This is a genomic window from Antarcticimicrobium sp. (genome assembly GCF_029212575.1).
In the GTDB taxonomy this organism is placed as follows: Bacteria; Pseudomonadota; Alphaproteobacteria; order Rhodobacterales; family Rhodobacteraceae; genus Antarcticimicrobium.
This window is the reverse complement of sequence record NZ_JARGPK010000055.1, coordinates 113199-170869: the sequence shown is the minus strand read 5'-3', so window position 1 is coordinate 170869 and position 57671 is coordinate 113199. Positions and strand designations below refer to the sequence as shown.

General features: G+C 66.0%; 48 protein-coding genes (2 of these 48 cut by a window edge). 30 read left to right on the top strand and 18 right to left on the bottom strand.

The genetic code is table 11. The features are described from left to right. Nucleotides 1-867, bottom strand: partial view of an NADP-dependent isocitrate dehydrogenase gene (locus P1U75_RS12065; RefSeq protein ID WP_300243619.1) — the 5' end (the start) only. The gene continues 1347 nt to the left of window position 1, outside the view; the window shows 867 of its 2214 coding nt (coding positions 1-867); it begins with the start codon at nt 865-867; the stop codon falls past the left edge of the window. 318 nt (nt 868-1185) lie between these two features. Here P1U75_RS12065 and P1U75_RS12060 point away from each other — a divergent pair, with 318 nt between their 5' ends. Next, complete coding sequence (locus P1U75_RS12060; RefSeq protein WP_300243616.1) at nt 1186-3534, top strand: Tex family protein; 2349 nt, start codon at nt 1186-1188, stop codon at nt 3532-3534. Nucleotides 3535-3541: 7 nt separating this feature from the next. Here P1U75_RS12060 and P1U75_RS12055 read toward each other — a convergent pair whose 3' ends face one another. Genes P1U75_RS12055 through P1U75_RS12045 form a run of 3 tightly spaced genes read right to left on the bottom strand, consistent with a single transcriptional unit; the run spans nt 3542 to nt 7096 of the window. Further along, nucleotides 3542-4174: a class I SAM-dependent methyltransferase gene (locus P1U75_RS12055; protein WP_300243613.1), complete on the bottom strand. Its 633-nt coding sequence runs from the start codon at nt 4172-4174 to the stop codon at nt 3542-3544. Then, nucleotides 4164-4571, bottom strand: a complete 408-nt coding sequence (gene cueR, locus P1U75_RS12050; protein WP_300243611.1) for a Cu(I)-responsive transcriptional regulator — start codon at nt 4569-4571, stop codon at nt 4164-4166. Before cueR ends, P1U75_RS12055 begins: the two co-directional genes overlap by 11 nt. A 14-nt stretch (nt 4572-4585) precedes the next feature. After that, entirely contained in the window at nt 4586-7096 is a 2511-nt protein-coding gene (locus P1U75_RS12045) for a heavy metal translocating P-type ATPase (protein WP_300243609.1), read from the bottom strand. Nucleotides 7097-7259: 163 nt separating this feature from the next. On the opposite strand from P1U75_RS12045, the gene P1U75_RS12040 reads away from it, so the two are divergent. Together P1U75_RS12040 and P1U75_RS12035 are read left to right on the top strand one after the other, a co-directional pair. Beyond that, on the top strand, nt 7260-7454 hold the full coding sequence (locus P1U75_RS12040; RefSeq protein WP_300243606.1) for a cation transporter: 195 nt from the start codon (nt 7260-7262) through the stop codon (nt 7452-7454). A gap of 218 nt (nt 7455-7672) precedes the next feature. Beyond that, the gene (locus P1U75_RS12035; RefSeq protein ID WP_300243604.1) at nt 7673-9550 is read left to right on the top strand and encodes a hypothetical protein; all 1878 of its coding nucleotides are present in this window, start codon (nt 7673-7675) and stop codon (nt 9548-9550) included. 65 nt (nt 9551-9615) lie between these two features. Here P1U75_RS12035 and P1U75_RS12030 read toward each other — a convergent pair whose 3' ends face one another. Continuing rightward, nucleotides 9616-10296 (bottom strand): FCD domain-containing protein, encoded by a 681-nt coding sequence (locus P1U75_RS12030; protein WP_300243602.1) that lies wholly within the window; start codon nt 10294-10296, stop codon nt 9616-9618. Between the two features lie 143 nt (nt 10297-10439). Between P1U75_RS12030 and P1U75_RS12025 the strand changes: the two genes are divergently transcribed. From P1U75_RS12025 to P1U75_RS12000, 6 genes are all read left to right on the top strand, one after another. Further along, nucleotides 10440-11561, top strand: a complete 1122-nt coding sequence (locus tag P1U75_RS12025; RefSeq protein ID WP_300243600.1) for a cupin domain-containing protein — start codon at nt 10440-10442, stop codon at nt 11559-11561. A 10-nt stretch (nt 11562-11571) separates the two neighbouring features. Beyond that, nucleotides 11572-12513 carry a fumarylacetoacetate hydrolase family protein gene (locus P1U75_RS12020; protein WP_300243597.1) on the top strand — a complete coding sequence of 314 codons (942 nt, stop codon included), beginning with the start codon at nt 11572-11574 and terminating at the stop codon, nt 12511-12513. Between the two features lie 10 nt (nt 12514-12523). Further along, nucleotides 12524-13168, top strand: coding sequence for a flavin reductase family protein (locus P1U75_RS12015; RefSeq protein WP_300243595.1), 645 nt, complete (start codon nt 12524-12526; stop codon nt 13166-13168). 77 nt (nt 13169-13245) lie between these two features. After that, a complete protein-coding gene (locus P1U75_RS12010) occupies nt 13246-13641 on the top strand; it encodes a hypothetical protein (protein ID WP_300243593.1) in 396 nt (131 codons plus the stop codon). Further along, nucleotides 13642-13941, top strand: coding sequence for a biotin/lipoyl-binding protein (locus P1U75_RS12005; protein WP_300243591.1), 300 nt, complete (start codon nt 13642-13644; stop codon nt 13939-13941). It abuts the gene before it with no gap. Nucleotides 13942-14166: 225 nt separating this feature from the next. Next, nucleotides 14167-14628, top strand: a complete 462-nt coding sequence (locus P1U75_RS12000) for an efflux RND transporter permease subunit (RefSeq protein WP_300243717.1) — start codon at nt 14167-14169, stop codon at nt 14626-14628. A gap of 118 nt (nt 14629-14746) precedes the next feature. Here the strand turns inward: P1U75_RS12000 and P1U75_RS11995 are convergent, their stop codons facing one another. Then, nucleotides 14747-15445 carry a helix-turn-helix domain-containing protein gene (locus tag P1U75_RS11995; RefSeq protein WP_300243589.1) on the bottom strand — a complete coding sequence of 233 codons (699 nt, stop codon included), beginning with the start codon at nt 15443-15445 and terminating at the stop codon, nt 14747-14749. Nucleotides 15446-15695: 250 nt separating this feature from the next. On the opposite strand from P1U75_RS11995, the gene P1U75_RS11990 reads away from it, so the two are divergent. The 10 genes from P1U75_RS11990 (at nt 15696) to P1U75_RS11945 (ending at nt 29698) form a co-directional block, all read left to right on the top strand. After that, nucleotides 15696-18419: an MFS transporter gene (locus P1U75_RS11990; RefSeq protein ID WP_300243587.1), complete on the top strand. Its 2724-nt coding sequence runs from the start codon at nt 15696-15698 to the stop codon at nt 18417-18419. Nucleotides 18420-18483: 64 nt separating this feature from the next. After that, nucleotides 18484-22209, top strand: a complete 3726-nt coding sequence (locus tag P1U75_RS11985; RefSeq protein ID WP_300243585.1) for a nitrate reductase subunit alpha — start codon at nt 18484-18486, stop codon at nt 22207-22209. Continuing rightward, nucleotides 22206-23726 (top strand): nitrate reductase subunit beta, encoded by a 1521-nt coding sequence (narH, locus tag P1U75_RS11980; RefSeq protein ID WP_300243583.1) that lies wholly within the window; start codon nt 22206-22208, stop codon nt 23724-23726. The genes P1U75_RS11985 and narH overlap by 4 nt, the downstream gene beginning before the upstream one ends. Nucleotides 23727-23728: 2 nt before the next feature. Then, nucleotides 23729-24442, top strand: a complete 714-nt coding sequence (gene narJ / locus P1U75_RS11975; RefSeq protein WP_300243715.1) for a nitrate reductase molybdenum cofactor assembly chaperone — start codon at nt 23729-23731, stop codon at nt 24440-24442. An 11-nt stretch (nt 24443-24453) separates the two neighbouring features. Beyond that, complete coding sequence (narI, locus tag P1U75_RS11970) at nt 24454-25143, top strand: respiratory nitrate reductase subunit gamma (protein WP_300243581.1); 690 nt, start codon at nt 24454-24456, stop codon at nt 25141-25143. Between the two features lie 4 nt (nt 25144-25147). Continuing rightward, the gene (locus P1U75_RS11965; protein WP_300243579.1) at nt 25148-25948 is read left to right on the top strand and encodes a peptidylprolyl isomerase; all 801 of its coding nucleotides are present in this window, start codon (nt 25148-25150) and stop codon (nt 25946-25948) included. Nucleotides 25949-25977: 29 nt separating this feature from the next. Beyond that, entirely contained in the window at nt 25978-26565 is a 588-nt protein-coding gene (locus P1U75_RS11960) for a hemerythrin domain-containing protein (RefSeq protein WP_300243576.1), read from the top strand. Between the two features lie 95 nt (nt 26566-26660). Next, the gene (gene glp / locus P1U75_RS11955; RefSeq protein WP_300243574.1) at nt 26661-27920 is read left to right on the top strand and encodes a gephyrin-like molybdotransferase Glp; all 1260 of its coding nucleotides are present in this window, start codon (nt 26661-26663) and stop codon (nt 27918-27920) included. Nucleotides 27921-27942: 22 nt separating this feature from the next. Further along, nucleotides 27943-28464 (top strand): DUF2478 domain-containing protein, encoded by a 522-nt coding sequence (locus tag P1U75_RS11950; protein WP_300243572.1) that lies wholly within the window; start codon nt 27943-27945, stop codon nt 28462-28464. A 37-nt stretch (nt 28465-28501) separates the two neighbouring features. Next, on the top strand, nt 28502-29698 hold the full coding sequence (locus P1U75_RS11945) for an NnrS family protein (protein WP_300243570.1): 1197 nt from the start codon (nt 28502-28504) through the stop codon (nt 29696-29698). Between the two features lie 7 nt (nt 29699-29705). On the opposite strand, the gene P1U75_RS11940 is transcribed toward P1U75_RS11945, so the two are convergent. Continuing rightward, entirely contained in the window at nt 29706-30563 is an 858-nt protein-coding gene (locus P1U75_RS11940) for a LysR family transcriptional regulator (RefSeq protein WP_300243567.1), read from the bottom strand. Between the two features lie 116 nt (nt 30564-30679). Between P1U75_RS11940 and P1U75_RS11935 the strand changes: the two genes are divergently transcribed. From P1U75_RS11935 to P1U75_RS11905, 7 genes are all read left to right on the top strand, one after another. Then, nucleotides 30680-33133, top strand: coding sequence for an FAD-dependent oxidoreductase (locus P1U75_RS11935; protein WP_300243565.1), 2454 nt, complete (start codon nt 30680-30682; stop codon nt 33131-33133). After that, complete coding sequence (locus tag P1U75_RS11930; protein ID WP_300243563.1) at nt 33130-34677, top strand: trimethylamine methyltransferase family protein; 1548 nt, start codon at nt 33130-33132, stop codon at nt 34675-34677. Before P1U75_RS11935 ends, P1U75_RS11930 begins: the two co-directional genes overlap by 4 nt. 72 nt (nt 34678-34749) lie before the next feature. Then, entirely contained in the window at nt 34750-36141 is a 1392-nt protein-coding gene (locus P1U75_RS11925; protein ID WP_300243561.1) for an amidase family protein, read from the top strand. An 87-nt stretch (nt 36142-36228) separates the two neighbouring features. Then, nucleotides 36229-37611 carry an aspartate aminotransferase family protein gene (locus tag P1U75_RS11920; protein WP_300243559.1) on the top strand — a complete coding sequence of 461 codons (1383 nt, stop codon included), beginning with the start codon at nt 36229-36231 and terminating at the stop codon, nt 37609-37611. 327 nt (nt 37612-37938) lie between these two features. Further along, nucleotides 37939-39039, top strand: coding sequence for a TRAP transporter substrate-binding protein DctP (gene dctP, locus P1U75_RS11915; protein ID WP_300243556.1), 1101 nt, complete (start codon nt 37939-37941; stop codon nt 39037-39039). An 83-nt stretch (nt 39040-39122) separates the two neighbouring features. Then, nucleotides 39123-40445, top strand: coding sequence for a TRAP transporter small permease subunit (locus tag P1U75_RS11910; RefSeq protein ID WP_300243554.1), 1323 nt, complete (start codon nt 39123-39125; stop codon nt 40443-40445). Nucleotides 40446-40448: 3 nt separating this feature from the next. After that, nucleotides 40449-41804, top strand: coding sequence for a TRAP transporter large permease subunit (locus P1U75_RS11905; protein ID WP_300243552.1), 1356 nt, complete (start codon nt 40449-40451; stop codon nt 41802-41804). Nucleotides 41805-41889: 85 nt separating this feature from the next. On the opposite strand, the gene P1U75_RS11900 is transcribed toward P1U75_RS11905, so the two are convergent. The 7 genes from P1U75_RS11900 to choX all read right to left on the bottom strand — a co-directional run bounded on the left by P1U75_RS11900 (nt 41890) and on the right by choX (nt 48933). Beyond that, the gene (locus tag P1U75_RS11900) at nt 41890-42636 is read right to left on the bottom strand and encodes a proteasome-type protease (RefSeq protein WP_300243550.1); all 747 of its coding nucleotides are present in this window, start codon (nt 42634-42636) and stop codon (nt 41890-41892) included. A 33-nt stretch (nt 42637-42669) separates the two neighbouring features. Then, nucleotides 42670-43476 carry a transglutaminase family protein gene (locus P1U75_RS11895; RefSeq protein ID WP_300243548.1) on the bottom strand — a complete coding sequence of 269 codons (807 nt, stop codon included), beginning with the start codon at nt 43474-43476 and terminating at the stop codon, nt 42670-42672. Nucleotides 43477-43480: 4 nt separating this feature from the next. Next, nucleotides 43481-44422 (bottom strand): alpha-E domain-containing protein, encoded by a 942-nt coding sequence (locus tag P1U75_RS11890; RefSeq protein ID WP_300243712.1) that lies wholly within the window; start codon nt 44420-44422, stop codon nt 43481-43483. A gap of 7 nt (nt 44423-44429) precedes the next feature. After that, nucleotides 44430-45830 carry a circularly permuted type 2 ATP-grasp protein gene (locus P1U75_RS11885; protein ID WP_300243709.1) on the bottom strand — a complete coding sequence of 467 codons (1401 nt, stop codon included), beginning with the start codon at nt 45828-45830 and terminating at the stop codon, nt 44430-44432. Between the two features lie 195 nt (nt 45831-46025). After that, complete coding sequence (choV, locus tag P1U75_RS11880; RefSeq protein ID WP_300243546.1) at nt 46026-47051, bottom strand: choline ABC transporter ATP-binding protein; 1026 nt, start codon at nt 47049-47051, stop codon at nt 46026-46028. A 3-nt stretch (nt 47052-47054) separates the two neighbouring features. Further along, the gene (choW, locus tag P1U75_RS11875; RefSeq protein ID WP_300243544.1) at nt 47055-47885 is read right to left on the bottom strand and encodes a choline ABC transporter permease subunit; all 831 of its coding nucleotides are present in this window, start codon (nt 47883-47885) and stop codon (nt 47055-47057) included. Between the two features lie 121 nt (nt 47886-48006). Further along, nucleotides 48007-48933 (bottom strand): choline ABC transporter substrate-binding protein, encoded by a 927-nt coding sequence (gene choX / locus P1U75_RS11870; RefSeq protein WP_300243541.1) that lies wholly within the window; start codon nt 48931-48933, stop codon nt 48007-48009. A gap of 160 nt (nt 48934-49093) precedes the next feature. On the opposite strand from choX, the gene betB reads away from it, so the two are divergent. Beyond that, entirely contained in the window at nt 49094-50551 is a 1458-nt protein-coding gene (betB, locus tag P1U75_RS11865; RefSeq protein ID WP_300243539.1) for a betaine-aldehyde dehydrogenase, read from the top strand. An 11-nt stretch (nt 50552-50562) separates the two neighbouring features. Beyond that, nucleotides 50563-52221, top strand: coding sequence for a choline dehydrogenase (gene betA, locus P1U75_RS11860; protein ID WP_300243537.1), 1659 nt, complete (start codon nt 50563-50565; stop codon nt 52219-52221). A 16-nt stretch (nt 52222-52237) separates the two neighbouring features. Here the strand turns inward: betA and P1U75_RS11855 are convergent, their stop codons facing one another. The 4 genes from P1U75_RS11855 to P1U75_RS11840 form a co-directional block, all read right to left on the bottom strand. Further along, complete coding sequence (locus P1U75_RS11855; protein ID WP_300243535.1) at nt 52238-53764, bottom strand: sulfatase-like hydrolase/transferase; 1527 nt, start codon at nt 53762-53764, stop codon at nt 52238-52240. Beyond that, nucleotides 53761-55350 carry a tripartite tricarboxylate transporter permease gene (locus P1U75_RS11850; protein WP_300243532.1) on the bottom strand — a complete coding sequence of 530 codons (1590 nt, stop codon included), beginning with the start codon at nt 55348-55350 and terminating at the stop codon, nt 53761-53763. Before P1U75_RS11850 ends, P1U75_RS11855 begins: the two co-directional genes overlap by 4 nt. After that, nucleotides 55351-55917 (bottom strand): hypothetical protein, encoded by a 567-nt coding sequence (locus P1U75_RS11845; RefSeq protein ID WP_300243530.1) that lies wholly within the window; start codon nt 55915-55917, stop codon nt 55351-55353. A gap of 64 nt (nt 55918-55981) precedes the next feature. Further along, complete coding sequence (locus tag P1U75_RS11840) at nt 55982-56932, bottom strand: tripartite tricarboxylate transporter substrate-binding protein (protein WP_300243525.1); 951 nt, start codon at nt 56930-56932, stop codon at nt 55982-55984. A gap of 118 nt (nt 56933-57050) precedes the next feature. On the opposite strand from P1U75_RS11840, the gene P1U75_RS11835 reads away from it, so the two are divergent. Beyond that, nucleotides 57051-57527, top strand: a complete 477-nt coding sequence (locus tag P1U75_RS11835) for a MarR family transcriptional regulator (protein WP_300243522.1) — start codon at nt 57051-57053, stop codon at nt 57525-57527. Beyond that, on the top strand, nt 57524-57671 hold the beginning of the coding sequence (locus P1U75_RS11830; protein WP_300243520.1) for a sulfatase-like hydrolase/transferase. 1292 nt of this gene lie beyond the right edge of the window; the window shows 148 of its 1440 coding nt (coding positions 1-148); its start codon is at nt 57524-57526; the stop codon falls past the right edge of the window. The genes P1U75_RS11835 and P1U75_RS11830 overlap by 4 nt, the downstream gene beginning before the upstream one ends.

The window sequence follows — 57671 nt, the reverse complement described above, 5'->3', positions numbered from 1 at the left end:
GTCGCCGAACGTGTCGAACACCGGCGCGAGCCAGGCCTTGACCGCGTGGCCGAAGATGATCGGGTCGGAGACCTTCATCATCGTGGCCTTCAGGTGAATCGAGAACAGCGTGCCCTCGGCCTTGGTTGCCTCGATTTCCTTGGCAAGAAAGGCGTCAAGCGCCTTGGCCGACATGTAGGTGGCATCGACCACTTCGCCTTCGATCAGGGTCCAGCCGTCCTTGAGCACGGTGGTGGTGCCATCCTTGCCGACGAATTCGATCTTCGCCGGGCCGGCCTGAGCAGCGGTCAGGGTGGCGGCGACCTCGTTGGCGTAGAAGTCATTGCCCGGCATCGACGACACGCGGGTCTTGCTGTCCTTGGACCAGGTGCCCATGCGGTGCGGGTTGTTCTGGGCATATTTCTTGACCGCGGCGGCCGCACGACGGTCGGAGTTGCCTTCGCGCAGGACCGGGTTGACCGCCGAGCCCTTGATCGCGTCATAGCGGGCGCGGATCGCCTTTTCGGCATCGGTGGCAGGTGCTTCGGGGTAATCGGGAAGGGCGAAACCCTTGTCCTGAAGCTCCTTGATCGCGGCGGCAAGCTGCGGCGCCGAGGCCGAGATATTGGGCAGCTTGATGACGTTGGCGTCCGGCGATTTCACCAGCTGGCCCAGCGCGGCCAGATCGTCGCTGTGGCGCTGATCCTCGGTCAGGGTCTCGGAAAAGGCGGCAAGGATGCGCCCGGCCAGCGAGATGTCCTTGGTGCCGATGCCGATTCCGGCGGCTCCCGCGAACGACCGGATGATCGGCAGCAGCGAGGCGCTGGCCAGTTCGGGCGCTTCGTCTACGATGGTATACACAATATCGGGGTTGGAGCTGTCTGCCATGGTCTTCGTACCTTTTCTGCCGGTCTGGTGGCGTGAGATCTGAATTTGGCGGGCACGCTGCGGCGCGCCGGAGGGGAAATGCGGCGGGCGTCCCTTGGCACGGCATGCCGTGGTGGCCCGGTTTTCCCGCTCCCTCTAGCCCACCCCGCGCAGGTAATCAATCGAGCGACCCCGCGCGATTTGCCCCAGTTGGCGCAAACATCTGCGGGCCGCCGCCCCGGGCGTCATCCGGCGCCGGGCCGCCCGCGCGACTTCGGTCTTGGCGGCGACAGGCGAACCGGGCAATAAGAGCGTCCGAATTGTGAAATGGAGTCGCCCTTGGACACGGACCCGCAGACCGCCGCCCGCATCGCCCGCACCATCGCCTCCGAGATCGCCGCCCGGACCGAGCAGGTCGGCGCCGCCGTCAAGCTGCTGGACGAGGGATCGACGGTGCCTTTCGTCGCGCGCTACCGCAAGGAGGCCACCGGCGGGCTGGACGACACCCAGTTGCGCACCCTGTCGGACCGGCTGGCCTATCTGCGCGAGCTGGAGGCGCGGCGGCAGACGATCCTCGGCTCGATCAAGGATCAGGGCAAGCTGACCGAAGATCTGGCCAGATCCATCGCCGGGGCCGAGACCAAGGCGCAGCTTGAGGATATCTATCTGCCCTACAAGCCCAAGCGGCGCACCAAGGCGATGATCGCGCGCGAGAACGGGCTGGAACCGCTGGCCGATGCGATCCGCGACGACCGCGCCGTCGAGCCCGAGAAACTGGCCGAAGGGTTCCTCACCGAGGCGGTGCCGACCATCAAGGATGCGCTGAACGGGGCGCGCGACATCATCGCCGAGGGGCTGGCCGAGAATGCCGCGCTGCTGGGCGATCTGCGCGCCTTCATGCAGGCCGAGGCACGGCTGACCTCCAAGGTGATCGAGGGGCAGGAACAGGCGGGCGCCAAGTTCAGCGACTATTTCGACCACGTGGAACCCTGGTCCAAGGTGCCCTCGCACCGGGCGCTGGCGATGCTGCGGGCCCAGAAAGAGGGGGTGGTCACGCTGGACATCGCGCCGGAGCCCGGGGAAGGCGCGGCGCGGGCCGAGGCGCTGGTCGCCTCCTACCTCGAAACCCGCACCGATCAGCCCGGCGACAAATGGCTGCGCAAGATCGCCGGCTGGACCTGGCGGGTGAAGCTGAGCCTGACCATGATGGTCGACCTGATGGGCGATCTGCGCGCCCGGGCGCAGGACGAGGCGATCGCGGTCTTTGCCCGCAACCTCAAGGATCTTCTGTTCGCCGCTCCAGCGGGCGCGCGCCCCACCCTCGGGCTCGATCCGGGCATCCGCACCGGGGTCAAGGCGGCAGTAGTGGACGCCACCGGCAAGCTGGTGGCGACCGAAACGCTTTACCCGTTCCAGCCCAGGAACGATCTGCGCGGCGCGCAGGTCAGCATCCTGAAATTGATTGCTGAACACGGGGTGGAGCTGATCGCCATCGGCAACGGCACCGCCAGCCGCGAGACCGAGCGCATGGTGGGCGAGGTGATCCAGAACCTGCCCGCCTCGGTCAAGGCCCCCACCAAGGTGGTGGTGAGCGAGGCCGGCGCCTCGGTCTATTCCGCCTCGGAACTGGCGGCGCGCGAGTTTCCCGATCTCGACGTCAGCCTGCGCGGCGCGGTGTCGATTGCGCGGCGGTTGCAGGATCCGCTGGCCGAACTGGTCAAGATCGAACCCAAGAGCATCGGGGTCGGCCAGTACCAGCACGACGTCGATCAGCACAAGCTGGGCAAATCGCTGGAGGCGGTGATCGAGGACGTGGTCAACGCCGTCGGCGTCGATCTGAACATGGCCTCGGCGCCGCTGTTGTCGCATGTCTCCGGCCTCGGGCCGGGGCTGGCCGAGGCCGTGGTGATGCACCGCGACCTCAACGGCGCCTTCAAATCCCGCAAGGAATTGCTCAAGGTGGCCCGCCTCGGGCCGCGCGCCTTCGAGCAATGCGCCGGGTTCCTGCGCATCCGCGACGGGGCGGAACCGCTGGATGCCTCCGCCGTGCACCCCGAGGCCTATGCGGTGGCGCGCCGCATCGTCTCGGCCTGCGGGCGCGACATCCGCCAGATCATGGGGCATGAGGGCGCGCTCAAGGGGATCCGGGCCGAGCAATTCGTCGATGACACATTCGGCCTGCCCACGGTGCGCGACATCCTGAGCGAGCTGGAGAAACCGGGCCGCGATCCGCGCCCCAGCTTCAAGACCGCGACATTCACCGACGGGGTCGAGGAGATCACCGACCTGAAACCGGGCATGGTGCTGGAGGGAACGGTCACCAACGTCGCCGCCTTCGGTGCCTTCGTCGATATCGGCGTGCACCAGGACGGGCTGGTGCATGTCAGCCAGCTGGCCGACCGCTTCGTCAAGGACCCGCATGAGGTGGTCAAGGCCGGTCAGGTGGTCAAGGTGACCGTGGTCGAGGTCGACGTGCCGCGCAAGCGGATCGGGCTGACCATGCGCAAGGACGGCGGCGCCAGCGCCAAGTCGGATCGCGCCGCGCGCGGCCCGGACAATTCCAAGGGTGGCGGCCCGAAGGGCAAGTCGCGCGGACCGATGTCGTCGGGGCCCAAGGGCGGCGGGCAGAAATCGCCGCAGACCGGCGCGCTGGGCGATGCGCTGAAGGATGCGATGCGGCGCAAGTAAGTGCCGCTCAGCTCCGGCGCAGCACCGCGAAATCGAACTGCTGCGCCACGCCGCCGGGGGTTTCGTGCCGGTGGCGGCGGCTGTCCAGCAGCGTCACCTGCGGCCCGAGGAACCCGGCCAGTTCCTCCGCCGCCCAACGCCGCACCGGCAGACCGCTGCACCGCTCCGGCCCGTCCGGGGCAAAGGTGCCGATCACCGCCAGCGCGCCGGGCGCCGTACCCGCGAGGAAGGCGCGGCGATAGGCGCGCTGATCCGCCTCCTCCACCAGGAAATGCATCACCGCGCGGTCGTGCCAGATGTCCCAGCGGCGCGGCGGCTGCCATTGGGTGATGTCGGCGGCCAGATAGCGGATGCGCCCGCCGCCATCGCCAAGCCGGTCGCGCGTTGCCGCCAGCGCGGCCTCGGAAATGTCCAGCAGCGTGATGTCGCCGTATCCCTTCGCCAGCAGCGCATCGGCAAGCCGCGCCGCCCCGGCGCCGATGTCGATCACCGAGGCCCCCGGCCCCGGCCCGTCGCGCTCGATCAACTCGAGGCTGGGCTGCGGCGCATCCTGATACCAAGACAGCCCATCGTCGGGCTTGTCGGCATAGGCGGCATCCCAGTGGCGCTGCCGCGCGGGGCTGTCGGCATCATCCGCCATGGCAGTTTCCGGTTCCCGCGCTCAGGTCGTCGAGGATCGGGCAGTCGGGCCGGTCATCCCCTGCACAGCAGGACACCAGGTGTGCCAGCGTCGCGCGCATCGACTGAAGCTGCGCGATCTTCTCGTCGATCCGGGCCAGGTGGCCTTCGGCGATCTGCTTGACCTGGGCGCTCTCGCGGCCGTCGTCCTGGTAGAGCGCTAGCAGCGCGCGGCACTCCTCGATGGTAAAGCCCAGCGCCCGGGCGCGGCCGAGAAAGGCCAGCCGGTGCAGATCGCTCTCGCGAAAGCTGCGATAGCCGTTGGGGCTGCGCGCGGGCCGGATCAACCCGATCTCCTCGTAGTAGCGGATCGTCTTGGCCGGCAGCCCCGAGCGGCGGGATACGTCTCCGATGTTCATGGTCATCCCCTTTCCTATTCCGCCGGTACCGTACGCGGCGCGGGCGCGGTCCCGGCGCCTGTCGGCGCCTCGTCCATTGTCGGGCGCACCCGGCGCAACCGCAGCGCATTGCTCAGAACGAAGACCGAGGACAGCGCCATCGCCCCCGCCGCCAGCACCGGCGACAGCAGGACGCCGAAGGCCGGGTACAGGATGCCGGCCGCCACCGGGATCAGCGCGGTGTTGTAACCGAAGGCCCAGAACAGGTTCTGCCGGATGTTGCGCAGGGTCGCGCGCGAGATCTCGACCGCGTTGACCACGCCGCGCAGATCGCCCGACATCAGCACCACGTCGGCGGATTCGATGGCGACGTCGGTTCCGGTGCCGATGGCGATGCCGACATCGGCATGGGCCAGCGCCGGGGCATCATTGATGCCGTCGCCGACAAAGGCCAGCTTGCCGCCCTCGCCCCGCAGCCGGTCCAGCGCGGCGACCTTGCCCTCGGGCAGTACGCCTGCGATCACCGTGTCGATACCTGTCTCGCGCGCGATGGCCTCCGCGGTCTCGCGTTTGTCGCCGGTGATCATCGCCACCTTGAGCCCCATCCCGTGCAGGGCGGCGATGGCGGCGGCGCTACTCGGTTTCACCGGGTCGGACACCGCGATCACCCCCGCGACCCGCCCATCGACGGCGGCGAACAGCGCGCTTTTGCCGCGCGCGGCCAGCCCGGCCTCGACCTCTGCCAGCGGCCCGGTCTCGATCCCCTCGCGCACCATCAGCCGGTCGGCGCCGACCAGAACCTGGCGCCCGGCCACGGTGGCGCGCACGCCGTAGCCGGTGATCGAGGTGAAGTCCTCGGCACCCGGCGTCTCCGCCCCCTCGGCGCGGGCGGCGCGCAGGATCGCCTCGGCGATCGGATGTTCCGACCGCGCCTCGACCGCCGCGACCAAGGCCAGCACCTCGGCGCGATCAAACCCCTCGGCCAATACCAGGTCGGTCAACTCCGGCCGCCCCTCGGTCACGGTGCCGGTCTTGTCCAGCGCCACCACCCCGACCGAGGAGAGCTGTTGCAGCGCATCGCCCTTGCGGAACAGCACGCCCATCTCGGCCGCCCGCCCGGTGCCCACCATGATCGAGGTCGGCGTTGCCAGCCCCATGGCGCAGGGGCAGGCGATGATCAGCACCGAGACCCCGGCCACCAGCGCCAGCGTCAGCGCCGGATCGGGACCGAAGATCAGCCAGACCAGCACCGTCAGCAGCGCCGCCGACATGACGGCAGGCACGAACCACAGGGTGATCTTGTCGACCAGCCCCTGGATCGGCAGCTTGGCGCCCTGGGCCTGTTCGACCATGCGGATGATCTGGGCCAGCGTGGTATCGGCGCCGACCCGGGTGGCGCGGAACCGGAAGCTGCCGGTGCCGTTCACCGTGCCTCCGGTGACCGGGTCGCCGGGATGCTTCGCGACCGGCAGCGGTTCGCCGGTGATCATGCTTTCGTCCACATGGGCGCCGCCCTCGGTCACCTCGCCATCGGTCGCGATTCGCTCGCCGGGGCGCACCAGCAGGATGTCGCCGGGGCGGATCGACGCAATCTCGACCTCGACCGCCTCGCCGTCCCGGATCAGTCGCGCGGTGCGGGCCTGGAGCCCCAGCAGTTTCTGGATCGCCGCGCCGGTGCGGCCCTTGGCCCGCGCCTCGAGGAAACGGCCCAGCAGGATCAGCACCACGATCACCGCCGCCGCCTCGAAATACACGGCGCGCACCGCCTCGGGCAGAACGCCGGGCAGGAAGGTGGCGACCACGGAATAGAGATAGGCCGCCGCGGTGCCGACCGCGACAAGGCTGTTCATGTCGGGTGCACCGCGCAGCAGCGCCGGGATCCCCTTGGCGTAGAACCCGCGCCCCGGCCCGGCCAGCACGAGAGTGGTCAGGACGAATTGTACGATCCAGCTGGTGTTTTGCCCGATCGTGCCGACGATCAGGTGATGGAACGCCGGCACCATGTGGCCGCCCATCTCCATCACGAAGACCGGCAGTGCCAACGCGGCGGCAAGCACCGCCTTGCGCGCGGTGTCGCGGGCCTCGCCCTGCTTGCGGGTGGCACGGTCTTCGGTACCCGTTTCGCCCGCCAGCGTCGCCGGGTAGCCGGCCCCGGTCGCCGCCGCGATCAACGCGTCGGGTGTAACCGCGCCCTCAAGATAGGTCGCGGTCGCGGTCTCGGCGGCGAGGTTGACGTTGACCTCCAGCACGCCGGGCAGCGCCGCGAGCGCCTTGTCGACCCGCCCGACGCAGGAGGCGCAGGACATCGAGGCGACGTTCAGCGTGACACTGGCGCGGCGGGCGGGATAGCCCAGCCTGTCGAGCGTGGCGGTCACCTCGCCCAGGCGCTCGGGCGCATCGATGTCCATCTGCGCGGTTTCCGACGCGAGGTTCACGCCAACCTCCGACACCCCGTCCAGTGCGGCCAGCGCCCGGTCGACACGGCCGACGCAAGAGGCGCAGGACATGCCCTCGATGGAAAGCGTGATAGGACGATTCGCGGTCATTTCGACCTCCGTATTTGCTGTCTTGCCCCGGAGATAGGGCCTCCAGTCACTGGAGGGTCAAGGGGTCGGAAGCAATTTTCTTTGACGTGTCCGGTGCGCTTGACCTTCCCACGCTGGAGCGCGGAAAGCTGCGAGAACGTCGAATCGAGAAAGGAATGAGAGCATGAAATTCAACGTTCCGGACATGAGCTGCGGCCATTGCACGGCGGCCATCGAGGCGGCGATCAAGGCCGAAGATCCGACGGCGCGCGTTTCTTGCGACCTGGAAGGGCGGAAAGTCGCAGTACAAAGCGGCCTTTCAGTGGACGCAATCACCGCCGCGCTCGCGGCGGCCGGGTATGCCGCAAAGGCGTCTTAGCCGACAACACCGGGCCGTATTGCGTGGCCTCGCGGCCCGGGAAACCCAAAGCTCCGAGTGTTTCCATGGAGGAAACAACTGAAGAGCGAAGTGGTGTTACAGTGTTAACCACGAATCAGTCTGCGCCGAATATTTTGCGGCGCAGTCTTTATTTAGTTTCGTTTTGGCGAATGAGCCGACCCAATACCTGGTTTCATTCGTAAAACTGGGGGGACACCATGATTGAAGTTTATGACGGCAAGAAGCTGACCGGCAGCTACGCCACCATCCAGGATGCGGTCGACGCGGCCTCCGAAGGCGATACCATCAAGCTGCCAGCCGGCACGTTCAATGAGACGGTGACCGTGGACAAAGCGCTGAGCTTCGAGGGCGCGGGTGCGGGGTCGACCATCATGGACGGGTCCGGCCTGGGAGGATCGGGCCTTCACCTGGTCGGGGATCTCGGTGACAAGGAAAAGGTCGAGATCAGCGGCATCACGTTCCAGAATTACTCGGTCGCGGGGATCGATTTCGACGATGACGCGACGCTGAAAAAGCTCAAGATCACCGACAGCCACTTCGAGGACAACGCATTGAACGGCCTGCGTGTCGGCGGCGACTACGACCCGGTGGCGCTGGAGAAGGCCGAGATCAAGGACTCCAGTTTCGTCAACAATGGAGACGGCTCCAACAACGGTGACGGCGATATTCTTTTCTTCCAGTACTACGGAGACGCCAAGATCGAGGATGTCTCGATCACCGGCGGCGGCACCGGCGACAACGGCATCCAGTTCCGTGGCGACGACGGCCCGATCGGCAAGGTGCAGCTGAAAGATGTCGATATCGACGGCAGCTACGCCAAGACCGGGATCGCGGTATACAATTACAGTGATGGAAAGGGATTGAAATTCAAGGACACCAATGTCACGGCGGCCAGCGGCTGGGACAAGCAGGTCGTCATCGACGATGTCGGTGGAAAGATCGACGCGAACGGACTCGACACCAGCGACACCTGGGGCTGGGCCGAATTGTCGGGCAATGACGGGAAAAACGATATCAAGGCCGGTGACGGCGCCGCGATCCTCAACGGCAAGGGGGGTGACGACAAGCTGAAAGGCGGCGACGGTGACGATCTTCTTCTGGGGGGCGACGGCGATGACAAGGCCGATGGCAAGAAGGGCGACGACGCCTTCCTCGGTGGGGCCGGTGACGACAAGATCGACGGCGGCAAGGGATTCGACGTCGCCACCTATGACGGTGCAATTGACGACTTCGACTTCACGATCAAGGGTCACGACAAGATCACGATCACCGACCTGCGTGGCGGCAGCCCGGAGGGCACCGACAAGTTGAAAGATGTCGAACAGTTGATCTTTACCAACGGCACCCCCGACTCCAGCGACGACCAGATCTACGAGGTTGCCCTCGGAACTCTGACCTCGTTCGATCGAGATGTCACCCCGGACGCGATCTTCGGCAGCGGCAACACGAACGGGTCCTATACCGTTTCCGTTGTCGAAACCGAGGATCTCAGCGTCGAATTGGGATTGCGCGGCAAGCTGCGTTTCAATGCGTCAAACAACCCTGAAAACACCTTCAATTCGAACGGCGATGGAACCTACAGCTTCGAGAACGATCTACCGCCCACCGGGTTCGGCTTCGATTCGGGATCTCCGACCACTCCGATCTGGAATTTCGAGTGGTCCATCAACACCGATGCGTCGGGCACAACGGGCAACAAGCTGAATGACTTCATCTATGTCTTGGAGCTTGATGGCGACCCGACCGATGCCACGGATTTCGACGGTTTCGTCTTCGATCCGGTCAACGTACCTTACGCGGATCATTCCATCGGCGGGAACGGGACGCCGAACGGTAGCGGCACCTCAGCCAGCACTCCGGCGGAATACGCGGCGCTGATCGATGGCAACAACGTCGCACAAAACTCCTGGAGCTACGAGTTCTTCAACGAGCCAACGGACGGGGTCTACCTTGATCAACTGTCGACATTCGATCCGACCGAGAAGGGCGAATACACGATTCGATTGTCGGCTTACGACGGCGGCGACCTGATCAACCGGGTAAGCATCGACATCATCGTCGATGACTTTCTCTAAAAAAGGGGCGCCGACGTTACCGTCGCTTTGACAGCACCCGCGGCCCCGATCGGGCCGCGGGTTCGTTATCGAAGCGCTGCGGCCTCGCCCTGCCCGAGCACCTGCTCCAGAAACTGTCCGGTTTCGCGGTAATGTTCCTCCAGCAGATCGGCGGCCCGGTCGGCGTCGCGCTCCAGCGCGGCGTCGAGCAGCGCCTTGTGCTCGGCCTCCAGGTCGCGGTCGCGCCGCAGGGTGGCGGACCGCAACGCAAGTGTGCGGTAGCGCTCGGTCTCGGTGCCCAGCGTGCCGGCAAAATCCAGCAGCCAGGCAGAGCCGCAGGCAGAGATCAGCGCCGCGTGAAACTCCCGGTGGCGCCGCTCCAGTTCCTCCAGCGCGGGTGCGTCGGCCCCCGCGCCCAGGCGCTTCACGACCAGAGACAGCGCGTGGAAACCGGCGACCAGCCCGGCCTCCCAATCGTCGCCGCCCTGTTCGACGGAGCGCCGCAGCGCCTCGCCCTCGACCAGGATGCGGCTTTCCACCGCGTCCCACATCTCGGTGACCGAGAGCGCGCGAACGCGGAACCCGCGCTGCGCGGCGGAAACCACCAGCCGTTCGCCCTGCAACCTGTTCAGCGCCTCGCGCAGGGGCGAGAACCCCACCCCGTATTGCTGTTTCAATTGCTCCAATCGCAACGGCTGCAACGGCGGGAACCGGCCCTGCACAATGTCGGCGCGCAGCCTTTCGTAAACGGTATCGGACAGGGTCATGGCGCCTCCGGCAGGGGTCCGGGCGATCCCGGATACACCATGTTTGGCGGCGAAATCCTCATTTGTCCAGAATTTCGAAAATATGGCTTTACATCGAAACTAGGCTCCCTCAGGCTTCCCGCGACCACACGAGGGAGTCCCCCATGTCGAGACATGACCAGTACCGCGAGGAGGTGGCCGGCCGGGCCAATGTCGAGGACACGCCCGAACTGGTTGCCTATTACGGCGACCTTAAAAAGAAGGGCGCCGGCGCGCTCTGGACCGTGGCGAACAAGATCGAACCGTGGGAGCCGGTCTCGGCCTCGGTGCCGATGCTGTGGCGCTATGCCGACCTGCGGGCGGATGTCCTGCGCTCGCTCGACCTGGTGACGCCGGAAAAGGCGGGCCGGCGGGTGATCTATCTCGACAACCCGGGGCGCTCGGACGTGGCCGCCGCCGTCGGCTGGATCTATGCCGGATTGCAGGTGATGCGCCCGGGCGAGCGGGCCTCGGCGCATCGCCATTCGGCCAGCGCGATCCGCTTCATCATGGAGGGCACCGGCGCCTATACGGTGGTGGACGGGCACAAGATGACGCTGGGCGCCAATGATTTCGTGCTGACCCCGAACGGCACCTGGCACGAGCACGCGGTCGCCGAGGAGGGCAGCGAATGCATCTGGCAGGACGGGCTCGACATTCCCTTTGTCAACGCGATGGAGGCCAATTTCTACGAGGTGCACCCGGACCTGCAACAGGCCGTCACCTACCCGGTGAACGACATGACGCGCACCTGGGGCAACCCTGGCCTGACGCCGGGTGGCGGCAAATGGGAAAAGGGCTACAGCCCGCTGTTCAAGTACGAATGGGAGCGCACGCATGAGGCGCTGTTCAACCTCGCCGGGGTGAGCGACGGCTCGCCCCATGACGGCATCCTGATGGAATACGTGAACCCGGTGACCAACGGGCCGGTGATGCAGACGCTGGGCGCCAGCATGCAGATGCTGCGCCCCGGAGAGAGGACCAGGGCCCACCGCCATACCGGCAGCTACCTGTACCAGGTCTGCAAGGGGTCCGGGCATTCGGTGATCAACGGGCAGAGGTTCGACTGGTCCGAGCGCGACATCTTCTGCGTGCCGAGCTGGGCCTGGCATGAACATGCCAACGATTCTAGCAGCGAAGAGGCCTGCCTGTTCTGCCTGAACGACCTGCCGGTGATGCGGGCGCTGGGACTGTACCGTGAAGAAGCATTGGCTGAAAACGACGGGCATCAGCCCGTGGCCGCCTGAGGAGATCTATATGAAACTGGTGACTTTTCGCGCCGCGCCCGATGACGCGGGCCGGCTGGGTGTGGTTCTGGATGACATCGTGGTTGATGTCGCCGCGCTGGGGGCGGCGATCGGCCAGCCCCTGCCCGGCACCATGCTGGATCTGATCGACCTTGGCCGGCCCGGCCTCGATGCCCTGCAGGCCGTGCTTTATGAGCAGAGCAACCTCTGGCCGATGGGCACGGCGCGGCCGCTGGCCAATGTGACCCTGCTGGCGCCTATCCCGCGCCCGCGCAAGAACATCTTCGGCATCGGGCTGAACTATGCCGAGCACGTGCAGGAATCGAGCCGTTCGCTGGATACCGCCAACGAGATGCCGAAGGAGCCGGTGATCTTTTCCAAGCCGCCGACCGCCGTCACCGGCCCCGGCGCGCCGGTGCAGCATGATATCACCCTGACCCGGCAGCTCGACTGGGAGGTGGAACTGGCGGTGATCCTCGGCAGCCGTGCGACCAGGGTGAGCGAGGCAGAGGCGATGGATCATGTCTGGGGCTACTCGGTGATCATCGATATCTCGGCCCGTGACAACCGCCGCGCCGGGCAGTGGATCTATTCCAAGGGAATGGACAGCTATGCCCCCTTCGGCCCCTGCATCGTGACGGCGGACGAGGTGGAGGACCCGCACGGGCTGGACCTGTGGCTGACCGTGAACGGGGTGGAAAAGCAACGTTCGAACACCCGCCACATGTATTTCAAGATCCCGGCGCTGATCGCGGACCTGAGCAAGGGAATGACGCTGGAGCCGGGCGACATCATCGCCACCGGCACGCCCGAGGGCGTGGGTGCCGGGCGCGACCCGCAGGAGTGGCTCTGGCCCGGGGATATCATCGAGGCGGGCGTCGAGGGGATCGGCCAGTTGCGCAATCCCGTCGTCGCCGCCGGACCGGCGGAGACCGGCGGCACGCGCGGCTGAGCGGCGCGCGATGTTCTACGACTGCGCCGCGCATCCCGAGCAATTCGTCTATAAGCTGATGACCGCGACGGTGACGCCGCGGCCCATCGCCTGGGTCACCACCCGTTCGGAGACGGGCGGGATCAACGCAGCACCGTACAGTTTCTTCAACGTTATGGGGCATGAGCCGCCCACTGTGGCGCTGGGGCTGTTGCGCGACCCGGACAAGGGGCTGAAGGACACAGCCGAGAACATCACCGCCACCGGGGAATTCGTGATCAACCTCGTGGCGCGGCAGATGGCCGAGGCGATGAACGTGACCGCGATCAATGCGCCGCGCGATGTCAGCGAGGTCGAACTGGCCGGGCTGGCGGTGGCCCCCTGCGTCAAGGTCGCGCCGCCGCGGTTGGCGGAGGCGCCGGTGTCGTTCGAATGCAGGCTGCATGCGGCGGTGATGACCGGGCCGAAACAGATGATCGCCATTGGCCGGGTCGCGGCGATCCATATTGCCGACCGATTCCTGCTGGATGCCGGGCGCGGCCATGTGGACACGCCGGCGCTGGACCTGATCGCGCGGATGCACGGCAGCGGCTGGTACAAGGCGGGCGGCGAGATGTTCCAGATGGACCGCCCGGTCTATACGCCGCCGGAGCCGGGACTGGACCGGGACGCCTGAACGAGGCGCGCGAGGCGGGGGTCTGCAAGGGCGGCGTTCTTTACCACTTTTCCAGCAAGCATGCGCTGCTGGATGGCATGCTCCAGCGGTTCGTCGAAACGGTCGGGCGGGAAATCGAGGACCTTCGCGCCCGGTTCCGCGATCTGGCGAACCCGACCCTGCGGGCCATCAGCGCGACGTTGCGGACGCGGCTGAAGGGGCCTGACAGCGTGCGCATCGCGCTGATCGCCGCCCATGCGGAAAGCCTCTCTGCCAATGCCAGGCTGCGCACGGTCTTTTCAGCCCACTGGCAAAGGATCGAGGCCGAGACCGCCGACCGGGCCGGGGCGCTGGCGATCTGGTGCGCCATCGACGGACTTCAGTTCTTTTCCCTCTTCAACGTCTGGCCGGCGACCGCTGACGACGCCCGGACCCTCGCCAACCGGATCGAGGGGATGATCGATGCCCTGGCCGCCGCCGCAAGGAGCCTTTGAATGACCCGGCTGTCCCTGATCCTCGCGCTATGCTGCATTTCATTGCCCGCGCTCGCCGCGCCGCCTCTCGCGGTCGAGATCGTCACCGTCGAGGAAAAGGCGGAAACCCGGGCGTTTTCCCTGACCGGGGAAATTGTGGCCCGCGATCCGGTGGAGCTGTCGTTTCCGGCCGGAGGGCGCCTGGCCGAGGTTCCCGTCGAGGCGGGCGACCAGGTTGAGGCCGGCGCGGTGCTGGCGCGGCTCGACGCGGTACAGCAGCAACAGGCGCTGCGGGCGGCGGAGGCGGCCCTCGACCTTTGAGTTCGCCGCCGAACAGCTCGAGGTTCACCAGCGCGACCGGGTGCCCCGCATCACCGTGAAGGCGGCGGTTGTCACCGACGATCAGGCCGCCACCGTTGCCGCGGATCTGGCGGACGGCATCGGGGGCATTGCGGCGACGTTGCCGCCGGGATATTCCGTCGAGCTGGGCGGCTCGGTCGAGGAAAGCCGGCGAGTCAGGGTCCAATCGCGGCGGTCGTGCCGATCATGCTTTTGGTGATGCTGACCCTGATCATGATCCAGATGCAGGGGTTCCGGCTGACCTTTGTCGTGCTTTGCGCCGCCCCCCTCGGGCTGATCGGCGTGGTCGCGGCGCTGGTGCCCTCCGGCGCGCCGCTCGGCTTCGTGGCGATCCTCGGCGTGCTGGCGCTGGCCGGGATCCTGATCCGCAACTCGATAAACCTGGTGAGCGAGATCGAGGTTCTGCGCGCCGCAGGCATGAACCCGTGGCAGGCGGTCTACCAGGCCAGCGACAGCCGCGCCCGGCCGATCCTTCTGACCGCGGCAGCAGCGAGTTTTGCCCTGATCCCGATCTCGCGCCAGATCTTCTGGGGGCCGATGGCCTATGCGATGATGGGCGGGATCGTTGCCGGAACGCTCATTACGCTGCTCTTCGTCCCGGCGCTCTACCTTGCCGTATTCGGTGTCAAACGCACCGAAGCCGACTGAAGGGCGTCGCAACACCACCGGTCAATTCGACCGCGCCAAAGGACGGAAAGCTGAACAGGGCCGACGCGCGAAAGTCGCGTGTCCGGGCCCCGTCCCTGCCGGATGGGGCCAGGGTCACTCAGGTCGAGAAATCGTCGATCAGCGGGCTGGGTTTTGCCAGGCGTTCAAGGCTGTCGAGGTCGGTGATGCGCACGGTCGCGCCCTCGACTTCGACACCGTAGGGGCGCAGCGCCTTGAACGCGCGCGACAGGTTTTCCGGCGTCATCCCCAGAAACGACGCCAGGCGGCGCTTCTCGAGCAGAAGCTCGAACTCCGGGGCGTCGCCGGCACGGCGGCGGCTGCGCAGAAGATAATTGGCAAGACGCTCGATCGAGGACCGCAGCTTGAGATCCTTCGACGTCTTGACCACCGCGCGGTAGCATTGGGCAAGTTCGGAAACCACGGCGCGGGCGAACCCGTTGTCATTCTCGAAGACGGCACGCACATCCATCGACGGCAGCAAGATGATGCGGGATTTCTCGGACGTACGGGCCGACATCAGATAGGGCGCGTCCTTGATCGTGGCGGCGAGGATGAAGGTCGAAATCGGACGGACCGTCGCCATCGAGGTTTCCCTGCCATTCCATGTGGCGAACATCTCGACGCTGCCGGTCAGCACGATGTGCAGGAAATCGGAGTGATCTCCCTCGGTTGTAAGCTGGACCTGGGGCGGAAACGTCTGGACGTAGCCCCCCCGGACCAGATCGCCGAAGTTTTCCTCCGACATATCTCGAAACAGGTCGAGGGCCCGAATCTCCGGGATATCTTCAGGTCGCACATCGCCTCCTGCTGAAACCGTACCGCCTTGCTACGGGCGTCAATTGATAATTGTCAAGCAACGGATGGAAGAAGTTCGCCCGCCCGGTCCACATATTTTTCCGCCCCTCCCCAAGCAATTCGACCTTGGGTTTATTTCGACCCGGCCCGGCGCCCTTCTTGATCTGGATCAACCGAACGATGACGAAACTCCACTTGTCTGTCTCCAAATCGCGCTGCTTGCAGCGTGCCCAGTATTTGGAGGGACACCCATGACAACGCTCGATGGCGTAGCTCGCGCGGACCAGAACCGTGCCCTCGGCCTCAGTACCTTCGCCTTTACCGCGTGTTTCGCGGTCTGGACGATCTTTTCCATTATCGGTGTCGCGATCAAGGACGAGTTGGGCCTGAGCGAGGCGCAGTTCGGCATTCTGGTCGCGACCCCCATCCTGACCGGGTCGATCACCCGCCTGTTTCTCGGCGTCTGGACCGAGAAATACGGTGGCCGGCTGGTGTTTCCGGCGCAGATGATCCTGACCGCAATGGCCACCTGGGCGCTGACGCTGGCCGACAGTTACGTGATGTACCTGATCGCCGCTCTTGGCATCGGGCTTGCCGGCGGATCGTTCATCATCGGCGTGGCCTATGTGTCGCGCTGGTACGACGCGGGCCGCCAGGGCACCGCGCTGGGCATTTTCGGGGCCGGCAACGTCGGCGCGGCGGTAACGAAATTCGTCGCCCCCTTCGTCATGGTGGCCTATGGCTGGCACGGCGTCGCCTATGCCTGGGCCGCGGCGCTGGCCGTCATCGGCGTGCTGTTCTTCCTGTTCGCCAAGGACGATCCGGAAATGGTCGAGCGGCGCAAGACGGGCGTGCGGGCGCCCTCGATGGCCGAACAGTTCGCGCCGCTCAAGAACCTCCAGGTCTGGCGCTTCTCGCTGTATTACTTCCTGGTGTTTGGCGCCTTCGTGGCGCTGGCGCTGTGGATGCCGCACTACCTGATCGAGGTCTACGGCCTTGACGTGAAAACCGCCGGGATGGCCGCAGCCTCGTTCAGCCTCTCGGCCAGCCTGTTCCGCGCCTACGGCGGCCACCTGTCCGACAAGTTCGGCGCGCGCTCGGTCATGTACTGGACCTTCGGGTTTTCCATGGTCCTGCTGTTCATGCTGTCCTATCCGCCGACCGATTACGTGATCCAGGGCAAGGACGGCCCGATCGCCTTCTCGACGCAAATGGACGTCTGGCCCTTCGTGGCGGTTCTTTTCGTGCTCGGCTTCTTCATGAGCCTGGGCAAGGCGGCGGTGTTCAAGCACATCCCGGTCTATTACCCGAACCATGTCGGCGCGGTCGGTGGCCTTGTCGGTATGATCGGTGGCCTCGGCGGTTTTGTCCTGCCGATCCTGTTCGGTACGCTGCTGGACATAAGTGGTGTCTACACCTCGTGCTTTGCGCTGCTGTTCGCGCTGGTCGGTGTCGCCCTGCTGTGGATGCATATGTCGGTCCGGGCAATGGAGCGCAAGACTCATGGCGAGGCGCTGGACACCCTGCCGGCGCTGCCCGAGATGCAGGAGATCCACGACCCTGAGCGCACCGTGATGCCCCGGGTGCTGGAGGACTGGCGCCCGGAGGAATCTGATTTCTGGCAGGAGAAGGGCCGCCGCATCGCGCGCCGCAACCTGTGGATCTCGATCCCGGCGCTGCTGCTGGCGTTCTCGGTCTGGATGGTCTGGTCGATGGTGGTCGCGCGACTGCCCGCGATCGGGTTCGACTTCTCGACCAGCCAGCTGTTCTGGCTGGCCGCACTGCCCGGGCTTTCCGGCGCCACCTTGCGCATATTCTACAGCTTCATGGTGCCGATCTTCGGTGGCCGGCTCTGGACGACGCTGTCGACCGCCTCGCTGCTGCTGCCCGCCGTGGGGATCGGCTATGCGGTGCAGGACGCCGGCACGCCCTATCTGATCTTCCTGACGCTGGCGCTGCTTTGCGGCTTTGGCGGCGGCAACTTCGCCTCGTCGATGGCCAACATCGCCTTTTTCTTCCCGAAGGCGGAAAAGGGCAACGCGCTGGCAATGAACGCGGGGCTGGGCAACCTCGGGGTTTCGGTGATGCAGTTCCTGGTGCCCCTCGTCATCACGGCGGGCGTGTTCGGCGCCCTAGGTGGCGCACCGCAGACGCTGTCGGATGGCGGGCAACTGTGGATGCAGAACGCCGGCTTTGTCTGGGTGCCCTTCATCATTGCCGCCACCGCCGCGGCCTGGATCGGCATGGATGACATCGCCGATGCGCGGGCAAGCTTCCGCGAACAGGCGATCATCTTCAGCCGCAAGCACAACTGGCTGATGTGCATCCTCTACACCGGCACCTTTGGCAGCTTCATCGGCTATTCGGCGGGCTTCCCGCTGCTGACGCGGCTGTCCTTCCCGGAGGTGAACGCGATGCAATACGTGTTCCTCGGCCCGCTGGTGGGCGCGCTCAGCCGCGCCGGCACCGGTTGGATCAGCGACCGCTTCGGCGGCGGCCGGGTCACGTTCTGGACCTTTGCGGCGATGATCGTGGCGGTGTTCGGGGTGATCGCCGCCCTCGGGGCGGGCAGCTTTGCGGGGTTCTTCGCGGCCTTCATGGCGCTGTTCCTGCTGACCGGGGTCGGCAATGCCTCGACCTTCCAGATGATCCCGGCGATCATGGGCCGCGAGGTGCCACGCCTGCTGCCCAACCTGGATGCGGCGGCCAGCCGCAAGCAGGCCGACCGCGAGAGCGCGGCGATCATCGCCTTCACCAGCGCGATCGCGGCTTACGGCGCCTTCTTCATCCCCAAGGCCTACGGCACGTCGATCGCGATGACCGGCTCGCCGGTGGGCGCGCTCTGGGGCTTCCTGGTCTTCTACGCGATCTGCCTGGCGATCACCTGGGTCTATTACACCCGGCGCGGCAGCCTGCTCTACGACCTGGAACGCGGCGGCGCGGCCAAGGCCGCCGCAACGGCCCCCGCCAGTTGAACAGATATCCGGTCCGGCGGCGCAGGTGCTGCCGGACCCTCTCCGACATCGAAAGGACAGCCAAATGAGCCATCTCCTCGACAGACTGAATTTCCTGCAGTCCAAGGAACTGGGCCGGTTCGCCAACGGCCACGGTCAGCTCACCCGCGAAAACCGCGACTGGGAAGACACCTACAGAAACCGTTGGCGGCATGACAAGATCGTGCGCTCGACCCACGGGGTGAACTGCACCGGGTCGTGTTCGTGGAAGATCTACGTGAAATCCGGCATCGTCACCTGGGAAACCCAGCAGACCGATTACCCGCGCACCCGCGCCGACCTGCCCAACCATGAGCCGCGCGGCTGTGCGCGCGGCGCCAGCTACAGCTGGTATCTCTATTCCGCCAACCGGGTGAAGACCCCGCTGATCCGTGGCAAGCTGATGAAGATCTGGCGCGAGATGCGCAAGACAATGGATCCCATCGCCGCCTGGACCAAGCTGCAGGGCGATCCGATCCTGCGCGCGAGCTATGTGACCACGCGTGGCAAGGGCGGTTTCGTGCGGGCAACCTGGGACGAGGCGACCGAGATCACGGCCGCCGCCAACGCCTATACCGCCAAGACCTACGGCCCCGACCGCGTGTTCGGCTTTTCCCCGATCCCGGCCATGTCGATGGTCAGCTATGCCGCCGGCACGCGCTATCTGAGCCTGCTGGGTGGCACCTGCATGTCGTTCTACGACTGGTACTGCGACCTGCCGCCGGCCAGCCCGATGACCTGGGGCGAACAGACCGACGTGCCGGAATCGGCCGACTGGTACAACGCGGGCTTCCTGCTGATCTGGGGCTCCAACGTGCCGCAGACCCGCACCCCCGACGCACATTTCTATACCGAGGCGCGCTATCGCGGCGCCAAGTCGGCGGTGATCTGCCCCGACTATTCCGAGGCGGCGAAATTCGGCGATGTCTGGCTGGCGCCGCAGCAGGGCACCGATGCTGCGCTGGCGATGGCCATGGGCCACGTGATCCTGCGCGAGTTTCACCTCGACCGGCAGGCGGAATATTTCGAGGACTACTGCCGCAAGTACTCCGATTTCCCGATGCTGGTCCGGCTGGAGGAAAAGGACGGCAAGCTTGTGCCGGGCCGGTTCCTGCGGGCCGAGGATTTCGACGACAAGCTGGGCGAGGACAACAACCCCGAGTGGAAGACCATCGCGCTCGACGCCACCTCGGGCAGCTATGTCGCGCCCAACGGCTCGATCGGCTACCGCTGGGGCGAGGACGGCGAATGGAACCTGGAGGAGCGCGCCAAAGGCACCGACACCCAACTCAAGATGTCGCTGGTCCTCGACGAGGATCATGACGATGTGGTCGGTGTCGATTTCCCCTATTTCGGCGGCGTGGCGACCGAGAATTTCGTGCGCTGCGACCACCCCGACGTGCTGACGCGCAACATCCCGGTCAAGACCGTCAAACTGGCCGACGGCGAGGCGCAGGTCGCCACCGTCTTCGACCTGTTTTGCGCCAACTACGGGCTCGACCGCGGGCTGGGCGGCGACTGGGTCACCGACGATTTCAACGCCGACGTCCCCTATACCCCGAAATGGGCGGAAAAGATCACCGGCGTTCCGGCCGACAAGATCACCGCCGTGGCGCGCGAATTCGCGCTCAACGCCGAAAAGACCAACGGCAAGTCGATGGTGATCCTCGGCGCCGGTTTGAACCACTGGTACCACATGGACATGAACTACCGCGGCATCATCAACATGCTGGTGATGTGCGGCTGCATCGGCCAGTCCGGCGGCGGCTGGAGCCACTACGTCGGCCAGGAAAAACTGCGCCCGCAGACCGGCTGGCAACCGCTGGCCTTCGCGCTCGACTGGGCGCGTCCGCCGCGCCACATGAATGGCACCAGCGCCTGGTATGCCCATACCGACCAGTGGCGCTACGAGACGCTGACCGCGGACGAGATCCTGTCGCCCACCGCCCCCGCCGGCGATTGGGACGCCTCGATGATCGACTTCAACATCCGGGCCGAGCGGATGGGCTGGCTGCCCTCCGCGCCGCAACTCAAGCAGAACCCGCTGGAGGTGGCCAAGGCCGCGAAAGCCGCCGGTCAGGAGCCGCGCGACTATATCGCGGAAAACCTGAAATCGGGCGCATTGGACATGTCCTGCGAAGACCCCGACGCACCGGAAAACTGGCCGCGCAACCTCTTCGTCTGGCGCTCCAACCTGCTGGGAAGTTCCGGCAAGGGGCACGAGTATTTCCTGCGCCACCTTCTGGGCACCGACAACGGTGTCCTTGGCAAGGACCTGGGCGAGGAAGGCCGGCAAAAGCCGAAGGAGGCCGTCTGGCATGACGAGGCGCCCAAGGGCAAGCTCGACCTGCTGGTCACCATCGACTTCCGCATGTCGACCACGGCGGTCTACTCCGACATCGTGCTGCCGACGGCAAGCTGGTACGAGAAGAACGACCTGAACACCTCGGACATGCACCCGTTCATCCACCCGCTACAGGCGGCGGTGGACCCCGCGTATGAATCCAAGTCGGACTGGGAGATCTTCAAGGCGGTCGCCAGGAAATTCCAGGAGATCGTGCCGGGTTATCTCGGCCAGGAGACCGACGTGATCGCCCTGCCGATCCTGCACGACACCCCGGCAGAGATCGCGCAGGACCAGGTGCGCGACTGGAAGAAGGGCGAATGCGATCTGATCCCGGGCAAGACCGCGCCGAATTATATCGCGGTCGAGCGGGACTATACCGCGATCTACGATCGCTTCACCGCGCTTGGGCCGCTGATGGACGACATCGGCAACGGCGGCAAGGGCATCGCCTGGGACACCAAGACCGAGGTCCAGCACCTGCGCGACCTGAACGGCGTGCACCTCGACGGCCCGGCCAAGGGCTGCGCCAGGATCGACACGGACATCGACGCCACAGAGGTGATCCTGATGCTGGCGCCCGAGACCAACGGCGAGGTCGCCGTCAAGGCCTGGCAACAGCTCAGCAAGGCAACGGGGCGCGAACACGCGCATTTGGCCGAGGGGCAGGAGCACGTCAAGATCCGCTTCCGCGACATCGCGGCGCAACCGCGCAAGATCATCTCGTCGCCCACATGGTCGGGGATCGAAAGCGAAGAGGTCTGCTATAACGCCGGCTACACCAACGTGCATGAGCTGATCCCATGGCGCACCCTGACCGGGCGACAACAGCTTTATCAGGATCACCTGTGGATGCGCGCCTTTGGCGAGGGCTTCGTCTCCTACCGCCCGCCGGTGGACCTAAAGACCGTCACCAAGGGGGTGCAGGACAGCGGCGACAGCCTGGTGCTGAACTTCATCACGCCGCACCAGAAATGGGGCATCCACTCGACCTATTCCGACAACCTGCTGATGCTGACGCTGAACCGGGGCGGGCCGGTGGTCTGGCTGTCCGAGGTCGATGCCAAGAAGGCCGGGATCGCGGATAACGACTGGATCGAGGCCTATAACGTCAACGGGGCGCTGACCGCGCGTGCCGTGGTCTCGCAGCGGATCCGCGAAGGCACGGTCTTCATGTACCACGCGCAGGAAAAGATCGTGAACACCCCCGGTTCGCAGAAAACCGGGCTGCGCGGCGGCATCCACAATTCGGTCACCCGCACGGTGCTGAAACCGACCCACATGATCGGCGGCTACGCGCATCTGTCCTACGGCTTCAACTACTACGGCACCGTGGGGTCGAACCGCGACGAATTCGTCATCGTCCGGAAAATGAACAAGGTCGACTGGCTTGACGATGAAGCGACCGAGAAGGAGGCCGCACAATGAAAGTACGCGCACAAATCGGCATGGTGCTGAACCTCGACAAATGCATCGGGTGCCACACCTGTTCCGTGACCTGCAAGAATGTCTGGACCAGCCGCGACGGCGTCGAATACGCATGGTTCAACAACGTCGAGACCAAGCCCGGCGTCGGATACCCGAAGGACTGGGAAAACCAGAAACGCTGGAACGGCGGCTGGGAGCGGACCAAATCCGGCAAGCTGCAGCCGAAACAAGGGTCGAAATGGCGGATCCTGGCCAATATCTTTGGCAACCCGGACCTGCCCGAGATCGACGATTATTACGAGCCGTTCGATTTTGATTACGACCACCTGAAATCGGCCCCCGAGGTCAAGGCGTTTCCGACCGCGCGGCCCCGTTCCAAGATCTCGGGCGAGCGGATGCAGAAGATCGAGCACGGGCCGAACTGGGAGGAAATCCTGGGCGGCGAGTTCGAGAAGCGCAGCCAGGACTACAACTTTGAAGGGGTGCAGAAGGAGATCTATGGAGAGTACGAAAACACCTTCATGATGTACCTGCCGCGCCTGTGCGAGCATTGCCTCAACCCGGCCTGCGCCGCCTCCTGCCCCTCGGGCGCGATCTACAAGCGCGAAGAGGACGGCATCGTCCTGATCGACCAGGAAAAATGCCGGGGCTGGCGCATGTGCGTCTCGGGCTGCCCCTACAAGAAGGTCTATTACAACTGGGAAAGCGGCAAGTCGGAGAAATGCACCCTGTGCTATCCCCGGATCGAGAGCGGCAATCCGACCGTCTGTTCGGAAACCTGTGTGGGGCGCATCCGCTACCTCGGTGTCATTCTCTATGACGCCGACAAGATCGACAGCGCGGCGAACACGCCTGCGGAAAAGGATCTTTACGACGCGCAACTCGACGTGTTCCTCGACCCGCATGACCCCGCGGTGATCGAGGCGGCCCGCGCCGACGGCGTGCCCGAGGACTGGATCAAGGCCGCGCGGCAAAGCCCGATCTGGAAGATGGCGATGGAGTGGAAGCTGGCCTTTCCGCTGCACCCCGAGTACCGGACCCTGCCGATGGTGTGGTACATCCCGCCGCTCAGCCCGATCCAGAACGCCGCCGAGGCCGGCAAGATCGGTCATGACGGCGAGATGCCCGACGTGCGCTCCCTGCGCATCCCGGTGCGTTACCTCGCCAACATGCTGACCGCCGGCGACGAGGAACCGATCGTCCAGGCGCTGGAGCGGATGTCGGCGATGCGCAGCTACATGCGGGCCAAGACCGTGGACGGCGTCATCGACGAGGCCATCGCGGAACGCGTCGGCCTCAGCGGCCGGGTGATCGAGGACATGTACAAGATCATGGCGCTGGCCGATTACGAGGATCGTTTCGTGATCCCCACCACCCACCGCGAACAGGTCGAGGATGCCTATGACCTGCGCGGCGGCTGCGGCTTTACCGACGGCAACGCCTGTTCCTCGGGTATCTCCGAGGGCTCGCTGTTCGGTGGCAAACGCAAGGCCCTCAAAATGCCGGAGGCGATGTGATGATGGACCGTTCCCTGAAAGCGATTTCGCTGCTGCTGAGCTATCCCACCGAGGAGCTGCAGCGCGCGATGCCCGAGATCGGCGGCGTTCTGGCCGCCGACAGCCGGATGACCGCCGCCGCACGGCGCGACTTGCGCCCGCTGGTGGAGACCCTGCAATCGGGCGACATCTATGATCTGCAGGAAACCTATGTCGGCCTCTTCGACCGGTCGCGCAGCCTGTCGCTGAACCTGTTCGAACATGTGCACGGCGAAAGCCGCGACCGCGGCGGCGCCATGGTCAGCCTGGTCGAGATGTACCGCGATGCCGGGTTTGATCCGGCCACCTCGGAGCTGCCCGATCACCTTCCCGTTCTGGTCGAATTCCTGGCGATGCGTCCCTTTGCAGACATCCAGGATACCTTGGCGGACGCGGCCCATATCCTTGCGGTTTTGCAGACCCGGCTCGACCGGCGCGAAAGCCCTTATGGTGCCGTGTTCGCCGCTCTTTTGCAGATCGCCGGCGCCCGGGCCGATGCCGGGGCGGTGGAGCAGTTGCTGGAACAACCCGAGGACGACCCCGAGGATCTCGAGGCGCTCGACGCCATCTGGGAGGAGAGCGAGGTCACCTTTGGCCCCGATCCCAACGGCGGCTGTCCGCAGGTGCGCGACATGCTGTCCCAGATGGACACACCCGTTAACCCCGCCCCGGGCACCCCTGCCCAGGCGGCTGAGTGATGGAGGCTCAGATGCATCAATTTCTGTTCGGAATTTACCCCTATATCGCGCTGACGGTGCTGATTTTCGGCTCGATCGCGCGTTACGAGACCGAGCCCTTTACCTGGAAATCCAGTTCCAGCCAGCTGTTGCGACGGCGCCAGCTGATCATCGGCTCGGTACTGTTTCACGTCGGCGTTCTGGTGATCTTCTTCGGTCACCTTGGCGGTCTGCTGACGCCGATCTGGATCTTTGACGCCCTCGGCATCAGCCATGGCGCCAAGCAGTTGCTGGCGGTGATCGCCGGTGGCGTTGCCGGGGTGATGGCGCTGGCGGGGGGCGGGATGCTGTTTCACCGCCGCTGGACCGATCCGCGCATCCGCCGCACCTCGAGCTTTGCCGACATCGGCATCCTCGCGCTGCTGCTGGCGCAGCTCGTGCTCGGGGTGGGGACGATCTTTGTCTCGCTGCAGCATCTGGACGGGCATGAAATGACCAAGTTCATGTCCTGGGCGCAGGGGATCTTCACCTTCGACGGGCAGGCGGCCAGCTATATCGAGGACGTGGCGCTGCTGTTCAAGCTGCACCTGTTCCTGGGGCTGACGATCTTCCTGCTGTTCCCCTTCACCCGGCTGGTGCACATGCTGTCGGTGCCGCTGCGCTACCTGTGGCGGCCCGGCTACCAGATCGTGCGCTCGCGCCGCAAGACTCCGGCGGAATGATCCGATGACCACCCCCCTGTTTCCCGAAATTACCGTCAACGGAACCCCGCTCTCTGCCGCCGAGATCGCGGCGGAGGCCCAGAACCACCCCGCCCCGGCCGGCAAGCCGGGGCTGGCCTGGCGCCGCGCGGCGCGGGCGCTGACGATCCGGCGGGTGCTGCTGGACGAGGCCGAGCGGCTGGGCCTGCACCCTGCCCCGGAGGAGGTTGCGCCGGGCAAGCTTGAAACCCCGGAAGAGGCGCAGATCAGGGAGTTGCTGGCCCAAAACGTACAACCAGGTCCGGTCGACGAGGCCGCCCTGCGCCGCGCCTATGCCGACAACCCCGACGCCTACCGCGCACCGACGCTGTTCCAGCCCGCGCATATCCTCTTTGCCGCGCCGCCCGAGGACCGGCAGGCGCGCGCGGCCGCAAAGATACGGGGCGCGGCGGTGCTCGACACGCTGCGCGCCTCCCCCCGCCGCTTTGCCGCGCTGGCGCGCGAGGAAAGCGCCTGTTCATCGCGGGATGCCGGCGGCCAGCTGGGACAGCTCAGCAGTGGCGACACGGTGCCCGAGTTCGAGGCGGCGATGGAGACCGCGCCCCTGGGCGATATCCACGAGACCCTCGTGGAAACCCGCTATGGTTTTCACATCCTGCGCATGGATGCCCGGGCCAGGGGCGAGGTGCTGCCGTTCGACACGGTGCGCCCGCGTCTGGCGGAGGCCTGTGAAAAGGCGATGTGGGCCAGCGCCGCCAGTGCCTATCTGGCCGAACTGATGGACCGGGCCGAGATCGCGGGCTTCGACCCCAGGGCGGTGGCCTGATCCAGATGGCGCGGGCGGGAACATATCCGGTGCACAGCGCCCTGGCGACGGCGGCGGAGGGTGTCCTGCCCGATCCGCTGGATCATTTCGCGGAAGAACACCTGCGCCAGCGCGAGATCTGCGGCATGCTCGACACGATTGCCGCCGCAGCGCGACCGGACCGGGCGGTGACAATCGAGGCGCTGCGGCACCTCACCACCGCCCTGCCCCGCCATCTGCACGACGAGGAACAGGGCCTGTTCCCGTCGCTGCGACACCGGTCCGAGCCGGACGACGAGATCAACGACACGCTCGACCGGCTGGATGCCGATCACGCCAGGACCGCGCAATTCCTTGACGCGGTGATCGCAGCACTCGGGCGCATCGCCGGGTCCGGAGGGGCACTTACCGCCGAGGAGGCGGAGACCGTGACCGGATTCGCCGCCCATGAACGACGGCATCTGATCGTGGAAAACGCCATCGTGCTGCCGCTGGCGCGGGTCCGGCTGACGGCTGGGGACCTGGATGCCCTGCGCCAGGCGATGGTCCTGCGCCGGGCGCCGGACACGAACACCGACAGCACCGGGGACAGGGACGCGAACTGGGACGGGGAAGGGGACGGGGACGGGGACGGGTGACATGCAAAGCGCGCGCGTCGAAGGCAACAGAAGACGGTCGCCCCCGGCGTCCGGGCGATCATCGCCAGTGACCCTGGCGAATGGAGGGTGACGGAATGACCATTTTCGAACCGATCAAGAGCACGGCCTGCGGCTGCGATGGCGCGCCCGGGGCGCCCGCCCTGATGCCGGTCTGCGACGCGGTCTCGGCGGCGCTGGCGCTGGCGGCCCCGGTCACCGAAACCGAAGAGGTGCCGCTGCACGCCGCCCTGGGCCGTTGTCTGGCAGCGCCGGTCCTGGCGCGGGCGAACCTTCCCCGGTTCGACAACGCGGCGATGGATGGCTACGCGCTGCGCTGCGCCGACCTGCCAGGCGGCGGCGACTTGCCGGTCATCGGCAGCTGTGCCGCCGGCGATGCGCCGGTTTCGCTGCCGCCGGGCACGGCGATGCGGATCTATACCGGCGCGCCGATCCCGCGCGGCGCCGACACTGTGGCGATGCAGGAAAACGCCGTGCGCAATGGCGACCGCGTCCGTTTCGCCGTGCCGCCCCGGGCCGGCAGCGCCATTCGCAAGACCGGCGAAAACCGACAACTGGGCGAGGTGATGCTCTCCCCCGGCACCCGGCTCGAAGCGCATCACCTGGCGATCTGCGCCAGCGCCGGGGCCGGAACGGTTACCGTGCGGCGGCGGCTGCGCGCCGCGCTGGTCGTCACCGGAGATGAGCTCGCCCCCGCCGGGCAGGAGCTGGAGGACGGCGCCATCTGGGACGCCAATTCCCCGATGCTGACCGCGTTCTGCGAACAGGCCGGGGTTTCGCTTGTCGCCGCCACACGGTTTCCCGATCGCCGCGAAGTCCTGGCGTCGGCGCTTTCCGCGCTGTCCGGCACCGTCGATCTGATCGTCACCTCCGGCGGCGTCTCGGTCGGGGACCGCGATCACCTCGGGCCGGCGCTGAAGGATCTCGGCGCAAAGGTGGCGGTTTGCGGCGTGGCGATCAAGCCGGGCAAGCCGGTCACGGTTTCCCGACTGGGCGGCAGCGTGATCCTCAGCCTGCCGGGCAATCCGGTCGCGGCCTTTGTCACCTGGCAGGTTCTGGGACGGCCGCTGCTCGACCGCCTCGCCGGGACCGATGCGGGGCCGGTCCGGCGCCATGTGCGCGCCTCGGACCTCCTGCGGCACAAGCCCGGCCGCTGCGAATACCGCCCCGCGCGGATCGTCGGATACGACGGCGCGGGGATGGAACGCATCGCCTGTGCCGATCACGTCCATTCCGCCGACCTTGCCGCATTGGCGCAGGCCGACGGGCTGATCCTGATCCCGGGCGACTGCGAAGAGGTCGAGGCGGGCGACCTGCTGGAATTCCTGCCCCTATGACGAAGCCACGAAAGGACATGCAATGAAACTCGCCTATGTTATGACCGGCGAACGCGGCGAAACCGACCTCTTGCTCAGCCATTTCGCGCAAGCCTGCCTTGAGCGTGGCCTGTCGGTCGCGGGCCTGGTTCAGACCAACACCGAAACCGCTGTCGCGCATCACTGCGACATGGACGTGCAGGTGCTCCCCGACGGGCCGGTGCTGCGCATCTCGCAATCGCTCGGGACCGGCGCGCAGGGCTGCCGACTCGATTCCTCGGTGCTGGAGACGGCGGTGGGAGAGGTCGAGAAGACGCTGGCGACCCGCCCCGCCCTGGTGATCCTGAACAAGTTCGGCAAGCAAGAGGCCGACGGCGGCGGATTCCGCGAACTGATCGGAACCTGCCTGGCCGATGGCATCCCGGTGATCACCGGGGTGAACGCGATGAACCATCCGGCCTTCGAGGTGTTCTCGGCCGGTCTTGCCACGCGGCTTGCCGCCACGGCAGAGGCTTTGGACGACTGGGCGCGTGCGGCGCTCGCCGGGGATGCCGACGCGGCCTGACCCCCCGAAAGACCGTTTAACCCGGAAAGGAGAGATCATGTCCCATTCGACAGCCGAGCAGATGCGCCAATGGCAGGGGCCGGCGCTGTTCACCTTCGGATTTCGCCCGTTCTTCCTGTTCGGCGCGCTCTGGGCCGGGCTGGCGATGCCACTGTGGATCGTGGTCTTCACCGGCGCGCTGGAGCTTCCCACGCGGTTCGACCCGGTCACCTGGCATGCCCATGCCTTTTTGTTCGGATACCTCGGGGCCATCATCGCCGGGTTCCTGCTGACGGCGGTGCCGAACTGGACCGGGCGGCTTCCGGTGGTGGGCTGGCAACTGGCGGGCCTGTTCGCGCTGTGGTGCGCCGGGCGGGTGGCGGTGCTGGTCTCGGCGCTGCTTCCGGCCTGGGGCGCGGCGGCGGTCGATCTTGCCTTTCCGCTGGTGCTGAGCGCGGTTCTTCTGCGCGAGATCGTGGCAGGAAAGAACTGGCGCAACCTGATCGTGCTGGCGCTGCTGGGGGTGTTTTTCCTGGCCAACCTGCTGTTTCACGTCGAGGCCGCGCGCGGCGTCTATGCTGCCGAGGGCTTCGGGTTGCGGCTGGGGCTGGCCGCCGGGCTGATGTTGATCTCGGTTGTCGGCGGGCGGATCGTGCCCTCCTTCACCCGCAACTGGCTGGTGCGCGAGGGGCGCGAGGAGCGGCCGGCAGCGCCGATGCAACGCTTCGACAAGCTCGTGCTGATCGTCAGCCTGGTTGCATTGTTGCTCTGGGTCGTGATGCCGTCGCAGCCGGCGACCGGGATCGGCCTGCTGCTGATGGGCGGGCTTCATTTGGGTCGGCTGACCCGCTGGAAAGGCGGGCGGACCGGGGCGGAGCCGCTGGTCTGGGTGCTGCACCTGGCCTATGCCTGCATCCCGCTGGGGGCACTATGGGCCGGCCTGTCGGTGCTGCGCCCCGACTGGATCGCGCCGGCCGGTGCCCAGCATCTGTGGATGGCGGGCGCGCTGGGGCTGATGACGCTGGCGGTGATGACGCGGGCGACGCTGGGCCACACCGGGCAGGCGCTGCATGCCGGGTCCGCGACCCTGGCGATTTATCTCGCCCTGGTCGTCTCGGTCCTGTTCCGGCTGGCAGCGGGGATCTGGCCGGAGATGGCGCTCTATCACCTGTCCGCCACGTTCTGGACGCTGGCCTTTGTCGGTTTCGCGGCGGTCTACGGCCCGCTGCTGGCGCGCCGCCGTCCGGGCAAGTGATCCCCGCCTAGCCGGGCGTCACGTTGAAATGCGCCGCCAGAAGCTGGATCAGCCGCCGGTGGGAGGAACGGTGGCGATTGCGCAGATGGATCGCGGAATAGACCGGCTGCGCGATCACCGGCGCCTTTTTCACCGGGGTGAACCGCCCCGAGGCCACCAACTTGGCCGCCGTCTCCTCGAGCACGTAGGCGGTGCCGCCGAGCGAGGTGAGCATCGCCTCGAGCAGCATGTCCTGACCGCAGATCACCGGGGCCACGGCAAGGCCAGGCAGCAGCGCGTTGTGCACCCCCTCGAAGGCCGGCGAGATATTGGCGAGGATATAACTGTCCGCCGGCACCCGGTCGATGTGATCGGCGACGTCCGAGACCATGCGGAACCGCACGTCGTTGAGCGAGGCGAAATGCAGGTCGGGATGCGGTTTCGGCGTGTAGATCACCGCGATATCAAGATTGCCCTGCACCAGGTCGTTGCACATCTGGGAGGAGAAATCGGCCTCGATATACAGCGCGGTCTCGGGCAGCGCGGCACGCACCTGCCGGACCCAGTCGGCGATATGGGCGTTGGCCAGATCCCGCTGGATGCCCACGCGCAGGGTGGTGGCGGTGGGGCCGGCATCGCGGGTGGCGCGCAGTGCCTCGGACCAGTTGACGCGCAGGGCGCGGGCGTGCGGCTCGAACCGGATGCCCTCCAGCGTCAGCGCGGTGCCGGTGCGGTTGCGCAGGAACAGCCGCCGCCCCAGCACCCTTTCCAGCGCCTTGACCCGGCCCGAGACGGTGGATTGCGTGACACCCAGCCGGTCCGCCGTCCGGTTGAAACTGCGGCTCTCGCAGAGGTCGAGAAAGGTTTCGATCAGTTCGATCTGCATCGTCGCATCCCGGCGCGCTAATCGGTTATCCCGATTAATAAGCCCTGCGTCGCGCGATTGATAGAGCGTCGATCCCGTCGGATATTTTCTTACCGAGCAGCGAACAGGAGGTGCAGATGGCAGAGTTCCCCACCAAGGCCCGCGTGGTGATCATCGGCGGCGGCGCGGTCGGCGCCTCGAGCCTTTATCACCTTGCCAAAAAGGGCTGGACCGACTGCGTGCTGCTGGAAAAGAACGAGCTGACCGCAGGCTCCACCTGGCACGCGGCGGGCAATGTTCCCACCTTTTCGACCTCCTGGGCGGTGATGAACATGCAGCGCTATTCGACCGAGCTATATTCCGGTCTGGGCGAGGCGGTCGATTACCCGATGAATTACCACGTCACCGGGTCCCTCCGGCTGGCCCATTCCGAGGAGCGGATGCAGGAGTTTCGCCGCGCCGCCGCGATGGGCCGTTACCAGGGGATGGAGATCGAGCTTCTGACCCCCGAGGAGGCGAAGCAACGCTATCCCTTCCTTGAAACCCACGATCTGGCCGGCGTGCTCTACGACCCGCATGACGGCGATATTGATCCCGCGCAACTGACCCAGGCGCTGGCCAAGGGCGCCCGCGACCTTGGCGCGAAGATCCTGCGCTTTACCCCGGCGACCGGGGTGACGCAGACCCCGCAGGGGAGCTGGATCGTGCACACCGACAAGGGCGATATCGCCTGTGATTACGTGGTCAACGCCGCCGGCTATTACGCCCAGCGCGTCGGCGAATGGTTCAAACCCTATGGCGGGCGCAGCGTGCCGATGATGGTGATGAGCCACCAGTACCTGCTGTCCGAGGAGGTGCCCGAGATCGAGGCCTGGACCAGGCAGAGCGGGCACAAGCTTCCGCTGCTGCGCGATGTCGATACCTCCTATTACCTGCGGCAGGAGAAACACGGGTTCAACCTTGGCCCCTATGAGCCGAACTGCCGGGCGCATTGGGTCGATGAGGGCGACCCGATGCCGGAGGATTTCAGCTTTCAGCTCTGGCAGGACGACCTTGACCGGATCGAGGAGATCGTCACCGACGCGATGGAGCGGGTGCCGCTGCTGGCCACCTCCGGGGTGAGCCGGGTGATCAACGGGCCAATCCCCTATGCCCCCGACGGGCTGCCGCTGCTTGGGCCGATGCCGGGGGTGCGCAATGCCTACGAGGCCTGCGTCTTTACCTTCGGCATCGCGCAGGCGGGCGGCGCCGGCAAGGTTCTGGCCGAATGGATCGTCGATGGCGCGACCGAGTGGGACATGTGGGCCTGCGACCCGCGCCGGTTCACCGATTACACCGATCACGATTACTGCGTCGCCAAGGGGATGGAGGTCTACGGCAACGAATACGCCATGCATTTCCCCTGGCACGAATGGCCCGCCGGCCGCGACAGGAAACTGTCGCCGGTACATGACAGGGTCAAGGCACTGGGCGGCCAGATGGGTGCCTATAACGGGTGGGAACGGGCCAACTGGTTCGCGAAGGCAGGCGACGACACCTCCGAGGAAGCGACGCATACCTGGGGCCGCTCCGGCCCGTGGGAACAGCGCATCCGCGCGGAATGCGAGGCGGTGCGCGATGCCTGCGGCGTGCTCGACCTGCCGGGGTTTTCGCGGTTCAAGGTGCAGGGCCCCGGCGCCGACGACTGGCTGCGCGGGCTGGTCACCGGCGCGCTGCCCAAGGTCGGGCGCGTGGGGCTGGTCTATTTCGCCGATGACCGGGGGCGGATCGTGACCGAGATGTCGGTCACCCGCGAGGCCGAGGATCTGTTCGTCCTCGTCACCGCCGCCGCCGCGCAATGGCACGACCGGGAATGGCTGGAACGCCATCTGCCTGAAAATTGCGCCTTTACGCTGGAGGACTGGACCGACCGGATGTCGACCCTGATCGTGACCGGCCCACAATCGCGCGCGGTGCTGGGCGGGCTCTGTAACGCCGACCTCACCCTGCCCTGGCTCAGCTTTCAGGAAAGCGAGATTGCCGGTGGATGGGTGGCGCTGCTGCGGGTCAGCTTTGCCGGCGAGTTGGGCTGGGAGATCCATGCCGAGAACGCCGACATGCCCGCGATCTACGACGCGGTTCTGGCCGCTGGCGCCAGGCCCTTTGGCATGTGGGCGCTGAACAACCTGCGCATCGAAAAGGGCTACCGCGCGTGGAAGGGGGATCTGTCGACCGATTACAGCCTGCTGGAGGGCGGGCTGGAGCGGTTCGTCAAGCTCGACAAGCCACAGGATTTCCCCGGCAAACCCGCGCTGCTGGCCGAGAAACAACGCGGGGTGAAGAAACGTTTCGTCACGCTGGTGGTGGACGCGGGCGATTGTGACGCGCCCTACATGTCGTGCCTGTGGCATGGCGGCGAGATCGTGGGCGAGACCACCTCGGGCGCCTGGGGCTACCGGGTGGGGGCCTCGATCGCGCTGGGCATGCTCCGGGCCGACCTGGCGGTGCCGGGGACCGAACTGGAAGTGGAGATCTACGGCGCGAAACATCGCGCCGTGGTGCAACAGGATCGCCCCTTGTGGGATCCCGACAATGAAAGGTTGCGCGCATGAGCCCCGTATCCCAACAGACCGGCCGCAGCGGACGACGTTCCGGCGGTCGTGCCGCCCGCGTCGCCCTGCGCGCCGCGCCGCTCTCGGACGAGATGCGCCCGGTCCGCCCCGGGCTTTCGGGCGGGCAGTACAAGCCGCTGACAGACACCGAGGTGCTGCGCATCCACGAGGCCGCGCTGAGCGCATTGGAACGCATCGGGCTGAGCCAGGCGCCGCCCTCGGGCGTCGCGGCGATGACCGCCGCCGGCGCGGTGCTTGGCGAGGACGGGCGGCTGCGGTTTCCCCGCGCGCTGGTCGAGGACATGCTGGCCAAGGCATCGCGCGGCATCACCCTGCACGGGCGCGATCCGCAGCATGACCTGGAGTTGACCGGCACGCGGACCCATTTCGGCACCGCCGGGGCGGCGGTGCACCTCGTCGATCCGGCGACCGGCACCTATCGCGAGACCACCGCCGCCGATCTCTATGACGCCGCGCGGCTGGTCCAGCATCTCGACAACCTGCATTTCCTGCAACGGCCGATGGTCTGCCGCGACATCGCGGACAATTTCGCGATGGACGTGAACACGATCTATGCCTGCTGCGCCGGCACCACCAAACATGTGGGCACCTCGTTCTCGGATCCGTCCCATGTCGCCGGCTGCATGGAGATGATCCACATGATCGCGGGCAGTGAGGAGGCCTGGCGCGCGCGGCCGTTCCTGTCGAACTCCAACTGCTTCGTCGTGCCGCCGATGAAATTCGCCGAGGAAAGCTGCATCACGATGGAGCATTGCATCCGCGCCGGGATGCCGGTGCTGCTGCTTTCCGCCGGGCAGGCCGGGGCCACCGCGCCGGCGCCGATCGCCACCGCCATCGTGCAGGCGGTCGCCGAATGCCTGGCCGGGGTGGTTTACGTCAATTCCATCGCGCCGGGGCATCCGGCGATTTTTGGCACCTGGCCCTTTGTCAGCGACCTGCGCACCGGGGCAATGTCGGGCGGTTCGGCCGAGCAGGCGCTGCTGACGGCGGGCTGTGCCCAGATGCACCGGTTCTACGGGCTGCCCGGTGGCGCCGCCGCCGGCATATCCGACAGCAAGCTGCCCGACATGCAGGCCGGCTGGGAACAGGGGATCACCAATGTGCTGGCCGGGCTGTCTGGGCTGAACATGGTCTACGAGGCGGCCGGGATGCATGCCTCGCTGCTGGGATTCTGCCTGGAAAGCCTGGTGCTGGGCAACGACGTGCTGGGCCAGGTCCAGCGCTGCGTGCGCGGGATCGACGTGACCGAGGACAGCCTCTCGCTCGAGGTGATGGCCTCGGTCTGCCTTGACGGGCCGGGGCATTACCTCGGCTCGGACCAGACGCTGAGGCTGATGCAGACCGAGTATATCTATCCCGAGGTCGGCAACCGGATGAGCCCGAAGGAATGGGAAGAGGCGCAGAAACCCCTTCTGCTCGACACCGCCACGGCACGCAAGGAGGCGATCCTGGCCCGGGCGGTCAACATGCTGCCGCCGGATGTCGACCGGGCACTGCGCCAGAGGTTCGACATCGTGATCTGAGTTGGCCAGTCCCGCCGCCCCGCGCTAGAAGGGATCGGGGAGTTTGACCCCGGTTTTGTACGGGATGGACAGATGGACGCGCTTTGGAGCCTGACGGCAAGCGAAATCACCACGCGGCTGCGGGCGGGCGAGTTGACCGCGCGCGCTGTGACCGAGGCGGCGCTGGGCCGCATCGACCTGGCCAACGGGCCGCTCAACGCGGTGGTCGAGCGCTGTGACGGCGCCGCGCTGGCCGCCGCCGACGCGGTCGATGCCGCGCGCGCCTCGGGGCAGGCGCTGGGCCCGCTGGCGGGGGTGCCGGTGACGGTCAAGGTCAACGTGGACCAGACCGGCCATGCCACCACCAACGGGCTGCGGCTGCAAAGGGACCTGATCGCGGCGCAGGACAGCCCGGTGGTCGCCAACCTGCGCAAGGCGGGCGCGGTGATCGTGGGGCGGACCAACACGCCGGCCTTCTCGCTGCGCTGGTTCACCCGCAACAGCCTGCACGGGGCGACGAAGAACCCGCGCAACCCGGCGCTGACCCCCGGCGGATCCTCTGGCGGCGGGGCGGCTGCGGTGGCGGCGGGAATGGGGGCGCTGGCCCATGGCACCGATATCGCCGGCTCGATCCGGTATCCGGCCTATGCCTGCGGGCTGCACGGGTTGCGCCCCTCGCTGGGGCGGGTGCCGGCCTTTAACTTCACCGGGCCGGACCGGCAGATCGGCGCGCAACTGATGGCGGTGTCGGGGCCGATCGCGCGCTCGGTCGCCGATCTGCGGCTGGGGCTGGAGGCGATGGCCGCGCCCGACCTGCGCGACCCGTGGTACATGCCGGCGCCGCTGCGCGGGCCGGACGCGCCGCGCCGCGCGGCGCTGTGCCTCGCGCCTGACGGGATGCAGGTCGCGCCCGAGATCAAACAGGCGTTGCGCGCCGCCGCGGCGCGGCTGGAGGCCGCCGGTTGGGAAGTCGTGGAACAGGACACCCCGCCGCTGCACGAGGCGATGATGGAGCAGCTGACGCTCTGGCTGGCCGAGACCCGGCGCGGCGGTGACGCGGTGATCGGGCAGGAGGACGACCCGGATGCCAATATCGTCTATCAGCGGCTTTCGGCGCTGCGCCCGCCGGTCGATGTCAACGGGCTGCTCGACACCTTGCAGGCGCGGTCACGCCTGACCCGCGACTGGCGCGCCTTCCTCAGCGACTGGCCGGTGCTGTTGTGCCCGGTGTCGGGCGCCCTGCCCTTCGCCGATCACGCCGACGTCGGCCCGCAGGAGGATTTCGACGCCATCGTCGCCGCGCAGATGTTGCAGATCGCCTTTCCCTTCATGGGGTTGCCCGGGCTGACGGTGACCACCGGCACGGTACATGGGCCGTATGGAGAGACCCCGGTCGGCGTGCAGCTTGTCGCCAACCAGTTCCGCGAGGATCTGCTGCTGGACGCGGGCGAGGCGATCGGGGACACCGTGCCGATCGCCCCTTGACCGGCGCCGCAACCTGCGCAGACTGCCCCCCGGAACCGCCTTGGTGCAAAAGCCGTGCAGGACCGACGCAAAGCAAAGGATACGACGATGAAACCCATGTCCAATTCGGCGCAGCACGTGGATGTCACCACAGCGCTGCACCCTTATACCGACGCCCGCGCCCATGAGGAAAAAGGCCCGCTGGTGATCGACCGAGGCGAGGGGATCTATGTCTATGACCAGTCTGGCAAGCAGTATATCGAAGCGCTGGCCGGGCTGTGGTCGGTCGCCGTCGGGTTCAACGAAAAGCGGCTGCGCGATGCGGCCATGGCGCAGATGGAGCGCCTGCCCTATTACCACAGCTTTGCCCACAAGGCGCATGAACCGTCGATCCGGCTGGCCGAGAAGCTGGTGGAGATGACGCCGGACAACCTGACCCGGGTGTTCTTCACCTCATCGGGGTCGGAGGCGAACGACACCGTGGTCAAGATGCTTTGGTACATGAACAATGCGCTGGGGCGGCCAGAGAAGAAGAAGTTCATCGCCCGCAACAAGGGCTATCACGGCATCACCGTTGCCTCGGGCAGCCTGACCGGCCTGCCGGCGAACCACCGCGATTTCGACCTGCCGGCGATCCCGGTGCGGCATGTGACCTGCCCGCATTTCTACCGCTTTGGCGAGGCCGGCGAGAGCGAGGCGGATTTCACCGCCCGCCTGCTGAAGGAGATCGAGGAGGTGATCCTGGAGGAGGGCGCCGACACCATCGCCGGGTTCATCGGCGAGCCGCTGATGGCCGCCGGCGGGGTGATGCCGCCGCCCGAAGGCTACTGGCCGGGGGTCGAGGCACTGTGCCGCAAGTACGACATCAAGCTGATCGCCGACGAGGTGATCAACGGATTCGGCCGCCTCGGCAGTTCCTTCGGCGCGGTGCATTACGGGTTCACCCCGGACATCATGGTGACGTCGAAACAGCTGACCTCCTCCTACATGCCGCTGGCCGCGATCATCTTTTCGGAAGAGATCTATGACGCCATCGCCGACAACAGCCACAAGATCGGCACCTTTGGCCACGGGTTCACCGCCTCGGGTCATCCGGTGGCCACCGCCGTGGGGCTGGAGAACCTGACGATCATCGAGGAGCTGGACCTGACCGGAAACGCCGCCCGGGTGGGGGCGGCGATGCAGGCGGCGCTGGCGCCATATGCGGATCATCCGCTGGTCGGCGAGGTGCGCGGAGCAGGCCTGATCGCCGGGCTGGAACTGGTCGCGGACAAGGACAGCAAGCGCCCCTTCGATCCGATCGGCAAGGTCGGGACGGCGGCCTTCAACTTCGGCCATGACGAGGGGCTGATCCTGCGCAACGTGGGCGACACGCTGGCGCTTTGCCCGCCGCTGATCGTCACCGAGGCGCAGGTTCAGGAGATCGTCGCGCGGCTGGGCCGGGTGCTGGACCTGACCGCCGATTGGGTGGCGGCCGAAGGCATCGCCTGACAGTCGCGGCCGACGTCGTCGCCGCCACAGGGTCCATCCCCTCGTCATCCGGCAGCCCCAGCGGCTGCCGGTTTTTTTGTTGTCGGACCGGACAGCGGCACCGTCAGAGCGCCGGTTCGCCGGGTCAAGATTACTGACCAAATTTTCGAGGCCGCGCGATTGCCCCCGGTCCGAACGCGGTAGGGCGCGCGCATTTCTCGCCATAGAAAGATGATTCAAAAATGCATCTATGCAAATTGGATAAACAAAGTTACCAATTCAGACGTGTGAATTCAAAGCACGTGGCCCGGCGGACGGGAGACCGCCGGGCAAGACAGGGAGGATACCATGACGAAGACATACATCTCTCGCCGGGCTGCCTTGCAAAAGGTGGCTTTGGCCGGTGCGGCCGGATTGGCGGCGCCATCGATCGCCAGTGCCGCCGGCGAAACCACCACCTGGAAGATCCAGACATCCTGGCCCGGCGGCGCCGGCCTGCAGATCTTCAAGGACTGGTGCGCGACCATCGTCGAGAAGACCGGTGGCGAGCTGGCCTTAAACCCGTTCGGCGCCAATGACGTGGTTGGCGATTTCCAGCTGTTCGACGCGGTGAAAAACGGCGTGCTGGACGCGGTGAACCCGTTCACCATCTATGCGCAGGGCATCATCCCCGCCGCCACCTTCCTGACCAGCTACCCGCTGGGCATGCGCAACCCGCATGAGTGGGACGTGTTCTATTACGGGCTGGGCGGGCTTGAGATCGCGCGCGAGATGTATGCCAAGCAGGGGATGCATTTCGTCGGTCCGGTCCATCACGGCCCCAACATCATCCACTCCAAGGTGCCGATCCGCTCGATCGACGATTTCCGCGGCCGTAAGATGCGCATGCCCGGCGGCATGGTGGCCGAGGTGTTCACCGAGATCGGCGCCGAGACGACGGTTCTGCCCGGCTCGGAGATCTTCCCGGCGCTGGAGAAGGGCACCATCGACGTGGCCGACTATGTCGGGCCGGCGGTGAACTATTCGCTCGGGTTCAGCCAGGTGACCAAGTACATCTCGATGGGGCCTCCGGGCTTCATGTCGCTGTACCAGCCGGTCGACCTGATGGACATCACCGTCGGCATGGATGCCTGGAACAAGCTGAGCCCGCAGATGCGGCAGTTCGTCGAGATGGAGACCCACGTCTATTCCGACATGCACCACGCGGCGATCCAGAAGGCCGACCAGGAGGCCTGGGCCAAGTTCGAGGCCGACGGCACCGAGGTCACGCGCCTGAGCCAGGACGACGTGGAGCTGATGACCGAGGTCGCGGTGCCGATCTGGTTCAAATACGCCAACCGGGACAAGGACAGCGCGCGGGTCTTCAAGATCCAGCTCGATTACATGATGTCCGGCTCGCTCGGGTACGTGACCCCGGAGCAGATCGAAGGGTTGCAGCTGGATCTGTGATCTGACCGACCGAGGACATGGCCTGTGCCCCGTCGCGGCGCAGGCCATGTCTGCTTTTTCGCATTGAGACTAAGAGGGGACGCATGCCAAGTCTCGATTTCACACTGCCCCATTGGGCATATTGGGCCGGGTTGATCCTGTTCCCGTTGATCGCCATGGCGCTGGCCAAGCGACCGAAACCTGAGAATCCGACCTATAACACCGCGCTGGGATACATGATCCTGGTCACGGGCGGCATGCTCGGCCTGCACCGGTTCTATCTCAAGAACCTGTTCGGACTGGTCTTCATTCCCGTGTTCCTGGCCATCCTGATCGCCAACAGCCAGGGCGCGACCGCGCGGTCCGAGCTGTCGAACGCGGCCAATACCGTGCGCATGGCCGAGGGCACGATCAAGCGCGAGACCGAGCGCGCGGCCTCGGCCGAGGCCAGCCTGCCGGAACTGCGCACTGATTTCGACGCCGCCGAGGAGGGCTCCTTTGCCAAGCGAGGCGCCGAGAAGAAGATCAAGCGCGCCGAGGGCCGCATCGAAAAGAGCCGCGAAGCGATCGAACAGGCGCGCGGCGACCTTGCCGCAGCCGAGCCGATCGAGGTCGTAGCGCAGGACCGCCTGGCATTCTGGCGCATGATCTCGACCTATGCCTTCTACCTGCTGCTGGCCGTGATGCTGATCGACGCGGTGCTGTTGCCCGGCATGGTCCGCAAGGCCAACGCGAACCTGCCCGCCAAGGTCGAGATGTCCGAGACCGAGCGCAAGCTGAAGGCGCTGGAAGAAGAGGAGATGCAGGAGGATTCGCGCCATGTCTCGGCCGGCTGGACCGGGTATATCGACCGGCTGTCGCTGTTCTGCGGCGAGTTCGTCAGCTATTGGGCGGTGATCGCGGTCTTTGTCTATTACTTCGAGGTGATCGGTCGCTACGTGTTCAACAGCCCGACCAACTGGGCGCATGAATCCATGTATCTGATGTTTGGCATGCAGTACCTGATCGCAGGCTCCTACGCGATGCTGACCGAAAGCCATGTGCGGGTCGACATCTTTTACGCGCCGTTGACGCGCCGCAACAAGGCCTGGGTCGATCTGCTGACCTCGGTGTTCTTCTTCATCTTTGCCGGCACGCTGCTGGCGACATCCTATATCTTCGCCTTCGACGCGATTGCGGTGCCCTCGGGCAACTCGATCCTGTCCGACTGGGCGCGGGGCGAGATCGGTTTCGGCGAGATGCTGGCCGGCTTCGACCTGTCGCAGTGGACAGATCCGAATATCCGCTGGGGCGAGATCAGCTTCAATGAATGGGAGGTTCCTCTTTGGCCGATGAAATGGGTCATGGTCATCGGCGGGCTGCTGCTGGTGCTGCAAGGCATTTCGAAACTGGCGCAGGATCTGCGCGCCGTCGTGAAGGGGGCGTAACCGATGGGTCTTGATATCGGAATCGAGTGGCTCACACTCATCATGTTCGGCTCGCTGCTGGTGCTGCTGATGGCAGGGCTGCCGCTGGCCTTTGTCACCGGCGGTCTGGCCTGCGTGTTCCTGTTCGTCCTGGGCGATGAACGGGCGCTGAACATCGTGCCCAGCCGGATCTTTCCGCTGATGACGAACTATCAGCTCTCCGCCATCCCTTTGTTCATCTTCATGGCGTCCATGCTCGAAAGGGCCGGGATCATCAACGACATGTTCGATGTGATCTACAAGGTCCTCGGCGGGGTCAAGGGCGGGCTGGCGGCGGCGACCATCATCGCCTCGACCGTGCTGGCCGCGATGGTCGGCGTGATCGGCGCGGCGGTTGTCACCATGGGCATCATCGCCCTGCCGGCGATGCTCAAGCGGAACTATGACCCCAAGATCGCCATGGGCTCGATCATGGCCGGCGGCACGCTGGGCATCCTGATCCCGCCGTCGATCCTGGCGATCATCTACGCGGTGGTGGCCGAGCAGTCGGTGGGCGAGCTGTTCATCGGCGCGGTCATTCCGGGCCTGCTGCTGTCGGGAATGTACGTCGCCTATGTGATCCTGCGCAGCTACATCAACCCGCAGCTCGGCCCGCCGATCCCGGTGGAAGAGCGCATCTCGACCGCCGACAAGATCCGCCTGGTCAGCAAGATGTCGGCGCCGATCGCCCTGATCGTCGTGGTGCTGGGGGTGATCTTTACCGGCGTCGCCACCCCGGTCGAGGCCGCCGGCATCGGCACCTTCGGCGCCTTCATCGTTGCCGCCATCCACCGCAAGCTGGACTGGCAGACGATCCGCGAGGCCTCGATCGGCACGCTGAAGGCCAGCGCCATGGTGATCTGGATCATGTTCGGCGCGACCATCTTCGTCGGGCTCTACGTGCTCGAGGGCGGCCAGCAGTTCGTGCAGAACGCCCTGCAGGCCACCGGGTTCGGCCCCTGGGGCATCCTGATCATCATGCAGATCGTGCTGATCATCCTCGGCATGTTCCTCGACTGGGTCGGCATCCTGCTGCTCTGCGTTCCGATCTTCGTGCCGATCGTCAAGGCGCTGGGGGCGCAGTCCTTCGGCCTCGACAGCCCCGACGATCTGGTGCTGTGGTTCGGCGTGCTCTACCTGGTCAACATGCAGATGAGCTTCCTGTCGCCGCCCTTCGGCTATGCGCTGTTCTACCTGCGCGGCGTCGCCCCGGCAGAGATCCCGATGTCGGACATCTTCAAGTCGGCGCTGCCGTTCCTTGCGCTGCAGGTGGTCGGGCTGCTGCTGTGCATGTTCTTCCCCGAGATCATCACCTGGCTGCCAAGGCTGGTCTACGGATAGGCGACGCTTCACTCACGGAAGACGCCGGACCCGCGTCTGCCCCCCGGGCGGGCGCGGTTTTTTTTCGGTCTCGGGATCGGCGCTGTCAGCCGGCGTCCTCCGGAAAGGTGAAATCGGGCAACTGCCCGAAGGCCTCGCGCAGGGCGATGCCCCAGCCGCTCGAGATCCGCTCGAAATAGGGATCGTCGGGCTGGATGCGGAATTGCTGACCCGGCTCGAAACTGTCGGCCTCGTAGACATGAACATCCAGCGGCAGGCTGACCGAGAGGTTCGCCTTTATGGTGGAATCGAAGGACACCAGCAGCAGCTTGATCGCCTGTTCAAATGTCAATTCGGGATCGTAGGCGCGCACCAGGATCGGGCGGCCGTACTTGGTCTCGCCGATCTGGAAATAGGGGGTATCGAAGCTGGCCTCGACGAAATTTCCCTCGGGGTAGATCAGGAACAGCCGCGGTTGGCCGCCGGCGACCTGGCCGCCCAGGATCATCGTCGCGTTGAAGGCGGAATCGGCCTTTTGCCCGGTCTCGGCGTGGGTGGCGATCACCTCTTTCAGGGTGTTGCCGACCAGCGTGGCGACCTGGAACATCGACTTGGCCTCGAGAATGCCGGGGCTGCGTTCGGCCGGTTCCTTGCTGCGTTCGTCCAGCAGGCTGATCACCGATTGCGTCGTCGCCAGGTTGCCGGCGGTCATCAGGGTGATGTTCCGCTCACCCTTCTGTTCCCAGATGAACATCTTGCGGAAGGTCGAGATGTTGTCGACCCCCGAATTGGTGCGGGTGTCGGACATGAAGACCAGCCCGCATTTGAGCATGAGGCCGACGCAATAGGTCATCTTTCGGAACCCTTTTTGCGTCTATCAAACAGCCTATTGCTGAACTTGCAAGGAGACATGCAGGTCCTCGCCCCCAGCGCCCAGGCGAAGCCCGTGGATCGGCGCGGCATCGCGGTAGTCGCGCCCGGTGGCGACGCGCACATAGCGGGAGTCCGGGCTGATGCCGTTGGAGACGTCGAAGCCGACCCAGCCCAGCGCCTCGGACCAGACCTCGGCCCAGGCATGGCTGGCATCCTGCTCCACCTGCCCGTCCATCATCAGGTAGCCGCTGACGTAGCGCGCCGGGTAGCCCAGCAGCCGGGCCACAGCGATCATGATATGGGCGTGATCCTGGCAGACCCCGTGACCGGCGGCGAGCGCCTCTTCGGCGCCGGTGCCGCTGTCTGTGCGCCCGGTTTCATAGGCCACGGCGGCCGCGACCTCGGAGGAGAGCGCGTGCAGCGGCTCGATGCCGGTGAAATCGTCGAACGCCGCCCGCAGCCCGGAGGCCAGCCGACGCAACCCGGTGCCCGGCGCGGTCAGCGGAGTGGCCTCGCGGAACAGCCAGAGCGGCGCCGGGCCGCCGTGCCGGCCCAGCACGCCGCCGCGATCCTCGATCTCCACGTCGCCCTCGCTGACGATCTCGATCCGGGTTGCGCCCGGGTCAACGACAACCAGCTCGGTGTGGTTGGAAAACAGGTCGTCGAAACTGACCTGCTTGGTTCCGCCGGTGATCGACGAGGACCACGAGATCACCCCCTGCCCATGCCCCGATTTCGGGATCAGGCGCAACTGCTGCAACGCGTATTCGACCGGGGTGTCGTAGGTGTAGGTGGTGACATGGGTAATCTTGAGGCGCATGGGGTTACCTGTAGAACCGGAAATCGGTTTCGATGTGCCCGGCCAGGTTCGAGGTGTCGGTAATGACCCCGGTCAGGAATTCGTGCAGCCCGTCCTCGAAAATGTCCTGAACCGTGGCGGTTCCCAGCCGCTTGCAGATCTTTTCCGCCCGCACCTGGCTGTCCTGCCGGATACCGTAGTCCTGTTCGAGCTGTTCCAGGTATTGCCCGATCTTGGAGTAACAGAACGCCAGCGACCGCGGCATGCGCTTGTCGAGGATCAGGAACTCAGCGATGCCCTTGGGCGAGATGTCGCCGCCGTGCAGCCATTGATAGGACCGCTCGGCCGAGACCGAACGCAGGATCACCTCCCATTGCGCATTGTCGATGGTGCTGCCGACGAAGGCCGCCGAGGGCAGCAGGACGTAGTATTTCACGTCGAGGATGCGCGCGGTGTTGTCGGCCCGCTCGATGAAGGTTCCGAGCCGCGAAAACGCGTAGATGTCGTTGCGCAGCATGGTGCCGTGCAACGCCCCGCGCACCACCGAGGTGCCGTGACGGATGGTGCCCAGCGTGTCGTGCAGGCTGCGTTCTGTCACCGGGCGGGCAAGCCCGTCCTTGACCGTCATCCAGCAATCGTTGACCGCCTCCCAGACCTCGCCCGAGAGCGCGGTGCGCACCATCCGGCCGTTGGTGCGGGCGGCCTCGATCGCGTTCATCACGCTAGAGGAATTGGTTCTGTCGCGCAGCAGGTAGTTGATGACGTCGGCGGCGCCGTAGTCGTCGTGTTTCTCGCGGTAGGCGGCGTTAATTCCCGCCGTGGTCAGGATCGACTGCCATTCGCTGATGCCACCGCCGGAGCGGGTCAGCGCGATCCGCCAGCCGGCCTCCAGCAGCCGCGTGATATTCTCTGCCCGCTCGATATAGCGGAACATCCAGAACAGCCCGCCGGCGTTTTTGCCCAGCATCATCTGCTCAGTCCCCCAATACCCAGGTGTCCTTGGTGCCGCCGCCCTGAGAGGAGTTGACCACCAGCGAGCCTTTTTTCAGCGCCACCCGGGTCAGCCCGCCCGGTGTCATGTCGATCCGGTTCGGCGAGACCAGAACGAAGGGGCGCAGATCGACATGGCGCGGCGCCAGCCCCGCCTTGGTCAGGATCGGCACGGTCGAGAGTGCCAGCGTCGGCTGCGCGATATAATTCGCGGGCCGCGCTCGCAGTTTGCGCTCGAAGGCGGCGATCTCCTTCTTGCTGGCCACAGGGCCGACCAGCATGCCATAGCCGCCCGATCCGTGCACCTCCTTGACCACCAGTTCGGACAGATGCTCCAGCACATAGGCCAGCGAGTCAGGCTCGGAACAGCGCCAGGTCGGCACATTGGGCAGGATCGCAGGCTCGCCGGTATAGAACTCGATGATGTCGGGCATGTAGGAATAGAGCGCCTTGTCATCTGCGATCCCGGTGCCCGGCGCATTGGCCAGGGTGATGTTGCCGGCCCGGTAGACATCCATGATGCCGGGCACGCCCAGCAGGCTGTCGGGGTTGAAGTTCAGCGGATCGAGATACTCGTCATCGACCCGGCGATAGAGCACGTCGATCGGCTGATACCCTTGGGTGGTGCGCATGGCGACGCGGCCCTTGTCGATACGCAGATCGGTGCTTTCGACCAGTTCGGCGCCCATCCGGTCGGCGAGGAAGGCGTGCTCGAAATAGGCCGAGTTGTGAATGCCCGGCGTCAGCACCGCGACCACCGGGCGGTCGTTGGGCGATCCGGTCGGCGCACAATCGGACAGGGACCGGCGCAGGAGCTTGGGGTAGGAGCTGACCGGGCGGACGTTGAGCCGGGTAAAGAGCTCGGGGAACATCTGCAGCATCGTCTCGCGGTTCTCCAGCATGTAGGAGACGCCGGAGGGCGTGCGCGCGTTGTCCTCGAGCACGAAGAACTCGTCCTCGCCGGTGCGCACCAGATCGGTCCCGACGATATGGGTATAGACCCCGCCAGGCGGGTTCACACCGATCATCTGCGGCAGAAACGCCTCGTTTCCGGCGATGATCTCGCGCGGGATGCGGCCCGCGCGCAGGATTTCCTGACGGTGATAGATGTCATGCAGAAAGGCGTTGATCGCGCGCACCCGCTGTTCGATGCCGCGCTCCAGCCGCGACCATTCCCGCGCCGAGATGATCCGCGGCACGAGGTCGAAGGGGATCAGCCGTTCGTCGGCCTCGCCCTGGCCGTAGACATTGAAGGTGATCCCGATGCGGCGAAAGAACGACTCAGCCTCGGTCGATTTCCGGCGCAGCCCCTTGAGGTCTTCGCCGCGGAACCAATCGAAATAGCCGTCGTAAGGGGTGCGGGGCGCCTCTGGCCCGCTGAACATCTCGTCGAACTGGTTAACGTCTTGCTCCATGGGATGATCAGCCGATCTTCAAAAAACAATGACAAGGGGCGCCGCGCACTGTCTCTCCCTCTCCCGACTGCCGGCCGTTCCGGCTGCGTAAAAATCAATCTTTGCGCACAAAATACAGGCATGACACACATCGCGCGTTTCGCGCGTTCGTTTCAACGTAGCACTTCAACCACGCGGGTCTAGAAGTTTTGCCAGCACGCCGTCCTTTGAAATCTCGCCCAGTAGGACGCCATCCTCGACCACCCCGACGGGCCGGCCGGTTTCGATCACCTGGTTCATCACGTCCTGGATATTGGTGTCCGGCGGAACGGTCAGTTCGGGCATGCCGCTCAGCGGCTGCATCACGTCGCGGGCACAAAGCACCCCCAGCGGGTTCATATGGGCCACGAAATCGGCGACGTAATCGTTCGCCGGGTTCGAGAAGATCTGTTGCGGGGTGCCGCATTGCACGATCCGCCCGCCCTCCATGATGGCGATGCGGTTGCCGATCTTGAACGCCTCATCCAGATCGTGGCTGACAAAGATGATGGTGCGCCTGAGCTGTTTCTGCAGGTCCAGAAGCTCATCCTGCAATCGGGTGCGGATCAGCGGATCGAGCGCCGAGAACGGCTCGTCCATCAGCAGGATCGGCGCCTCGGTGGCAAAGGCGCGGGCGAGGCCGACGCGCTGCTGCATGCCGCCGGACAGTTCGCCGACCTTGCGATCGCCCCAGTCCGAGAGACCCACCAGCGCCAGCTGCCGGTCGACCCGTTCGGCGCGCTCGGGCTTGGCCACGCCGGACAATTCCAGCCCCAGGCCGACGTTTTCACTGACCGTGCGCCAGGGCAGCAGACCGAATTGCTGGAACACCATGGCGATCTGGTTCTGCCGCATCCGGCGCAGGGTGGCGGCATCGGCATGGGTCACGTCGACCATCGCCTGCCCGTCGTTGACCAGCACCTCGCCGCGCGCCACCGGATTGAGCGCGTTGACCGCGCGCAGCAGCGTGGACTTGCCCGAGCCCGACAGCCCCATCAGCACCAGGATCTCGCCCTCCTCGACCTCGAGCGAGCAGTCGTGGACCCCCAGCACCTGGCCGGTTGCGGACTGGATCTCGGCCCGGTCCTTCATCGCGTCCATCAAGGGTAGCGCGGCGGCGGGATCGGGGCCGAAGACGATGGAAACGTGGTCGAATTTCACTGCGGTGGTCATGGCCTAGCGCTCCATCCGCAGCATACGGTCCAGCATGATCGCCAGCACCACGATGATGAACCCACCCTCGAAGCCCAGCGCAATGTTCACCGTGTTGATCGCCCGCAGCACCGGCACGCCCAGCCCGTCGGCGCCCACCAGCGCCGCGATCACCACCATCGACAGCGACAGCATGATGGTCTGGTTCAGCCCGGCCATGATCTGCGGCAGGGCATAGGGCAGCTCGACCTTGAAAAGCGTCTGGCGCGGCGTCGCGCCAAAGGCCTGCGCCGCCTCCAAGAGCGGCTGAGGGGTGGAGGACACACCGAGGTGCGTCAGCCGGATCGGCGCCGGGACAACGAAGATCACCGTGGCGATCAGCCCCGGCACCATGCCGATGCCAAAGAACACGATTGCCGGGATCAGGTAGACGAAGGTGGGCAGCGTCTGCATCAGGTCGAGCACCGGACGCATGCCGCGATAGAGCTTTGGCCGATGCGCCGCGGCAATCCCCAGCGGCACCCCCACCGCCATGCAGAACACGCAGGCAGACAGCACCAGAGTCAGGCTTTCGGTGGTCTCCTCCCAGTAGTCCTGATTGAGGATGAAGAGGAACCCGAGGGCGACGAAGAGGCAGGTCTTCCAGTTGCGCTGCAGCCCCCATGTGATCGCCACGAAGACCGCGATCACCATCAGCGGATGCGGCGTTTGCAGCACCCAGAGGATGCCGTCGATCAGCCCCTCCATCGCCACGGCCATCCCGTCAAAGAACCAGGCCCCGTGATCCTGCAGCCAGAGGAAGAACCCCTCGGCGGCGTCGCCGACGGGAATCTTGCGGTCGGTCAACCAGTCCATTCCGTTCGCCCTGTTGCGTCTTGTTTCCTGCGCCGGCTGTTCCGCCGGTCGTCTTGCGGGCCTTTCGGCCCGGGTGCGGCGCGGCCGGCTGGGGCCGCGTCGCCTGTTCGGGTCCGGGCTGTCAGAGCCCCAGCATCGCCTTTACCGCCGCCATTGCGTCGCCGCCGTCCTTGGTGGTCACGCCGTCCAGCCAGGGTGCCAGAACATCCGGATGCGCCGCCAGCCAGGTCGCCGCGGCGATCTCCGGCTTGTCGCCGTCGTTCAGGATCGCGCCCATGATCTCGTTCTCCATCGCCAGCGAAAACTCGAGGTTCTGCAACAGCTTGCCCACGTTTGGGCAGGCCTCGACATAGCCGGCGGAGGTATTGGTATAGACCGTCGCACCGCCGAGGTTGGGGCCGAACCAGTCATCGCCGCCGGTGAGATAGGTCATCTCGAAATTGGCGTTCATCGGGTGCGGCTCCCAGCCGAGAAAGATGATCGGATCGCCCTTGCGGTCGGAGCGGGCGACCTGCGCCAGCATCCCCTGCTCGGAGCTTTCCTTGACCTCGAACCCTTTCAGGCCAAAGGCGTCATCCGCGATCATGTCCATGATCAGGCGGTTTCCGTCGTTGCCGGGCTCGATCCCGTAGATGGTGCTGTCCAGCGCCTCGGCCTGACCGGCGATGGCCCCGAAGGAGGTGATGCCCAGATCCGCGCCCGCCTTGTTGGTGGCAAGGGTGTATTTTGCGCCCTCAAGGTTTGCGCGCACGGTGTCCACGGTTCCGGCCTCGCGGTAGGGGGCGATATCGCCCTCCATCGTCGGCATCCAGTTGCCGAGAAACACGTCGATGTCACCCTTGGCGAGTGAGGTATAGGTCACCGGCACTGACAGAACCTTGACGTCGGTGTCATAGCCCAGCGCCCCGAGAACCGTGGTGGCGGCGGCGGTGGTGGCAGTGATGTCGGTCCAACCCACGTCCGAGAAGGTGACCGAATCGCAATCCGCGGCGGCGGCCGCGCTCGTCATGGCCGCCAGGGCCAGCGCGGAAATCGACAGTCTGAACATCTGAGAAACTCCCCGTTTCAAGTTTGATTGCCCCCAAGAACCACATTTTCGAGATTCCCGCAACTGTGCTGATTGACTGGTCAATCAATGTACGGTCTAGAGGGACTCAAAGACCGAAATTCCAGGCCCCCTGTCCGCGCCCAATGATCCGGAGTGCCCCATGACCGCGCTTTGCCAACCTGCCGCCAGCCATTTCATCGACGGCGCCTATGTCGAGGATCCCGCGGGAGAGGCTTTCGCTTCGCTCTTTCCCGCCAGCGGAGAGGTGATCGCGCGGCTGCACGCGGCGACGCCCGCGATTCTCGACCGCGCGCTCGATGCGGCAACGCGGGCCCAGGCGGAATGGGCCGAGATGACCGGGGCCGAACGGGGCCGGGTGCTGCGCCGCGCGGCGGACATCATGCGCGCGCGCAACCGCACCCTGTCCGAACTGGAAACCCGCGACACCGGCAAGCCGCTGCAGGAAACGCTGGTGGCCGATGCGGCCAGCGGCGCCGACGCGCTGGAGTATTTCGGCGGTATCGCGGCGGGGATCACCGGCGAGCATATCCCGCTGGGCGGCGATTTCGCCTATACCGTGCGCGAACCGCTGGGCGTCTGTGTCGGCATCGGCGCCTGGAACTATCCGATCCAGATCGCTTGCTGGAAGGCCGCCCCGGCGCTGGCCTGCGGCAACGCGATGGTGTTCAAACCGTCGGAGACGACGCCGCTCTCGGCGCTGAAACTGGCCGAGATCCTGACCGAGGCGGGCGCGCCGGCGGGCCTGTTCAACGTGGTGCAGGGGATGGGCGCGACCGGCGCGGCGCTGACCACCGATCCGCGCGTTGCCAAGGTTTCGCTCACCGGGTCGGTGCCCACCGGGCGCCGCGTCTATGCCGCGGCCGCCGAAGGGCTGAAGCACGTGACGATCGAACTGGGCGGCAAATCCCCGCTGATCGCCTTTGACGACGCCGATCTGGAAAACGCCATTTCCGGCGCGATCCTCGGCAATTTCTATTCCTCGGGGCAGATCTGTTCCAACGGCACCCGCGTTTTCGTGCAGAAGGGCATCAAGGACCGGTTCCTCGCCCGCCTCACTGAACGGTTGCAGGGCGTGGTGATGGGCGATCCGCTGGACGAGGCGGTGAACTTCGGCCCGCTGGTCAGCACGGCGCAGATGGACAAGGTCCTGTCCTATATCCAGTTGGGCAAGGACGAGGGGGCGCGGGTCGTCGCCGGTGGCGCACGGGCCGAGCGCAACGGCTGTTTCGTCGAACCCACGGTGTTTGCCGATGTCACCGACGGGATGACCATCGCGCGCGAGGAAATCTTCGGCCCGGTGATGGCGGTGCTGGATTTCGACGACGAGGCCGAGGTGATCGCGCGCGCCAACGCCACCCAGTTCGGGCTGGCCGCCGGCGTCTTCACCCGCGACCTGACCCGCGCCCACCGGGTGATCGGGCAATTGCAGGCCGGGACCACCTGGATCAACACCTACAACCTCACCCCGGTCGAAATGCCGTTCGGCGGGGTCAAGAATTCGGGCGTGGGCCGGGAAAACGGCTGGGCCGCGATCGAGCATTATTCGCAGATCAAATCGGTCTATGTCGCGCTCGGCGACACCGTAGCCCCGTACTGAAGGAGGGCGCGATGGAAGCGGATTTCGTCATCGTTGGCGCCGGATCGGCGGGCTGCGCCATGGCCTACCGGCTGTCCGAGGCGGGGGCCTCGGTGCTGGTGATCGAACACGGCGGCAGCGACGCGGGCCCCTTCATCCGGATGCCCGGCGCGCTGTCCTACCCGATGAACATGCCGCTTTACGACTGGGGCTTCCGCTCCGAGCCGGAGCCGCACCTGGCCGGCCGGCGCCTGGCCACCCCGCGCGGCAAGGTGATCGGCGGCTCGTCCTCGATCAACGGCATGGTCTACGTGCGCGGGCACGCCTGCGATTACGAAACCTGGGCCGACATGGGCGCCGACGGCTGGTCCTATGCCGACGTGCTGCCGTATTTCCGCCGGATGGAGACATGGCATGATGGCGGCCACGGCGGCGACCCGGACTGGCGCGGGAGTGATGGCCCGCTGCATATCAGCCGGGGCAAGCGCGACAACCCGCTGACCCGCGCCTTTGTCGAGGCCGGCCACCAAGCGGGGTATCAGCTGACCGACGATTACAATGGCGAGAAGCAGGAGGGCTTCGGCCCGATGGAGGCGACGATCTGGCAGGGCCGCCGCTGGTCCGCCGCCGAGGCCTATCTCAAGCCCGCGCTGAAACGCCCCAATTGCGACCTGATCCGCGCCTTTGCCCGGCGCGTGGTGATCGAGGACGGTCGCGCCACCGGGGTCGAGGTGAAGCGCGGCGGCAAGACCGAGGTGATCGCGGCCCGGCGCGAGGTGATCCTCGCCGCTTCCTCGATCAACTCGCCCAAGCTGCTGATGCTTTCGGGCATCGGCCCCGCTGCGCATCTGAACGAACATGGCATTCCGCTCGTCGCTGACCGCGCCGGCGTCGGCCAGAACCTGCAGGACCACCTGGAACTTTACATCCAGATGACCGCGACCCAGCCGGTCAGCCTGTTCAAATACTGGAACCTCTTCGGCAAGGCCTGGGTCGGGGCGCGCTGGCTGTTCACCAAGACCGGCCCGGGCGCCTCGAACCAGTTCGAAAGCGCGGGCTTCATCCGCTCGCGCGCCGGGATCCGCTACCCCGACATCCAATTCCATTTTCTGCCCATTGCCGTCCGTTATGACGGCAAGGCGGCGGCTGAGGGGCATGGGTTCCAGGCCCATGTCGGGCCGATGCGGTCGAAAAGCCGGGGCGCGGTGACGCTGGCCTCGTCCGACCCGGACGATGCGCCGAAGATCGCCTTCAACTACATGAGCCACGCCGACGACTGGCGCGATTTCCGCGCCTGCATCCGGCTCACGCGCGAGATCTTTGCGCAGGAGGCGTTCAAACCCTTTGCCGGGCACGAGATCCAGCCGGGCGACGCGGTGCAGAGCGATGCCGAGTTGGACGGTTTCATCCGCGAACACGCCGAGAGCGCCTATCACCCCTGCGGCACCGCGCGCATGGGCCGCGCCAACGACCCGATGGCGGTGGTCGATCCCCAGTGCCGGGTGATCGGGGTCGAGGGGCTGCGGCTGGCCGACAGTTCGGTCTTTCCGCAGATCACCAACGGCAACCTCAACGGCCCGTCGATCCTGGTCGGCGAAAAGGCCGCCGATCACATCCTTGGCCGGGCACCACTGGCGCCCGCCAACGAGCAGCCGTGGATTCACCCCGACTGGGAGACGGCCCAGCGATAGGCCGCCCCCTGCGGGCTCAGGCCATGCCGACCTGTACCTGCTGCGGGCGGATGTCCTCCGGGCGGCGCTCAAGCATCGCCATCAGATCGGATTTGACCGATGCCGCCGCCGGCGCTTCGAACAGGTTCTCCATCTCGTCGGGATCGGCCTGCAAATCATACAGTTCGCCCGCGCCGGAGATCAGGTCGACCGTCAGCTTGTGCCGGCGCGTGCGCACCGTCCGCAGGCTGAGCGCCACGCCCGCCCGCGTCGGCAGCAGATCCCATTCGTTCATCGCAAAGTCGCGGGTCGCCTCCCCCTCGATCAGCGGGCGCAGCGATTGGCCATGCTGTGGCAGCAATGGATCGGCCGCACCGTAGTCGTAGAAGGTCGGGCCGAGATCGAGCGTCGAGACCGGCTCTTCCACCCGCTTGCCCGCCGGCACCCCCGGCCCCTTGACGATCATCGGCACCCGCAGCAGCCCCTCGTAATGCATCGGCCCCTTGAGGATCAGCCCGTGATCGCCGAGCCAGTCGCCGTGGTCCGAGATGTAAATCACGATGGTGTTCTCGGCCAGACCGGCCTCCTCCAGCGCGATCAGGATGCGCCCGACGTTGTGGTCGATCAGCGCGATCTGGCCGTAGGTGTTGGCGATGATCTCGCGCAACTGGTCGTCGCCCTGCTCGGCGATGCGGCTGTATTGCTTGCGGGTCTCGGCGTTCTCCTTGGGGCCCGCCGGTTCGGCGGTCAGAACCGCCTCGTGCCACCAGGGCTTGCCCTCGAAACTGCGCGTTCGGTTGGGCGGCAGGTCCACCTCCTCCGGGTCGTGCAGCCGCGACCAGGGCTCCGGCGCGTCGAACGGGTGGTGCGGATCGGGAAAGCTGACCCAGGTGCAGAACGGCTTGTCGTCCTCGCGCCCGTACTTGAGCCAGTCGATGGTGCGGTCGGCGGTCCAGGTGCTGTTGTGCCAGGCCACGGGCAGTTTCGAATGCCAGGTCTGTGCCGCGCCCTTGGTGTCGCCCGCGTTCTCGCGGTACAGCGCGTTCTTCTCGTCGCCCCTGCCGTCGGCGTAGAACCAGCGTTCATAATGCTGCCCGGCGGGCGGTTTCTCTGGCAGGAACCAGTTGTGCCCGACCAGCATCAGCTCGACATGGCCGAATCCCATGTAGGGGCCGTTCCATGTCTCCGGGTAGCTGGCAGAGGAGCGCAGGCACTCCGGCGAGCCGGTGGGCGCAAAGGTGTGGTAGGTCGAGAAATGCGCCTTGCCGAAGAACGCGGTCTCGTAGCCGGCGGCGGACATCGCGCCAGCGAATCCCTTTTCGCCCACCTCCGGCTCCAGGTCGATGCCGTTGTCATGCACACCGTGGGTGCGGCAGAGCTGCCCGGTCAGGATCGAGGCGCGGGCCGGCTGGCAGACCACGCAGGGCGTGATGCAGGCGCCGAAATGGGTGCCCTCCTGGGCCAGATGGTCCAGGTGCGGGGTCTTGATCTTGCGACCCTCGAAACCAAAGCAATCCGCGCGTTGCTGGTCGGCCGAGATCAGCAGGATGTTGGGACGGGTCATGCAGCAGGTTTCCTTCTAACTGCGGTAAAGATCAGAATGCCCGCCGCGCCGGCCATGAACAGCGCCGCGACGGGATGGGTGAACAGGAACCACGGATCGCCGCCGGTCGCGGCAAAGGCCTGGCGCGCGCTGTTCTCAAGCTTGTCACCGAGGATGAAGGCGATCACGAAGGGCAGCGGCGACATGCCCACCAGCCGCATCCCGAAGCCCAGCATGCCGAAGCCCAGCGCGAACCAGATCATCGCCATGTCGGCCTCCTGCACATAGATCGCGGTCAGCGTCAGCAGCAGGACGATCGGCAGCAGCATGTGCTTGGGGATGCGCGTCATGATCCCCATCGCCCGCATGAACAGCCCGCCGATGGTCCAGTTCAGCGCATTGGCGATCATCATCGCCGTGAACAGGCCGAAGGCGACGACAAGCTCGGGGTTCACCACGTCGGCGGTAAAACGGAACACCGAGGGGCCGGGGTTGAACCCGCCGATGCTGTCGGCGGCCAGGATCAGGAACACCGCGGCGGCATTGCCGGGAATCCCGAGGCTGAGCACCGGGATCAGGTTGGCGCCGGAGACCGAGGAGTTTGCCGCCTCGGTCGCCGCCACGCCCTCGGGCACGCCCTCGCCGAATTTCAGTCCGTCGCTGCTGCCCCGGCGCGCATGGCGCGCCTTGCCCACGGTATAACCCAGCGTCGCCGCCAGGGTGGAGCCGACGCCGGGCAGCGCCCCGACCACCGTGCCGATCACCGCCGAGCGCGAGATATAGGGCAGCAGCCTGCGGATATCGGCCGCATGCAGCCGCTGGTCGCCGCTGTCGCGGCCGGTCTCGGCGCCGCTCCGGTGCGGCGCCACCGGCCAGAGCCCCGCCAGTTCGTGAAACACCGCGCCGATGATCAGCACGCCCAGAACCGAGGTGGCGATGGGAAACCCCTGCGACAGGGTCGATGTGCCCAGAGACAGCCGCGGATAGAAATCCTCGCCGCTGCCGACATAGACCGCCAGCAGCCCCAGCCCCATCGAGATCAGCCCCTTGCCGGGCGAGGCACCGATCACCGCGGCGATGAAGCTGAGCGACAGGATCAGCAGCGCGGTCTTTTCCGGCAGATCGAGGTAACGCTCGACCAGGATCGCGAGGAACGGCGCGCAGAGGATCAGCACGATATCGGAAAACGTATCGCCCGCGGCGGAGGAAAAATGCGCCACCCGCAGCGCCTTGCCCGCCTGCCCGCGCCGGGCCATCGGGTGGCCGTCCAGCGTGGTCATGAAGGCGTCCGGCGTGCCCGGCGTATTGAACAGGATCGCCGGCACCGCGCCGCCGATGGTGGCCCCCTTCATGATCCCGATGAGAAAGCCCATCACCGGCAGCAGCGCATCCGGGGTATAACCGAAGACAGAGATCAGGATCGGCAGCGCGATCGCCATGGCGATCGGCCCCGCGAGCCCCGGCGTGGCGCCCACCGCGATGCCGGTGAGAAAGCCGCCCAGGATCATCACCAGTGTCACCGGGACCGGCAGACCGAACAGCGTGAACAGCTCCGGCCCCTGGAACACCGCCAGGATTCCCAGCCAGATGTAATCGAGCGTGCCCATTCAGACGTCCCCGTTCGGCGGCAGCAGGAGGTCGTCGAAGGGCAGGTCGTAGATTGCGATCATCGCCAGCACCGCCAGCAGCGCCACGGCGAGCGCCCGCAGCGAAACGCGCCGCTCCATCACCATGATCATGGCGCCGACCATCGCGGTGCCCCCTAACAGAAAGCCAGTATATTTCCACGGCGCGGTGTCCCGCAGCAGCCGGTAATCCAGCGCGCCGCCGGTGATCGTGTTGGTCAGCCAGACCGCCGCCGGCCCGCTGTAGCGCATCAAGAGCAACCCGATCACAGCGGCGGCGAAGAGCGCCCCGGCGGCGATCACGGTGCCGCGCTGAATCCGCATCTGGTGCGGCGCGTGGCGCTCCACCGTGACCAAGAGCGCACCGCCGGCCAAAAGGAACAGCGCCGCGAGGCTCGGCGCGGCGGCATCGCCGATCGTGACCTGACGCCGGACCATTTCGATAAGCCCGGTATCGGTGTCGAGCGGGATCCAGACCAGCAGCATCAGGATGGCAAACGCCAGCGTGCCCAGGCCGATGATCAGGTGATTGCGGGACTGTCCAGGCATGGAAACCTCCAGGCGGATGCAGAACGACCGGGCACGGTCCAGGCCGGCCCGGTCCTCTAGGGCGTTACTCCGACGCGGCCTTCAGAAGATCGGCGGCCTCGGCGTAGTCCTTCGCCATCAGCGCCGTCAGATCGTCGCCGGTGATCACCGCCGCGCCGCCAAAGGCTTTGACGATCAGCCCGCCGGCCTTGCTGCTTTCATCGCTCACCACCCCGGCGATCGCCTTGGCCAGCGCATCGCGCGCCGCGTCCGGCATCCCCGCGGGGCCGACGAAGACAAAGTAGCCGTCGGCGCTGAAATCCACGCCCAGGTCGGCCATCGTCGGCGCCTCCGGCGTCTGCACCAGCGGTTGCGACAGCGCCGAGGCAAGGTTCACCAGATCGCCCGCGGCGACCCCCTTGGCCTGGATGCCAGCCATGAAGCCGACGTCGAGGTCACCGGCGTTGACGCCGTCCATCACCGCCTTGCCGCCCTTGACCGACACGATGTTGAAGGCGACGCCCTGCGCCTTGCCCAGAAGATAGGCGAGATCGGCCAGCTTGGGGCTCATCACGCCAAAGCGGATGTCCTGCCCGCCCCTGGCTGCGGCGATCATGTCGTCAAAACTCGTCCAGCCCGTCTCCTTGCGCGTCACGATGCCCATCTGGAACCCGGCTGTTGTGGACAGGCCGGTGTAATCTTCGGGCGTCATTCCGGCGCGCGAGGCCGCCATGTTGTAGCCGAAGGTCTCGGTCACGGCCAGGCCGATCACGGTGCCGTCGTTGGGCGCGTCCTTGAGCGCGGCGGCCAGGTTCAGTCCGCCCTTGCCTGTCACCTGCTCGGGGATGAATTTCCAGCCGTTCTTCTGTTCCAGCGCCTCGGCGATCAGCCGGGCCTGGGTGTCTGCGCCGCCACCGGCGCGAAATCCGATCAACAGCTTGATCGGCCCCGGCGGGGTCCAGTCCTGCGCCCAGGCGCCGGTTGCCATCGCCGCCACGCCCAGCGCGGCCAGTCCTGTCTTGATCATGCGTTTCATTGTAATCCTCCCTGTTCTCATTGGGGCGAAGATTGCGCAAAAAGGTGGATTGGTCAACTAAAATGTTGACGCATCCACCATTAATTGCCATGATCCGATCAGCAGCAGGGAGAAGATCATGACATTCAAGGCACTTGAAGACCCGGCGCTGACCATGCCGCTGAACCAGATGGTGACGTTCCGTGTGTCGCGCCTGCATGCCAAGATCATCACGCAAGGCAGCAAGATGCTGATGGAATCGGCCGGCATCTCGCTGATGCAATGGCGGGTTCTGGTCACGCTGGAAACCTCGGGTCGGGTCACCCCGGCCGAGATCGTCCGCCGGACCGGACTGGACAAGAGCCAGCTCAGCCGCACCATCAAGGGCATGGTGGCCGATGGGCTGCTGACTTCCGAGACCAGCGAGAGCGACCAGCGCGCGCATCTGATCGACGTCACCGCCAAGGGCATTGACCTGTTCCAAAAGGCGCGCCCGCACATGCGCCGCCGCCAACAGATGCTGATCGACGCGCTCGGCGACCCCGAACTCGAAACTCTGTTTTCTGCCTTCGACAAGCTGGAACGTGCAATCGACGAGATGGAAGAAACCGCATGACATCCAACCTGCTGATCCTGATGTCCGACGAACACCAGGCCCGCGCCATGGGCTGCGCCGGGCACCCCGTGGTGCAGACACCGCACCTTGATGCGCTGGCCGCCCGCGGCACCCGGTTCGCCAATGCCTATACCCCCTCCCCGA

Excerpts from the sequence above, each read along its gene's own strand:
- P1U75_RS11920 (WP_300243559.1), top strand. The coding sequence starts at position 36,229 with ATGAAACCCATGTCCAATTCGGCGCAGCACGTGGATGTCACCACAGCG.
- P1U75_RS11905 (WP_300243552.1), top strand. The coding sequence starts at position 40,449 with ATGGGTCTTGATATCGGAATCGAGTGGCTCACACTCATCATGTTCGGC.
- P1U75_RS11985 (WP_300243585.1), top strand. The coding sequence starts at position 18,484 with ATGAGCCATCTCCTCGACAGACTGAATTTCCTGCAGTCCAAGGAACTG.
- P1U75_RS12015 (WP_300243595.1), top strand. The coding sequence starts at position 12,524 with ATGTTCTACGACTGCGCCGCGCATCCCGAGCAATTCGTCTATAAGCTG.
- P1U75_RS12005 (WP_300243591.1), top strand. The coding sequence starts at position 13,642 with ATGACCCGGCTGTCCCTGATCCTCGCGCTATGCTGCATTTCATTGCCC.
- P1U75_RS11840 (WP_300243525.1), bottom strand. The coding sequence starts at position 56,932 with ATGAAACGCATGATCAAGACAGGACTGGCCGCGCTGGGCGTGGCGGCG.
- P1U75_RS11945 (WP_300243570.1), top strand. The coding sequence starts at position 28,502 with ATGTCCCATTCGACAGCCGAGCAGATGCGCCAATGGCAGGGGCCGGCG.
- P1U75_RS12040 (WP_300243606.1), top strand. The coding sequence starts at position 7,260 with ATGAAATTCAACGTTCCGGACATGAGCTGCGGCCATTGCACGGCGGCC.
- P1U75_RS11965 (WP_300243579.1), top strand. The coding sequence starts at position 25,148 with ATGACCACCCCCCTGTTTCCCGAAATTACCGTCAACGGAACCCCGCTC.
- narI (WP_300243581.1), top strand. The coding sequence starts at position 24,454 with ATGCATCAATTTCTGTTCGGAATTTACCCCTATATCGCGCTGACGGTG.
- cueR (WP_300243611.1), bottom strand. The coding sequence starts at position 4,571 with ATGAACATCGGAGACGTATCCCGCCGCTCGGGGCTGCCGGCCAAGACG.
- P1U75_RS11950 (WP_300243572.1), top strand. The coding sequence starts at position 27,943 with ATGAAACTCGCCTATGTTATGACCGGCGAACGCGGCGAAACCGACCTC.
- P1U75_RS11850 (WP_300243532.1), bottom strand. The coding sequence starts at position 55,350 with ATGGGCACGCTCGATTACATCTGGCTGGGAATCCTGGCGGTGTTCCAG.
- P1U75_RS11890 (WP_300243712.1), bottom strand. The coding sequence starts at position 44,422 with ATGCTGGGCAAAAACGCCGGCGGGCTGTTCTGGATGTTCCGCTATATC.
- P1U75_RS11855 (WP_300243535.1), bottom strand. The coding sequence starts at position 53,764 with ATGACCCGTCCCAACATCCTGCTGATCTCGGCCGACCAGCAACGCGCG.
- P1U75_RS11845 (WP_300243530.1), bottom strand. The coding sequence starts at position 55,917 with ATGCCTGGACAGTCCCGCAATCACCTGATCATCGGCCTGGGCACGCTG.
- glp (WP_300243574.1), top strand. The coding sequence starts at position 26,661 with ATGACCATTTTCGAACCGATCAAGAGCACGGCCTGCGGCTGCGATGGC.
- P1U75_RS12000 (WP_300243717.1), top strand. The coding sequence starts at position 14,167 with ATGCTTTTGGTGATGCTGACCCTGATCATGATCCAGATGCAGGGGTTC.
- narH (WP_300243583.1), top strand. The coding sequence starts at position 22,206 with ATGAAAGTACGCGCACAAATCGGCATGGTGCTGAACCTCGACAAATGC.
- choV (WP_300243546.1), bottom strand. The coding sequence starts at position 47,051 with ATGACCACCGCAGTGAAATTCGACCACGTTTCCATCGTCTTCGGCCCC.
- P1U75_RS11990 (WP_300243587.1), top strand. The coding sequence starts at position 15,696 with ATGACAACGCTCGATGGCGTAGCTCGCGCGGACCAGAACCGTGCCCTC.
- P1U75_RS12030 (WP_300243602.1), bottom strand. The coding sequence starts at position 10,296 with ATGACCCTGTCCGATACCGTTTACGAAAGGCTGCGCGCCGACATTGTG.
- P1U75_RS12010 (WP_300243593.1), top strand. The coding sequence starts at position 13,246 with ATGCTCCAGCGGTTCGTCGAAACGGTCGGGCGGGAAATCGAGGACCTT.
- P1U75_RS11940 (WP_300243567.1), bottom strand. The coding sequence starts at position 30,563 with ATGCAGATCGAACTGATCGAAACCTTTCTCGACCTCTGCGAGAGCCGC.
- P1U75_RS11925 (WP_300243561.1), top strand. The coding sequence starts at position 34,750 with ATGGACGCGCTTTGGAGCCTGACGGCAAGCGAAATCACCACGCGGCTG.
- P1U75_RS12025 (WP_300243600.1), top strand. The coding sequence starts at position 10,440 with ATGTCGAGACATGACCAGTACCGCGAGGAGGTGGCCGGCCGGGCCAAT.
- narJ (WP_300243715.1), top strand. The coding sequence starts at position 23,729 with ATGGACCGTTCCCTGAAAGCGATTTCGCTGCTGCTGAGCTATCCCACC.
- P1U75_RS12055 (WP_300243613.1), bottom strand. The coding sequence starts at position 4,174 with ATGGCGGATGATGCCGACAGCCCCGCGCGGCAGCGCCACTGGGATGCC.
- choW (WP_300243544.1), bottom strand. The coding sequence starts at position 47,885 with ATGGACTGGTTGACCGACCGCAAGATTCCCGTCGGCGACGCCGCCGAG.
- P1U75_RS11910 (WP_300243554.1), top strand. The coding sequence starts at position 39,123 with ATGCCAAGTCTCGATTTCACACTGCCCCATTGGGCATATTGGGCCGGG.
- betA (WP_300243537.1), top strand. The coding sequence starts at position 50,563 with ATGGAAGCGGATTTCGTCATCGTTGGCGCCGGATCGGCGGGCTGCGCC.
- P1U75_RS11935 (WP_300243565.1), top strand. The coding sequence starts at position 30,680 with ATGGCAGAGTTCCCCACCAAGGCCCGCGTGGTGATCATCGGCGGCGGC.
- dctP (WP_300243556.1), top strand. The coding sequence starts at position 37,939 with ATGACGAAGACATACATCTCTCGCCGGGCTGCCTTGCAAAAGGTGGCT.
- P1U75_RS11885 (WP_300243709.1), bottom strand. The coding sequence starts at position 45,830 with ATGTTCAGCGGGCCAGAGGCGCCCCGCACCCCTTACGACGGCTATTTC.
- P1U75_RS12020 (WP_300243597.1), top strand. The coding sequence starts at position 11,572 with ATGAAACTGGTGACTTTTCGCGCCGCGCCCGATGACGCGGGCCGGCTG.
- P1U75_RS12035 (WP_300243604.1), top strand. The coding sequence starts at position 7,673 with ATGATTGAAGTTTATGACGGCAAGAAGCTGACCGGCAGCTACGCCACC.
- choX (WP_300243541.1), bottom strand. The coding sequence starts at position 48,933 with ATGTTCAGACTGTCGATTTCCGCGCTGGCCCTGGCGGCCATGACGAGC.
- P1U75_RS11900 (WP_300243550.1), bottom strand. The coding sequence starts at position 42,636 with ATGACCTATTGCGTCGGCCTCATGCTCAAATGCGGGCTGGTCTTCATG.
- P1U75_RS11930 (WP_300243563.1), top strand. The coding sequence starts at position 33,130 with ATGAGCCCCGTATCCCAACAGACCGGCCGCAGCGGACGACGTTCCGGC.
- P1U75_RS11835 (WP_300243522.1), top strand. The coding sequence starts at position 57,051 with ATGACATTCAAGGCACTTGAAGACCCGGCGCTGACCATGCCGCTGAAC.
- P1U75_RS12045 (WP_300243609.1), bottom strand. The coding sequence starts at position 7,096 with ATGACCGCGAATCGTCCTATCACGCTTTCCATCGAGGGCATGTCCTGC.
- P1U75_RS11895 (WP_300243548.1), bottom strand. The coding sequence starts at position 43,476 with ATGCGCCTCAAGATTACCCATGTCACCACCTACACCTACGACACCCCG.
- betB (WP_300243539.1), top strand. The coding sequence starts at position 49,094 with ATGACCGCGCTTTGCCAACCTGCCGCCAGCCATTTCATCGACGGCGCC.